Source organism: Streptomyces sp. BK340 (assembly GCF_007827595.1).
GTDB lineage: Bacteria > Actinomycetota > Actinomycetes > Streptomycetales > Streptomycetaceae > Streptomyces.
Genome location: NZ_VISR01000033.1, coordinates 57,214 through 112,156, shown reverse-complemented (window position 1 = coordinate 112,156; position 54,943 = coordinate 57,214). Strand labels below are relative to the sequence as shown.

Sequence of the window (54,943 nt, the reverse complement as noted above, 5' to 3'; positions counted from 1 at the left end):
CCCTTCGGGTAAGCCACCCAGGTGAGGGCGTCACGCTGCGCGGCAGAGGTACGTGTGCACGGCAGCACACACTGATGGCCCAGGACACGCGCCGATGAGCAGTGTGCTCATCGCGCCGTCGCCCTGCTTGTCGGGCACGGTGGTCCTCAGCTCGCGCGGGGGTCTACGTGGCATCTGCCTCCCGTCATGGGCTGATCGTAGCGACTGCAGTGCCGGTACCGCCCCTGGGAATGGTCCTGCCGGGAAGGCGGTGGCGCGGGCCCCGGCCATCGTCCTGACCCGCTCGGGCTTGTCGGTTCTCGGCCCTGTCGCGTGGCGTCCCCCGGGGAACCACACTGGTCGGTGGGGCGCCCTCTCGGAGGCGCTTGCCAGCGACGGAAGGACGGACCCATGCCCGCGGACACGCTTCCCGGCCCGCTGCGATTCCTCATCTTCGGCGCGGCGCTGCGGACCGATTCGGCCAACGCCCGCCTTGCCGCCCTCGTGGCCCGGCTCATCTCCGACACCGGTGCCGCCGTCGACCTCGCCAGTATGCACGACTTCGACATGCCCTTGTACGACGGCGACATCGAGGCCGACGAAGGGCTGCCGCAAGGTGCACTCGCCCTACGCGACCGGCTTGAGCAGAGCGACGCCTTCGTCATTTCCTCGCCGGAGTACAACGCCTCCGTGCCGGGAGTGCTGAAGAACGCGATCGACTGGGTCTCGCGCGTCCGGCCGCAGCCGTTCAAGACCAAGCACGCCCTGCTCGTCTCAGCCTCGCCGTCGCTGGTCGGCGGCAACCGCGGGTTGTGGGCCCTGCGGATTCCCCTGGAGCATCTGGGCACCCGCGTCTACCCGGACATGTTCAGCGTGGCCAACAGCTACCAGGCCTTCGCCGAGGACGGAACGCTCTCCGACCCAGGGTTGCAGCAGCGTCTCACCGAGACCGTGTCGGGTTTCCTCAGCCTCGTCGAAGCGGACGTGCGCTACGTCTGCCTGGAACGCCGTTGGTACGAGTTCCTGGGGGACCGTACCGAGGCGGCGATCACCCAGCGGGCCGAGAAGTGATGCCAGAACGCCGCCGGTGAGCGTCGGCGATGCCGGCCGATCACCCGGGGATTCACCCGAGGCGATGCAGAATCGACCGCAGGGCGTCCTCGTCGACCGTGGCCGACCGCCGCGTCTCGCCCGGTCGGACTAGGCCCTGTCGTCAAATTCCCGTCTGCCCCACGACGCCTGGCACGCACTCTCGCCGCACCGGGCGAAAGCCCAACTACGTCCAGTACGAGGACTTCCGCCCGGCACGCCGAGAGCACGCACCAGACGCCGCGAGGCCGCCCTTCGGGCGACGACGGGAATTTGACGACAGGACCTAGCGGCAGCTGCAACCGGTCGCGGCCGGGGCCGCCTCGTCGGTCCGGCTGGTGCAGCAGTCGTCGCCGGCGGCGTTGGGGGCGGTGCTCTTGCCAAGGGTGTCCGCATCGGCCTTCACCACGTAGATCTCCCACGGTTCCTGGCCGGGGCCGTGCACCCAGACCTTGTCCTGGAGGGCGTAGCAGCAGGACGTGTCGTTCTCCTCGAAGGTGGCCAGACCGGCGTCCTTGAGCCTGGTGGTGGCCGCGCTCACCTGCTCTGTGGAATCCACCTCCACGCCGAGGTGGTCGAGGCGGGTCTCCTCTGCGGGCTCACCCTCGATGAGTACGAGCTTGAGCGGGGGCTCGGCGATGGCGAAGTTGGCGTAGCCCTTGCGCCGCTTGGCCGGTTCGACTCCGAAGAGCTTCGAGTAGAAGGTGATCGACGCTTCCAGGTCGCTGACACGCAGGGCGAGCTGAGCACGGGACATGGCATGGACCCCATCTGCTTGCATTGACTTCTTTCAATGCAAGCTTGCGCGCTGGATCGAAAAACGTCAACATAGAGGCATGTCGAAACAAGAGCTTGTGGTGCTCGGGCAGAACGACGAGTCCGCCGCCTGCTGCCCGGGGCTGCTGACCGCGCCCCTCGATGAGGACCAGGCGGCCGGGCTGGCGAAGATGTTCAAGGCCCTGGGCGACCCGGTTCGCCTGCGGCTGCTGTCCATGATCGCCTCGCGGGCGGGCGGTGAGGTCTGCGTGTGCGACCTGACCCCGGCCTTCGACCTCTCCCAGCCGACGATCTCCCACCACCTCAAGCTGCTTCGACAGGCAGGCCTGATCGACTGCGAGCGTCGCGGCACGTGGGTCTATTACTGGGTGCTGCCAGCCACGCTCGAGCGGCTCTCCGCGTTCCTGACCACCACACGGGCGGCGGAGGCCAACGCGTGAGCGCCTCCCTGGCACGGCGGGCCCTCGCTGAGGCTGTCGGTTCGGCCGCCCTGGTCGCGGTGGTGGTCGGCTCCGGGATACAGGCCACCGAGCTGACCCAGGACATCGGCGTGCAACTGCTGGCCAACTCGCTGGCCACCGTCTTTGGACTCGGCGTGCTGATCGCGCTCCTCGGGCCCGTCTCCGGTGCGCACTTCAACCCCGTCGTCACGCTCGTGGCCTGGTTCACCGACCGAGGCACCGGCGAAGGGCTGAACGGCCGTGACGTCGCGGTGTATCTACCGGCTCAGACGGTCGGAGCGGTCGGCGGCGCAGTCCTTGCTGATGCCATGTTCGCCGAGCCGCTGATGCGCTGGTCCACACACGACCGCTCCGCCGGCCACCTGTGGCTGGGCGAGCTGGTGGCGACGGCCGGACTCATCCTGCTGATCTTCGGACTCGGCCGCACCGGCCGTGCCCACTTCGCCCCCATGGCCGTGGCGTCCTACATCGGAGCGGCGTACTGGTTCACGTCGTCCACCTCGTTCGCCAACCCGGCTGTCACCATCGGCCGCGCCTTCACCGACACGTTCGCCGGCATCGCTCCCGCCTCGGTCGGCCCATTCCTCGCCGCACAGACTGCCGGTGCCGCTCTCGGGCTGGGGCTGGTCGTCGCGCTGTTCGGGCGTACGGAACCGGTGCGCACCGCTCCCCTGCCCACCGTGGTCGAACCCGAACCCGAACCCGAACTCGCCGCGCCCTCCCACCCCTGAACTGCCGCCCCCAGAAAGAAATCCGCCATGAGCACTCCCGCCGAACGTCCGTCCGTGCTGTTCGTCTGCGTCCACAACGCCGGACGCTCACAGATGGCCGCCGCCTATCTGACCCACCTTGCCGGCGACCGCGTCCAGGTCCGCTCGGCCGGTTCCGCTCCCGCCGGCACCGTCAACCCGGCCGTCGTCGAGGCCATGGCCGAAGCGGGCATCGACATCTCGGCCGAAGTGCCCAAGGTGCTTACGGTCGAGGCCGTTCAGGCGTCCGACGTCGTGATCACGATGGGGTGCGGCGACACGTGCCCCGTCTTCCCCGGAAAGCACTACCTCGACTGGGAGCTCCCCGACCCGGCCGGACAGGGCGTCGAAGCCGTTCGCCCGATCCGTGACGAGATCGAAAAGCGCATCCGCGGCCTGATCGAGGAGATCAGCCCAGCGGAATAAACCCGTTCGACGTCTTCGAGATCGTGGCACGATGTGCGGCATGACGACGAACCGAAAGGTCCATGCCGCGTAGACGGCCAGGTCGCATCCGGGCCGGCGTTCCCCGCCACCGGACACAAGAAGCAAGGCCGGACATCGACGGCCTGTCCTCGCGTGCACTCGCCGAGATCCTCCGCCTCGAACGCAGCCGTAACTATCTGCAGCCAGGAGATGTCAGCGCGGCCGTACGCCTGTGGAAGGACTACGTCCACCGCCCTGAGCGCCAGCTGTGGCGTGAGTACGAGTGGGGCAGCGTGCACTGGTACTGCTGCGGCGATCCCTTCGAGGCACGTGCTCTCCTGGACACCGTGTTGCAGGCCATGTCACCTGGAAACGCTCGCGAACTACGGCGGATCGTCAGCCGGTTTGACGCCGCCTGGGACCAACCGTCCAGCCGGGGCCTGCGATGACGCCATTGTCAAACACACCTGCACCTGATCGAAATGTTCTCTCAGACGTGCGTGAGGAGACGCTCCAGCGGCCGGGGAACGCAGTCGAGGTGCAAGTGCGTGACGAGCGCCTGCGCGTAGAGTGCCTTGCGGCCGCTGTGCGTACCCATGAAGCGCCGCAGTTGGTGTTCCACGGGCCGTTCCCGCTGGGCCGGCTGGCTCTGGAAGGTGCGGAAGGGCCGCATCTCGCCCTGGGCCTCGATCACCTGCTGCACGTCATCGGCCCCGACAGCCCGGATCAGCTCGTCCTCCAGATCGGCGACGCACACATGGAACCCTGCTGTCTCCAGTTCGGCGTGCGGGAGCTCGGATCCGAGCCCGACCCGCTCGAGATGACGCCGGAAGTGCCGCTCCTCGCCTATGTCGTAGAGACCGGCCAGTGGGAGGCCCAGCCCCGGAGGACCACACACGTCCAGGAAACGCCCGATGTTCGTCGCACCGCCGAGCGAAACCACCGCGACGCCCTCTGTGCCGAGATCGCGGCCGTAGCGGGTGGCCAGCGCTTCGAGCGCGGCCTGATCACTGGTCCCCTCGACGAGTACGATCGTCCGCACACGGCCGCCGTCGGCCAGTTCCCGTGCCGCCGCGGCGGCCGCATCCGCCTCCGCTCCGCCGGCCGCCCACGCCGTCAGCGCCAGACGGAATCGCCTCAACTCGTCCACGAGACCTCGCTTCCTGTCGCCATCCTGGCACGGCCGAGATCCCGTTCGCACACACGTTTTCCGGGGGCGATGAGTCAAGGCGTCGAAGGTCGGAGGAGGCGCGACTTCAGGTGAACGGTAGCTTCGGTCAGGTTCGAGTGACCTGGTTCGAGGGCGCGCACCCGCGCACGGACAGGAACGCGCCCTGACCGCGGCGGCAACCTCGAACCCGATCCGACCTGCCCCCGCAGGCCTTCCCACGCCCCGGCAGCACGGCGTTTCCCGCACCTTCCAGCGCTGTCTCCGGTCTAGGCTCGGCCCGTGGGGCAGCCGCAGCAGCGCGCCGAGGGCGCGGGACCGTTCACCACCAGGCTTACTTGGCATCCTCCCGGTGGCGGCACCGCAGTGTGGGACTCGCGGAGCGCGCGTCGGCGTGGAACGCTCGCCGTCCGTCCGCCCGGTGCGGCGGACAGCCGGCCCACCAGTGCGGATGCCGTTGCCATCGGTCGACTGCGCAGACTCAATGTCATCGCGGCGCTCGCCTTCGTCGTCGGCGGAGCCCTCTTCGCCGCCGGCGCCGCTGTTGCCCAGTTCGGCTCGGGCGACGCCACCACGTGCGCCTCCATCTACTTCGTGGGCGGCTTGTTCTTCAACACCGGCGGGTACGTCTCACTGCTTCAGGTGATCAACTCGCCCCGCCACGTCGCCGGCGGCGAAGGCCGACTGATCACCCGCCGATGGCGGTGGTGGAGCTACGAGCCGATGCGGGTGGACTGGCTGAGCGCGTTCGTCCTCTTCGTGGGCACCCTCGTCTTCGCCGTCTCGCTGCTGGACTCGTTCCTGCGGGGTCTGAGCGTCCAGCAGGTCAACCGGCTGATCTGGGCGCCCGACCTGGTCGGCTGTGTGTTCTTCCTGGTCTCCGGGCACCTGGGCTTCGTCGAGATCTGCCACGGTCGGCCCTGCGTCCGCCCACACAGCCTCGGCTGGTGGATCGTCGCTGTGAACCAGTTCGGGTCCGTCCTGTTCATGGTCTCAGCGGTCGCCGCGTTCACCCGCCCCGCCACCGGAAGTCTGGTCAGTGCCGGCATCGCCAACTGGGGCACCCTCACTGGCGCCCTGTGCTTCTCACTCGGCGGCCTCCTCCAGCTCCGCGAACACCCGTAGGAGGCACGGCACGGCTGCACGGCTGCACTGACATTGATCCTGGTACCGTCCGACCAGTAGTGCACGCCGCCGACACCTCCGCCGACGCCGCCGGCGAGGCTCGTCAGTGGTGGTGGCCGTGGCGGCCGAGGGTCTCCACGGGGGTCGCGCCGGGGCGGGTCCACTGCGGTACGGGTCGGCTGGTGGGGCCCCAGGTGGCGTTCCCGTCCGCGTCCGAGCGCCAGGACCAGCACGGGCTGCCGCCTTCGGGCCGGCCCTCGGGGTTGTCCTCCCACGCCTCGCCGCGGCCGTAGGGCGTCATGTCGAGCAGACCCAGGGACCCGTTGACCCGCTCGTTGCCACGGCCCGTCGTGGAGTACGTGAGGAACACGCGGTCGCCGACGCGCAGGAAGCAGGTGAGGTAACCCATGTCGCCGCCGACCGGTCCCTCCACGTCGCGTACCGAGTACCAGGGCTGGGTGTAGCCCATGAACTCGACGTAGGAGGCGACCTCGTCCCACTGGCCCGTGGTCAGGACGGCGAACGAGACGCCGCGGGCGTTGAGGTAGACGGCGTCCTTCAGGTGCCAGGCCGTGGTGGTGCAGCCCTCGCACTGCCCCTGGGGCGGCGCGCCGTCGTACCACATGTGCTTGTAGACCACGAGCTCGTCGCGGCCCTGGAACAGGTCCAGGAACGGGACCGGGCCGTCGGGTCCGACGACTTCGGCCCTTCCGTCGAACTCCACCATCGGCAGCCGGCGGCGGGCCGCGGCGAGGGCGTCGCCCTCGTGGGTGTAAGCCTTCTCGCGGACCAGGAGCTCGTCACGGGCGGCCTGCCAGGTGGCCAGGTCGACGACGGGCGGGCGTCCGGGCAGCGCGGGGGTCTGGTCACTCGGCGTGGTCGTCATGGTGTCCTCCGTGGTGTCTGGTGCAGGGCAGCGTCGTACGCCGTCCTACGACGGTCACCACAAGAGACTCGTGGCCCGGCCGGAACTCATCGCGGCAGGGGGCGCACTCGGCCTGGCGGGCACGGGCCCGTGGGGCTGACGAGTGCACGGACGCGCTCCCGGTCCGGCCTCCGCGCCGTCTCAGCCGGTGTGAAGGATTCGGAAGCGATCGGGTTCCGCCGGATCTCGGTCGACGACCTGGACCGGCGGCCAAGCCCATTGCGAGACACTGATGCCTGGGGTGCGGGAGAACCGGATCTTCCCGCGGGTGCCCTCGAATGCGACGCGCGACCAGGATTCCGCAGTGCGCGCCCGGTCCGTGCCGTGAGAACGCAGCACGTCGGCGAGGAGGGCGACCGTGTCGTAGCCCTCGAAGGCGACGAAGGAGGGCGCTTCGGCCAGCCGCTCGCGCAGGGCCGTCCCGACTCGTACACCGAGTGGGCTGAGGCGCTCGGGGAGGTAGCGCAAGAACGGGATCGCGGCGCCGTCGCCGCCCAGCAACGTCGGCCATTCGGCGAACTCCGGTTGCCCGGCCGGAGCGCCGATCATGATCTCGGCAAGACGCTCGTCGTGGCGGACGGCCTTGACGATCGGCACGGCCGGCTCCGGGTGCCCGACCAGCAGCAGGAGTGCTGTTGCGCGATTCTCGACGAGTTCGTCGCACAAGGCCGTGGGGTCTGGCGCGGGCACGTCGAGTTCGATGACGGTGCCGCCGCGTGGAGTGAGGTGGTCCCGCAGGATGCGGGTTCCGGAGGCCCAGTAGACACTCGGCTGGGCTGCTACGGCGATTCGGCTGTGGCCCGCCCCGAGGAGGAAGTCCGCGTAGATCTGCCAGCCGTGGGACTGCGCCGGGGCGAGGCGCGCGACCCATTCCGTCGGCCGTTCGGTGAGCGCGTCGAGAACCGCTGACGAGCAGAGGAAGGGCAGACCGAGGGCGTCGGCCCTGGCGGCAGCGGCGCGAGCGACGACGCTGTGGTACTCCCCCGCCAAGGCGGCCACGCCCAGGCGAGCCAGTTCGTCCACGGCCGCAGCGGCCCTCTGCGGATCAGCCGCGGTGTCTCGTACCACCAGTTCGAGTGGCCTTCCGGCGATCCCGCCGGCGTCGTTGACTTCGTCAACGGCCAGCTCGAGTCCGGCGAGCAGGTGTCGGCCTGCCTCGACCCAGCCAGGCCGGGTCAGCGGAACGAGAGCGCCGATCCGGACGGGTGAGCCGTCAGTCCGCTCCGCCCCAGGTGGCGGGGGTGGCGTATTCATACGTGGGGTCCTCCCCACTGGCGATTCGGATGGAGTTGGCCCAAATCGCGGAGTGGCAGGGCCCGGTGGCACGCGTTCGTCTCATCTCGCCGTGGCGGGCGCACCTGGGTGACCATGCCGGACATTGCATCCACCACCTTCGCCAACAGGCAACCGATTTTCTGTTTCCTCCTGAGCAGCGTTCGGAGGTGCCGGCGATGTCACGGGCGGGGTTGGTGCCGGCAGACGTCCGGGCCCCGCAGCGGCGGCACGTCAGGGGCCGCCGTCGTGGCGTCGGCTCGTCTCCGGGAACGCGCTTCCCCGAGCCGAGTGCATCAGGGATCATGAAGCATGCGTCTGGATGACTGGCACCTCACCGAAGACATCGACGACTTTCTCGCCCGGGCCGGAGAGTTCCTGCGTTCGCGCCCCGCCCTGCACAACACGCCGCTGACGGTGATCGAAAGACTGCGGAGGCATGGGGCGGACGCATACGGCGCCGGGGCCGCGGTCTTCGGCCACCTCGAGCAGTCGGGCGAGGTGCGCGCCATCTTCTACCGCCTTGCGACCCAGCGCCTGACCCTCACCCCCCTCTCCCCCGAGCAGGCCGACGCCCTCGCCGCCCATCTGGCCGACCTCGGTCACTCCTTCTCCGGCGTCACCGCGGACCACGACACCGCCACGGCGTTCGCCGAGGCATGGCAGCGGCACACCGGCACAGCGCCGGTACGCGACTGGCGGGGACGTCTCTACCGGCTCGGCACGCTCACCCCGCCGGAGCCGCGCCCGGACGGCCGGGGTCGCGTCCTGGGCGCGCAGGACCATGAGCAACTCATCCACTGGTGCAACGAGTTCGCCGCCGACGTCGGAGAAGCCCCCACCCTGGACGCCGAATCCTGGGCCAAGTCACGCTTCGCCGACAAGCACTTCACGTTCTGGGAGGCCCCGGCCGGCACTCCCGTCTCCATGGCAGGCTCGACTTCGATGGTCGGCGGCATGATCCGGGTCGACCCCGTCTACACTCCGGCTCACCTCCGGGGTCTCGGCTACGCGGGCGCCGTGACGGTCGAGGTGAGCCGGGCCGCACTGGCCGCCGGCGCGACGGACGTGGTCCTGTTCACGAACCCGGCCAACACCACCAGCAACGCCCTCTACCAGCGCATCGGATACCTCCCGGTCACCTACTTCACCGGGTACAGACTCTCCGGCAACGCGCCTGAAGCCGGTTAGCACTTCAGCCGTGGAGCGTTGTGTGCCCTGCTCTTGGGACCGACTGCCGGTGGCGGAAACCCGGGTGGCCTCGGCGCGCCGTCCGGGTACAGTCGGGCGGTGCCTGAGCTGAAGCGACTGCAAGCCGGCGATGCCGCCGCGGTCCTGGCCTTCGAGCTTGCGAACCGCGCCTACTTCGCCGCCTCGGTCTCCGACCGCGGTGACGAGTTCTTCGACCAGTTCACCGACCGGTACAGCGCCTTGCTGACTGAGCAAGAGGCCGGCATCAGCGCCTTCTACGTGCTCGTCGCCGAGGATGGCTCGGTACTGGGCCGGTTCAACCTGTACGACTTCGAGGACGGCACGGCCGAGCTCGGCTACAGGGTCGCGCAGCATGTCACCGGCCGCGGTGTGGCGACCGCGACCGTCCGGGAGCTGTGCCGGCTGGCGGCGGCGCGGCACGGGCTGCGCACACTGCGGGCGGCCACCTCCCACGGCAACACCGCGTCCCAGAGGGTGCTCGCCAAGGCGGGTTTCGCTCCGGTTGGCCCGGCCGACCCGATTGACCTCGGTGGTAAGGACGGCACGTGGTACGAGCGCGACCTGGTGCTCCATAGGTAGCCATGCCGCCCAGTATGCGAAGCAGACGCGGCGGCTCGCGAGGACCATCCTGCCGTCAACATGCAGATCCCTGCCGGGAGATGAGCGTCAGAGTCCCCCTGTTATGGTGCACCCGTGTCATCGATCAAGCAGTTCCAAGTCACCTTCGACTGCGCAGAACCTGAGCGCGTCGCTCGCTTTTGGTGCGAGGTGTTGGGGTACGTCGTCTCGCCGCCGAAGGGGTTCGACACTTGGGACGATTTCGACCGCTCCCGGCCTCCTGAGGATCGGGGTTCATGGTTCGCCTGCAGTGACCCCTCAGGTGTGGGCCCGCGGCTGTTCTTCCAGCGCGTTCCCGAGGGGAAAGTGGTCAAGAATCGCGTGCATCTCGATGTGCGGGTCGGCACGGGGCTCGTGGGTGAGGAGCGCCTCGCCACGCTCGAAGCCGAGTGCACACGACTGCTCGCGATCGGCGCGGTACGCGTGCGACTTCTGTACGACGGCAACGATTCGTGCATCCTGATGCAGGACGTCGAGGGCAACGAGTTCTGTCTCGACTGAGCGGTCGGTCGCGAGAAGGGCGCGCACCCAGGCGTAGGTGCGCCGCGGCTGGGGCTGTGGCGTGGTGAATACGGGCGCCTCGCATCCCGGGGACGAAGCCGTGCAACGCACAGCCGGCGACCGGCGCGCACGGTTGGTGCATGCGGCCGTCGTTCACGTCGCAGCACACGGCATCGCGGACCTGAGCCTGCGCCGCCTGGGTGACGTGATCGCCGTCAGTCACCGAGCGCAGCGCCTGCACCCGGCGATCGGGACGAGCAGGGGCGGCGGACGGTGCACCACGTTCGAGCAACGGCCGCCCGGGTGGACCTACTCCGCCCCGCAGGCTTCCTGAGCCTCGTTCGGTCCCCGCTGCCGGCTCACCAGTCGTCCCGATCGTGATCACGATCGCGCCGACGCTCGTCGATCACCCAGAAGCTGGCCAAGTTGCCGTTGCCGGTGGGTGTCACGCCGAAGGCGTCGTCATGGGGGCCTACCGTGGCGAGGGGAGCACCGCTGTCGCAGACGGGTCCGTCGAACACGTCGATGGCACGACGGCTGTCGTTGCGGATGTTCAAGGACGCGGCGTTCAGGAGAGCCACGGTGATGCAGTCACCCGGGTGGCTGCTGTACGTCCGCTCGTTGATCTGGATCCGGCCTTCTTCCTCCTCCTCATGACCCCGGTTGCCCTCGTTCTTGTGGCCGAAGTTGCCCACATTGCCGGCAACTCCCCCGACGCCGATGACACCCTCATTGCCCTTTCCGGCGCTGGTACCGCCGACGACACCGGTGCCACCAATGACACCAGAGCCACCGATGACACCAGAGCCGCCGATGACGCCGGAGCCACCGATGACGCCGTTGCCGCCGACGTTTCCGGAGCCGGTGCCGGTGCCACCGCCGGCGACGGCGCCGGGAGCGCCGCCAGTACCGGTGTCAGGGCCGGGCACTCCGCCGGCACCCGTGTCGGTGTCGGTGTCGGTACCCGCGCCGGTGCCAGTGCCGGTGCCGCGGAAAGAATCGGTGGGGGTATCCGACTGCTGGGCGGCCGGCGCATGAGCCGCGGGCGTGTGGGCCGCCGGCGCATGGGTTGTCGGCCCGGAGTAGGCCGAGGCGTAGGTGATGCCGCCCGCGGCCAGGGCCACGGCGGCCGCGGTGACAGCGGTGGACCGGGTCTTGCGCATGCAACTTCTCCCGTCTGAGAAGGGTCGGCCGGGGCAGTCGGCACGGACTCAACGCACTCACTATCTCCATGGCCGCCCTATCGCACATACCGGAAAAATGGCCCCAGGGGGCCGAATGAGGGATCAGGCGGCACCCGCCCGCACCGATGAATGCGCTTCAAATTCCATGCAGAGAAGGGGAGTTACGCCGAAACAGATTCGGATGATGATTATCTGATTTATCGTCGCCCATTCGGCAGCGGGCAAGTACGCAAGGAGCTGAGCGGCTGTCAGGGAGAGACGCCTCGCGGACACGGCCGTCGGCCCATCTGTGGCGATCAGACGCTCCTGGTAGCCACTGTCGCGATGGCCGGCGCGGTCCCCCCCAGCCCCAGTCCCCGGGGCTACCAGATCAGGCACCAGTAGATGCCGGCCTGCCCGGTGCCCACCGCTGTGAGGCCCGCTGGGAGCAACGCCGGATCTGGCTGGCCTACGGCCGACAGTGAGCAGGCGGGGTCGCCGACCACATGGGCGGCGGCCATGCGCTGAGCAGCAGCCGTCGCCAGCGGACTCGTGTACCACCGTGTCGACTGCGCTGTCAGCCGTGACGGAGGCGACGAGGACGACGAGGGGGACGGCGGTGCTGAGGACGATGGCCGTGAGGGAGGTGATGGCGGTACTGAGGGGGGCGGCGGCGATGACGGCGGTGACGCCGGTGTGGACTTCGGTGCCGTCGTCGCCGATGGCCTGGGGGCCGAGGGCTGCCTCCGTGTCACCTCCGGCTTCGGTGGGGGCGGCGGGGCGGCTGTCGTCGTGCCCAGCGTCGGCGGGGGCCGGCTGGGCGACGTCGCCGACTGCCGGGGCCGGGGGGTCGCCGTGGGCGTAGGCGTGGGCGTAGGCGTGCGGGTCGGCGTCTGCGTCGGTGCCGCCGTACGCGTCGGCGTGGGCTGTGTCATGCCCGTCGGCGGCGGGCGGTGCGTCCCGTGCTCCTGCGTCACCAACGCCCAGACGCCGACGCCGCCGAGGACGAGCACGGCGGCACCGCCCGCGATCCACGGGGCCCGACGGCGTGGGCGTCGGTGACGGTTCATGGTTCCTACTGTCCGAAAGCAGCCGCCGTACCGCCACTCGGGCTCCGGCCTTCGGCCTTCCGGGCGATGTCGGCAAAGCCGCCCCCGAGCCCGGAACCGGCGAGGAAGCCGCTGCGAATGCCAGGGCCGTACGAAGGCGCAGGTGCCGATGCACGCGTCGTTTCCGGAGACGATCCGCGGCTGCCCCAGCGGGCTGCGGGTGAGAGCACGGACTATCCGGTGGGCATGGCAGCAGTCCGGCCCGGAAGCGTGTTGATGTCGATGACGGCGCGCTGGAGGTCGCCCTGCGGCCGGTGGCCCAGGTCGTCGATCGACACGATGTTCATGTTGCGGGCCAGTTCGGGCGCCCGCCAGTCCGTCCTCAGCTTGGTGACCAGCTGGGGGTTCAGACCACTGGCGAGGTACATGAGGTAGTTGTCCCGGACGGACGCCGGAAAGAACGGCGAGAGCAACCGGATCAGGAACAGCTGGGGTATCTGCAGATCCGGCTGGACGATGCTCGACAGCACGAAGAACCGGCCGGCGTCCGTTCCGGGGTCGCGGGCGAGGGCCGCCTGGTTGAGGGACAGCGTCTGGTCGTAGATCTGCTGCGGCGGGCTTCCGTTGAAGAAGGCCTTGAGGATCTCCCACCAGGACGGGTCTCCCGCCGGGTAGCTGCCGCGGTCGGAGACGCTGTCCGCGTGCCAGGCCCAGGGCTGGTCGACCCCCGCGGAGGAGTCGACGAGCACGACGTTCTTCTTGGCCCTCATGAAGTCACCGTAGGTGGAGGTCGGGGAAAGCTCGGTCCGCAGGGCGGCACGGGAACCGAACAGGTCCCGCAACCTGGACACGGGCTCCGCGGCGTCGGTGCCCGCAGGAACGGCAGCCGACACACTGATGACGACGACTTCCGAAGGGTGCTCGTCGATCCAGCGCTTGAGGGAGGCCGCCTCACCCGAGGCATCGTCGAAGAACGGTCCGCCCATCGGAGCGCCGTGGAAGGTCCTCCACTGTCCTCCCTCGAAGCACAGCCGCAGGTCGAGGTAGCGGGCGCCCTCGTCGAGCTGGCCGGTGAGGCTGTCGCTCTGGGCCCGCGAGATGCTGGCGGCCAGCCGCGCGTCGAGCTTGGCGACGTTGTACGACCAGCCGCTGGTGCACAGGGCGGGGTCGGCGGGGATGCTCCAGCTGCCGGAGTCGTGGCTGCCGGGCATCGCGATCCGGTTGAGCGGCCGGTTGTCGAGATAGTCGTGCATGTCGCCCATCCATCGCGACAGGTCCACCGTCGCGGCCGAGGCCCGGCCGGCCGGGGCCGCCTGTGCAGGGCCGCCGCCGGTCACCAGGGCCGCGACGGCGAGTACCAGAGCGACCAGACCGGCCGCCGAACGCCGTAAGCCCGTGCCGTCCGTTCCACGTCTCATCTTCGTACGCCCTCCTTGGGGGAAGAGGCCGAGGTCGGGCACAGAGGGTAGAGGGCGGCCGGTGCATTGCCCAGTCAGCGGTTGTCACAAACTGCCGTGGGACGCGGCGTCGGGGCCGGGGAGGCGCAGCGTCGTGGGGGGGGGGGGGGGGGGGGGGGGGGGGCCCCCCCCCCCCCCCCCACCCCCCCCCCAACCCCCACCCCCCCCGCTCCTCCCGCCCCCCCGCCCGGGTGTCCCGCACGGGGCGGGGCGCTGGCGCCGCCGCCGGGCGCCCGCGCCGCGCCCCCCCCCCCCCCCCGCGGCCGCTGGTGTGCCGCGCGCCCACGACCCCCGCCGGACCGGACCAGATCCGACCGGACCAGATCCGACCGGATCAGGCGACCGTCAGGACGATCTTGCCGGTCGTACGGCCCTGCTCGCCGATCTCGTGGGCCTTCGCGGCCTCCTCCAGCGGCAGGACCGTCTCGACCACCGGCCTCAGCGCACCCCGCTCCACCAGAGCGGCGATCTCGCGCAGGCCCAGGTGGTCCGGTTCGACCAGGACCCACGTCGCCCGCACCCCGTCATGGACGGCGGGCACGTCGTCCGGGCCGGGCAGGGTGATCAGCCGGCCGCCGGCCCTGAGCACCTTCAGGGAGCGCTCGGCCGTCTCACCGCCGAGCCCGTCCAGCACTACGTCGATGTCGCCGACGACGTCCTCGAACCGGACCGACCGGTAGTCGACCACCTCGTCCGCGCCCAGCTGTCGCACCACGTCATGCTTCGCGGCGCTGGCCGTGCCGATCACGTACGCGCCTCGGGCCTTGGCGATCTGCACCGCGAGGTGGCCCACCCCGCCGGCCGCGGCGTGCACCAGCACCCGCTCGCCGGGACGCACGTGGGCCGCGTCGACGAGGGCCTGCCAGGCAGTCAGCGCGGCGAGCGGCAGCGCCGCCGCCTCCACGTGGGACAGGCCCGCCGGCTTCGGGGCGAGATGCCGGGCCGGCGCCACCACGTACTCGGCGTAGCCGCCCGCCTGGCGCGGGAACAGCGGCATCCCGAAGACGTCGTCACCGACCTGGAACACCCCGACGCCGGGGCCGACGGCCTCGACCGTGCCGGACACGTCCCAGCCCACCACCGGCACGGCACCCCACTCGATCAGGGCCCCGCTGGCACGGGTCTTCCAGTCCACCGGGTTCACCCCGGCCGCGTGCACCCGGACCAGAACCTCACCCAGTCCCGGCTCGGGGCGCTCGACCTCGCGCTCGACCAGGTTCTCGGCTCCGCCCCACTGCTCCACGACCACCGCACGCATGCTGTCCGCCTCGCTCTTTCGTCTCGATCAGCTCGTCGCCGGGACGTCCCCGGCGCGACGCAGTCCACGATCCGGCACCCCGGCCCGCCATGGCGTTGGCCGCCTGGCCACTATGTGACAGGATCTGGCCATGAGCGAGATGCAGGGCCCGATCATGGAGAACGAGCGGAAGCGGGCGAAGGAGACGCCCCGGCGGCACCGGATCGCCGTCCTGGCCCTGCCCGGCGTCCCGCCCTTCGAGCTCGGCATCCCCTCCCGTGTCTTCGGCAGCGTGGAGGACGCCGAGGGCCGGCCGCTCTACGACGTCACCGTCTGCACCGCCGACGGCGCCCCCGTGCTCAGCGACGCGGGCTTCACCGTGCAGCCCGCCGCCGGACCCGAGGCCCTGGCCGCCGCGGACACCGTGATCCTGCCGCCCACCCACGCGATGCCCGAACTGGGCCGGGGCGGCCCCCTGCCCCCCGACGTCACCGCCGCCATCGCCGGCATCCGCCCCGGCACCCGACTCGTCTCCATCTGCACCGGGTCCTACGTGCTCGCCGCAGCCGGGCTGCTCGACGGCCGGCCCGCCACGACCCACTGGAACCTGGCCCCCGAGTTCCGCCGCGCCTACCCGAACGTCAAAGTCGACGAAGACGTCCTCTTCGTCGACGACGGCGACGTTCTCACCTCCGCCGGAGTCGCCGCCGGCGTCGACCTGTGCCTGCACATGATCCGCCGCGACCACGGCACAGCGGCCGCCAACCGGGCCGCCCGCATGTGTGTCGTACCTCCCTGGCGGGACGGCGGACAGGCTCAGTACGTCGACCGCCCGGTGCCCGAACCCACCACCGCCAGTACGACCACCACCCGCGCCTGGGCCCTGGAACACCTCGACGAACCGCTGACTCTCGGCCAGCTCGCCGAACACGCCCGGATGAGCCTGCGCACCTTCACGCGCCGGTTCCGCGACGAGGTCGGCATGACCCCGGTGCAATGGCTCACCGCGCAGCGCCTGGAACTGGCCAGACAACTGCTGGAAACCACCGACCTGCCGATCGACCTGGTCGCGCACCGGGCCGGCTTCGGCACGGCCAACTCCCTGCGCGCGCACATGAGAACGGCCTTCGGGGTCTCACCCGCCGCTTATCGCCGCACCTTCAATGCCAACGACCCGGACCCGGCACCCGCGCTCGGCAACACGTCGGCTCCCGGGTGACCGAGCCGGGTCCCTCGCCCCCGTGTCAGGCTGTCTCCCTGACGTGACCTTGTTCAATGGTGACTCCGCCACCTGCTCTGACGGCCGCCACCACCGCCTGATGCAGATTCCGGCTCTCCCGCTCCGAATGACAGGGCGCGGGGCTTCCCGTGAGAGTGAACCATTCGGAGGTGCCGGTGTACTGGACGGTCACGTCGGCTTCGTTGCCGTCCCAGGTGGTGTGGACGGTCAGGTCGCCGGTCACGACCCCCGCCTCGTCGGTACATGCGCCGCCCCGGCCGCTGAAGACCCCGGGGGTGGTCCACGATGCCCAGACCATGACGTCAGCCTTCCTTCCTGGATACGCGGCTCACACCTGAGCCCAACCGTTCCGTGCCACGGCCTGGCGTAGTCCAGGAACCGGGCCACTCGTCCCCTCTACGGAAACACGATCCCGTGCTCCCCCGCCTCGCGGCGAGGCTGCGGCCCAGGCAGGCCGCGCGTGCGGGGGAGAAAATGCCTGATCACACAGGGGGTCCGGGTGTACCGTCCCTCGCATGGCTGAACTGATCACTCCCACGGAACGGCTGCATTCCTCTTGGCTCACGGCGCGTGACGAGTGGCAGCCTGGTGCTCATCAGGACGGGGCCGGTCTGCGTCTGGTCGGTGACGATGACCTCGGCAGCCCGGCAGGGTTCGCCTCATGGGTCGAGCGACTGCGACAGCAGTCGGACCGGTCGCTGCCCATGGGGGAAGGACGCGTCCACGCCACCCACTGGTGGATCGTCGACGACGAGACGTACCTCGGGGCCATCGACCTTCGGCACTATCTGAACGCCTTTCTGCTGGAAGGCGGCGGACACATCGGCTACAGCGTCCGGCCTTCTGCCAGGAGACGCGGACTGGCCTCGTGGGCGCTGGGAGCGGTTCTGCTCAAGGCACCGGGGCTCGGTCTGGACCGGGTCCTGCTCACCTGTGACGACGGCAACGTCGGCTCGGCACGCACCATCGAAAGCAACGGCGGCGTTCTGGAAGATGTACGCAGCACCGAAACCGGGGTCAAGCGCCGCTACTGGATCACTCTCGACGACGCCCTGTCTCAGAGGTGACTGAGAGTTTGCTGTGCCAGGGTGACGGGCCCCACCCCTCAGGAGCGCCTCGATGAATCTGGTCAACGGTCTGCCCGCCCACGTCCTGCTGGTGCATGTGGTCGTCGTGTTGATACCCCTGACCGCACTGGCCCTGGTCACAGCCGCGCTGTGGCCGCGCGCCGCCCGGCGGCTGGGCCCGCTGCTGCCACTCCTGGCTCTGCTCGCTCTGATCAGTGTGCCGCTGACCACGCACGCCGGTGAGTGGCTCGAACGGCACGTGGACGACGACGCGCTGGTACGCCGGCACACCGAGCTGGGCGACGGGCTGCTGCCCTGGGCCCTGGGCCTGTTCGTGCTGGCAGCGGCAGTCTGGTGGGCGGGGCGGCACGCTCCTGCGGAGCCTGGGCAGAGCGGCGGCAGGCGCTGGTCCGCTCTCCCTGTTCGCATCGTCGTGGGCGTGCTCTCGCTCGCCGTCGCAGCGGGGGCGGTCGTGGACGTCTACCGGATCGGCGACTCCGGCGCGAAGGCCGCCTGGCACGACGCCTACTCGAAGACGGCGACAGGCGCGAAGGACGGCTCCTGATCCTGCGCGGGCCGCTCATCCCGGATGCCGGGCCCCATGGGCCGAAAGGCCCTCGTCGGATCCGAGCGGCCCGTGGCGGACGGGCACGGACGCGCCCACCCTGGAAGCAGGGAGCATGAAGGGAGCCCGTGCGATGACCTCCGCCACCACCTTGACCACGGCTCTGGAGCCCGAGCACCGCGAACGGCTGATGTGCCTCGCCCGCGAGGTCTCCTTCGAGGCCGGCACCCACCTGTTCGAGGAGGGCCGGCGCGCGGACCGCTTCTGGATCGTGCGGACCGGGACCGTCGCGCTCGACCTGCGTGTGCCCGGCCGTCGTCCCGCCGTCATCGAGTCGCTCGGGCACGGCGAACTGGTCGGCTGGTCCTGGCACTTCCCGCCGTACGTCTGGCACTTGGGCGCGCAGGCGACGAGCCCGGTGCGGGCATGGGAGTTCGACGCCGAGGCGGTCCGGGACATGTGCGCCGCCGATCCCGAGTTCGGGCGGGCGATCGCGGTCTGGATCGGACGCGTGGTGGCCCAGCGGCTGCATGCCTCCCGCGTCCGGCTGCTCGACCTCTACGCCCCCTACGGCAGCGGCGGCCTGGTATGACCGCCCGGCCCCGCGAGGAGGACAGCATGCGCAGCAGCCCGCACCGAGTGAGTGACGTGATGACGCATGCCGTCGTCGCCGTGGGCCGCGAGGCTCCGTTCAAGGAGATCGTCGAGCGCATGGATCAGTGGAAGGTCAGTGCCCTTCCCGTGCTGGAAGGGGACGGCCGGGTGATCGGGGTCGTGTCCGAGGCCGATCTGCTGCCCAAGGAGGAGTTCCGGGACAGCGATCCGGACCGCTTCACGCAGCTGCGTCGGCTGTCCGACATGGCCAAGGCCGGCGGGGTCCGGGCCGAGGAACTGATGAGCGCCCCGGCCGTCACGGTCCACGCCGACGCCACGCTCGCCGAGGCGGCCCGCATCATGGCCCTGCGCAACGTCAAGCGGCTTCCCGTGGTGAACGCCGAGGGGCTGCTCGAAGGCGTTGTCAGCCGCGGCGACCTGCTCAAGGTGTTCCTGCGCCCGGACAAGGACCTCGCCGACGACATCCGGCGCGACGTGGTCGACATCCTCTTCCCGGATCCGGTCGAGCCCGTGCACATCATGGTCACCGAGGGCGTCGCCACGCTGACCGGACGAGTGCCGGACGCCAGCCGGATTCCGCTCGCCGTCCGTCTCGTGCGGGGCGTCGAGGGCGTGGTGGGCGTGGACTGCCGACTCACCGGCGCCGCCGAGTAGTTCTGACTCACCGGGGCCGCTGAGCAGTCCTCTCGCCCGAGTGGTCGTCTCGCCCTCTTCTCGTCAGGCCGCGGGCACTGCTACTACTGCGTGCTGCTCCCCGCCGAGCACCACCTTGAGCGCGCCGGTCTCGCCGGCCCTGGAGAAGACCTCGTACGCCTCCTCCATCTGCTCGAGCGGGAAGGTGTGGGTGACCAGCTGCCCAGTGGGAAGGCGCCCGGCGGCGGCCATCCGCAGCAGCATGGGAGTGGAGGAGGTGTCCACCAAACCGGTCGTGATCGTCACGTTCTTGATCCACAGGTCTTCCAGGTGCAGCGTGGCCGGCCTGCCGTGCACACCCACGTTCGCCACGTGCCCACCGGGGCGGACCATGCGGGTGCACAGCTCGAAGCTCTCCGGGACACCGACCGCCTCGATGACCACGTCCGCGCCGAGCCCGTCGGTCAGGTCGGCGACCAGCTGGGCCGGAGCCTCGTGGACGTCCGCCACCGCGTCCGCGCCGAGCCGGTGGGCCGCCTCCAGCCGGGCCGGGGTCAGGTCCACGGCGATGATCCGCTCGGGCGAGAACAGCCGGGCCGTGGCGATCGCTGCGAGCCCGATGGGGCCTGCTCCGACGATGGTCACGGTGTCGCCGGGGCGTACGTGCCCGTTGCGCACGCCCACCTCGTAGGAGGTCGGGAAGATGTCCGCGAGCAGCACGGCGTCCTCGCTGCGGAGGGCACCGGGCAGCGGGTGGACGGACAGGTCGGCGAAGGGCACGCGGACGTACTCGGCCTGGGTGCCGTCGATCAGATGACCCAGGATCCAGCCCCCGCCGCCCCGGCACTGGCCGTAGCTGCCGTCACGGCAGAACCGGCACCGGCCGCAGGAGGTGATGCAGGACATCAGCACCCGGTCTCCGGGCCGGACGGTGCGTACGTCGCCGCCGACCTCGACGATCTCACCGACGGCTTCGTGCCCGAGCACCGTTCCGGGACGCACCTCGGGCACATCTCCCTTGAGGATGTGCAGGTCCGTCCCGCAGATGGTCGCGACACCGACCTTCACGATCGCGTCGGTGGGTTCCTTGACTGCGGGGTCCGGGACGTCCTGCCAGGAAGCCTCACCGGGACCTTGGAAGACGAAGCCTTTCATGACGCTCCTCACCCTCGTCGGTCTGCCGCGGGACCCGGGTCCCGGCGCCTACGACGAAGGGCGCGGGCCGGGTGCCGGCGCGATGCCGGGACTGCCCCGCACATCCAGTCTGGGCGGTGGGCGAGGTGTGCGCTCGGGCCGTCCGGTCCTCGCCGTGGTCCGAAGGGTGCCCGTCCCGGCCGGAGGCGTGCGGCGGCAGCGCCCCGGGCGGTCCTCGCTCTGCGGGCGAAGATGCCGTGGACCTGCTGCCGGCAGTGACAAAGCGGCGCTTGCCGTGGTCAGTCACATTCCGGTACGACGGCCACCGGGCATGCGGCGTGATGCAGCACCCCGTGGGCGACGCGGCCGAGCTGGAGGCCGAAGTGGCCGTGGCGTTGCCGGGCACCGACCACCAACAGGTCGGCCTCGCGGGAGGCGGCCAGCAGCGCGTCGCGGGCGTGGGCCTCGACCGTACGGCGTTGTACCCGCAGGTCGGCCGGCACCTCGCGCAGCGCCTCCGCCAGTGCTTCCCCGGCTTCCTGCTCGTGCTGGTGTGCCGGTTCGCCGACGACCAGCGGATGGCCCGTGGTCTGGTGCGCGGGCCGGCGCCAGGCCAGTACGGCCTCCAGCGGCACGCGGCGCAGCAGGGCTTCTTCCGCGGCGAACCGCACGGCGGCGGCCGATCCGGTCGGCTTCTCGCCGACGCCCAGGACGATGCGACCGCGCGCCCCGGAGCGGGCCCGGTCGTCGTGGCTGCCGCGCAGCACGATCACCGGGCAGTGCGCGTGGCCCGCGACCATGACGCCGACGGAGCCCAGGAGTGCTTCGGTCATGCTGCTGCGGCCACGGCAGCCCATGACCACCGCGAGGGCTGTTCGGCTCTCCCGCACGAGCACGTACTCCGGCTCCTCGGCGAGCACGTCGGTGGTCACCTCGATGCCCGGCTGCCGGTGGTGGGCCCGCCGCTCGGCGGTGTCCACGATGTCTTCCGCCATCACCGCCTGCGACGGCCTGCCGAGGTCGTGCGCGAGAGAGGCGCCTTCGTTGCGCTCCCACAGCGATGCGTACACCAGCCTGAGTGCCGCGCCGCGCAGGGCGGCTTCGTCCGCCGCCCAGTCCACGGCCCGCAGGCTCGGCTCGGAACCATCGACGCCGACGACGATCGGAAGGTCCATCCTTTCACCGTCCCGGGCAGGGGTGAGGTCCGCTGACCGCGGCCCGGGTGGAAGCCGTGGTCGAGGGGCCATTCGGCCGAGTGACGTCGACCGCCGTGGCAGCGGGTGGCGCCGACCGGGCGAGGGCCGGTACGAGTGCTGCCTCCATGGGTTCTCCTCCCTGAAGTGCCGGATCAGCCGTGCGCCACGACGGCGACGGGGGCGTTGATGTGGTGCAGGGCGGCATGGGTGACGTGGCCGATGTGAGCACCGAGCCGGTTGGTGCGGATGCGTCGGCCGACGACAGCCAGTGAGGCGTCGCGCGCGGCGTTGACGAGGATCTGCGCGGCGCTGCCGCACCGGCTCACCTCGACCACCTCGACGTCGGGGAACTTCTGCCGCCAGGGACGCAGGACCTCGGTGAGGGCGGCGGCCTGCCGGCGTTCGAGAGAGTCGTAGAGTTCGGCGTCGCCCGGGAAGCGGTAGAAGGCGGTGGGCGGCTCCGGCCAGCCGTGCACGACGCGCAGGGGCGCTTCCCGGCGTGCCGCGGCGTCGAAGGCGAACTCCAGCACCGTGTCGTCCGGATCGTCGGTGTCGAGGGCGAGCACCACGGGCCGGAAGGGCGCCGCGGCGGAGGGCACGTCCGCCAGGTCCGTCCTGTGCTCGTCCGCGGCCTGCTCACCCGCCCGCACGAGGGCCACCGGTCCCTCGGCGCGTGCGACGACGGACAGACTCACCGAGCCGACCACGAACCCGCCGATCGCGCCGAAGCCCCGCGAGCCGAGCACCAGCAGTTCGGCGGAGCCCGCCGCCTCGCACAGGATGTCGACCACGTTCCCCGCCGGCTGCTCGCTGTTCACCTCAAGACCGGGGTGGACCAGCCGGATGCCCTCGGCGGCGTCGCGTGGCATCCGCTCGATCCAGTGCTGGTCGGTCTCCGGGCCGAGCAACGGCGCCCGAGCCACATGCGCGGGCTTGTGCGCCCGGACATGAACGATCTTCAACGGCGCGCCGCGCAGTACCGCTTCACGTGCCGCCCACTCGGCGGCGGCCCGGCTCTCGGGCGATCCGTCGAGGCCTACCGTGACGGTCCGGGACATGGTCTCCACCTCCGGTTGAGGGCTCGATTCCAGCGTGGTGACACGGCCGGGCCGGGATCAGGGACCGTAGGTCCCTGGTGGGAGGCCCAACGGCCCGTCCGAGGAACGAGGGGCCCCTTCCCCACCGTTCCGTATCGGCACACCCTGGAAGCAGCAGGGACCACCTACCGACGACCTCAGGGGGTCACCATGTACGGCACCCCGCACATCGTCAGCGAAGTCATGACCCACACGGTGGCCTCCGTCGACAGGTGGGCCTCGTTCAAAGTGATCGTCGGGATCATGCAGGACCGGGGGGTCAGCGCCCTGCCCGTGCTCGAGGGCGAGGGCAGGGTCGTCGGCGTGGTCTCGGAAGCCGACCTGCTGCCCACGGAGGAACTCCGGGACAGCCCCGAGGAGGGGTACGCGCTGCTGCGCCGGCCCGCCGACCTGGCGAAGGCCGGTGCGGTCACCGCGGGGGACCTGATGTCCTCTCCCGCGATCACCGTCCGCGCGAACGCGCCCCTGGCCGAGGCCGCGCGGATCATGGCTCGCGAGAAGGTCAAGCGGCTGCCCGTGGTCGACGAGGGCGGGCTGCTGAAGGGCATAGTCAGCCGCGCCGACCTGCTCAAGGTCTTCCTGCGCGACGACCAGGACATCGCCGAGGAGATCCGGCACGAGATCGTGTCGCACCTCTTCCCGCTGACGTCCTCCGCCATTCAGGTCGACGTGCACGACGGGGTCGCCACACTGGCGGGCCAGGTCCGCGACACCGCGCTGGTCCCCGTGGCCGCGCGTCTGGTGCGCGCCGTCGAAGGAGTGGTGGACGTGGAGTTCGAACTCACCCGGGGGGTGAGTGTGCGGTAGGCGCCATCGGTGAGTGTGCGGTGGGCGCCGCGCGCCGACCGATCGCGCGTCGACGTCGAGGCCGTCTGCGGCCCTGGTCCGGACGCCCCCGGCTGCGGCGCGAACTGGTTTCCCTGTACCCGGGGTTGGAGGAGACCGCACAGGAGGAAGTGAAACGCCCCTGCTGCTCCGCCTCCCGCGGGGCGGGTGCGGGCCTCCCTGTGGGAGGCACGGGAAGCGCACGCCCGGAAGTTCGGCGCGCATGACGTAACCGGGGTCACGGCGGTTTCACCGGCATGCTGCTCGGCTCGGTCAGCCAGGGGGTGCTGCACCACGCCGGCTGCCCCGTCATCGTCGTTCCGCCGAGGCCGGCCTGAGGGCGTGTCGGCCTGAGGGCGAGGTCGGCCCCTGCCGCAGATAAGGGAAGCCACCGTGACTGGACAATCAAAGTGAGTCTGGGCGGCTCCACGACACCCGATGAGAAGCTCGCCCGGCTGTACCCGCCTGTCTCCCGCCGTCATGGCCAGGCACTGGAGCGTGTCCTGCTCCAGGCCACCGCGGACGGGCTGGTCGGCTCGATGACCACCCAGCCCTTGGAATGGCCGGAACTCCGGTGGATGGTCCGCGACCCCGTCTCGGCCATGGCCCACGTGCAGATGGCGCTCCGGCTCGGCTACGGCCCCGAAGGCCCGGCGAGCCCACGGCGACCCGTGGCCGACCTGCTCGACTTCGTCTGAGTCGGGTCCGGTGTCACGCTCGGCGCGGACGGCGACCACTTCACGGGCCGTCCTGTACGGCACTTGAAACATTTCACGCCTGCTGATGGGATGCGCGGCACCTCGAACCCGACGGCCCGGAGGTCTCCCGTGGTGCTGCGAACGACCCTGACGGCGGGCGCGGTTGTCGCCGCGCTGCTCGCCCCCACAAGCGACCATCCCCGGCAGGCCGCTGACGGCATACCCGCACTCACCGACCGGCACGGACGTGTCCTCAGCCTGCGCGGCTGGAACGTCGAGGACAAGACGAACCGGGGCGAAAGAGCCCTGTCCGCCATCACCGAGAACCACTTCCGTGACATGCGGGCCAAGGGCTTCGACCTCGCCCGGCTGCTGGTCTTCTGGGACGACCTGGAACCACGGCGCGGCCACTACAGCGAGACGTATCTGCGGAAGATCGAGCGCATCCTGGACTGGGCCGCCCGGCATGACATGAAGGTCGTGATCGACGCCCACCAGGACGTCTTCGGGCCCGCATTCGGCCACCGCGGCATCCCCGAGTGGGCCACCAGGACCGACGGGCTTCCCTTCACCGCCCACCCGGACGACTGGTTCGCCGAGTACTTCGAACCCGCCGTCCAGCGCGCCTTCACCCACCTCTACCAGGACCAGGACCTCCAACGCGCCCAGGCCCGGGCGTGGCGGGTCCTCGCAGAACGCTTCGCCCACCACCCGGCGCTCCTCGGCTACGACCTCATCAACGAACCCATGGGAGAGCTGCGCCAGGGGGAAGACCTGCCGACGGCAGCCCGCCGGATCGAGCACGATCAGCTCACCCCCATGTACAACCGCCTGGCCGACTCGGTGCGTTCGGCCGACAAGGGCTCCTGGGTCTTCGTCGAACCCACCCCGATCGTGGGCGAGGGCGTACCGACCGGCCTCGGACGCATCGACGATCCCAAGGTGGTGTACGCGCCGCACTTCTACAACGCCGCCATGGAGGCGGGCGGCGACTACGACCCCGGCGCAGGCTGGATCGAGTCCTACGAGCAGGCCGTCACCGAGTACCCCAAGCAGTACAAGGTCCCGATCGTCGTCGGGGAATGGGGTCCGCTCAACAGCTCCCTGCCGAACATGAAGCGCTTCTACCACGACGCGATGGACTCGCTCCGCCGCTACGGTTCCGGCTGGGCGGGCTATGTCTGGTGCTACGGCGGCGGGTACTGCGCCGTGGACGAGTCGGGCGCCTTCCGCGCCAACAAGGAGCTGACTGCCGAGCCGTACGCGGAGGCGGTGGCAGGCACGATCCGCTCCTCGTCGTACAGCTCCGCCGATGCCGTGTACCGGCTGACCTACACCGCGGCTCGCCACGGCTCCCGGCTGACAGAACTGTCCCTGCCCCCGGGCCCCTGGCGCGTCACCACCGACGGCGATGCGGTCACGCTGCGCAGGACCAGGGGCAAGGCGTGGATCCTGGCCGCCCCGGGCAGCGAAGTGACGATCACCGCAGAACAGTTGGGCCGCCCGGGACGTTGACAGGGCGATCTCCCCTACGCTCGATCGTGTGGATTCCGGGGGCCCTCGGACGCGCGGCCTGAACCGGATCGTGGGCTTGGCAGAGCGCGGACGTGCCGTTCTCGGGCCGTGTTCGTGCCCGTGGGCTGGAGGCGCCGGGAGGGAGGAGGCGGAGCCTCATGTCCTTAGACTCCGCGCACATGTTGCTCTGGCTGCTCAATCATTTCAGCACCTTCACCCTGGCCGTGGTCACCGTCGGCGGGACCGTGGTCCTGGCCGTCGCCGGCAGTGTGCTGCTCCGTCGCAGGTACCCGTCACTGGCCAAGGGCGAGCACAACGACATGGTCGGAGTGACGCTGGGGATGTTCGGCGCGATCTACGGAATCATCCTGGCCTTTGTGATCGTCACCCTCTGGACGCAGCTGGAGAGCACGGAGACCATCGTCGCCACCGAGGCCACCGACGTCTCGCTCGTCGCCCGCGATGCCGCTGCTTTCCCGCCCCCGGTCCGCACCCGCCTCGACGCCGCGCTCGGCGGCTACGTCCACGCGGTGGTGGAGCAGCAGTGGCCTCGGATGCGCGCGGGGAAACCGAGTTACGAGGCACCGCCGGCAAGCTCCAGTCCGTGTACGACGTGCTGCAGACGTACGAACCGAAAGCCACTCGCGAAGAGGTCTTCTACGAGCAGGCCGTGAACCACGTCAACGACGTCGCCTCCCAGCGCCGCGCCCGGCTGACCATGGCCGAACAGCAACTGCCCCCGCTGCTGCAGGTCCTGGCGTTCGGCGGCGCCGTCGTCCTGCTCCCGCTGACCTTCTTGTACGGCATGCGCAAGCTGCGGATCCAGATCCTCTTCGTCGCCTCCGTCGCCGCACTCATCGGGTTCAGTCTGCTCCTGGTATTCGTCCTCGACCGCCCCTTCGCCGGCGACCTCAGTGTGAGTCCGGCGCCGTTCCGGCAGGGAGCGCTCGCGCCGTTCTGGACCCGGTGAGCAACGCCGTGGGCTGATCCGCGAGCGCGGCGGTGGGGTGGCCGGCGGAACTAGAGCCCGTCGGCCGCCCGTACCGCAGCCTCGACGAGCCGGTAGTTCTCCAGGCCCGCGCCGAACCCTGACGGCATACCGAAGCGGCGGCGTGTGTACGCGTAGGCCACGCCGCTGTCCGGGTCGGCGAGGGCGAGTGACCCTGTCGCCCCGCTGTGTCCGAACGCGTCGGGGCCGAGGACGCGATAGCGGCCACTCAGCTCCTCGAAGCCCAGGCCGAAGACGTCCTCGTTCCCCGTGACCAGATCGGTTCCGCGATAGCGGACCCGGGCGAACTCGGTGATGGTCTCCGGCTTCAGCAGCGGCACCCGGCCGTCCACCTCGGTGATCGCCGCGGCGTACATCCCCGCCACACCCCGTGCGGTGCCGACCCCGCCGGACGAGCTGGGCCCGAGCGCCCGCACGGCTCGGGAGTTCGCGAAGGCCACCAGGTCGGTCGGCGCGCTCCCGTTCTGGTTGAACGCGATGGCCCTGACGCTGTCCGGGGCCGCGGCGTTGGCCGCGAGTCGCTCTGCCTCTTCCGGTGTCGGCAGCAGCGGCAGCACCTCGGCATAGCGCGATTCGAGCGCCTCCGGCAGGCCCAGGTGGAAGTCGAGCCCGTACGGCGCCCGGATCCGCGTCTCGTAGATCTCCTGAATCGAGCGGCCCGTCGCCCGCCGCACCACCTCGCCGGTCAGGGCGCCGATCACGAAACCGTGGTAGCCGTAAGCCGTTCCGGGCTCCCAGAACGGCCGTTGGCCGGCGAGTCGCGCGGCCATCTGCCGGTCGTCGGCCAACTCACCGACGGTGAAACCGCCGTCGACGCCGACGACGCCGGAACGGTGTGCGAGCAGCTCGCGCAAGGTGAGCCGTTCCTTGCCCTCCGCCCCGAACTCCGGCCAGTACGAGGCCACTTCGCGGTCCAGGTCGAGGACGCCGTCCTGGACCAGGAGCGCGACCACGAGGTGGGCGGCACCCTTGGTGATGGAGTAGAGGCCGGTCAGCGTGTCCGCCGTCGTGCCCGGACCGGCCCACAGGTCGGCCACCCGGCGGCCGTCGACGTGCACCACGAGCTGTGCCTCGGGCGCGTCGCGCATCTCGCCGAGCACCGCGGCGAACTCCTCCCGTACGGCCTCGAACCCCGCCGCCACGGTTCCGTGCACCCTGCCGTCGTCGTGCGCCATGACCTGCCCCCGTCGTTGATCATCCACCGTCGGGAGACCAGAACAGCCGTACGTGGGCGATCATTCCCGCGGTGACACACGTCCGACGCCAGAATCTGCGGCGGCACTCCCGATCTCCCGCTCGGCGTCGACGTGAACGCCGGTGCGGGGGCCTACGGCTCCTCCCGGCCCCGGCCCTGAACGTCAGAAGTCGGCGATGGTGGCGGTGAGGATGTCGGTGAGGCGGTCCAGCGAGGCGAGGTCGACGTATTCGGTGGCCACGTGGGCGCCCGCGCCGTCGACATCGAAGAGCAGGCAGGGGATGCCCGCCCGGTCCAGGAGGGCGCAGTCTGTCCAGTGGGGTTCGGCGCGCACCGCGGGCCGGTGGCCCAGTGCTTGCTCGGCGTGGTGGGTGAGGGTGCGCACGATCGGGGCGTCGGGGTCGGCCTCGAAGGGTTCGCGGTGCAGGCCGCGGGTCAGCCGGTAGCGGAAGTCGGGGACCGCGGTGGCCGGACGGTCGAGCACGGCGGTCAGCTCCGCCTGGACGGTGTCGGCGCTCTCGCCCGGAACCGTGCGGCGCTCCAGGGTGATACGGCAGTTCGCCGGGTAGGTGGAGGGCTCCTCGCCGCCGTGGATGACGGAGGCGTGCACGGTGCCGGTACCCAGGAGCGGGTGGCCCGGCCCCTCGGCGAGGCGCCTGCCCACTCCCGAACGATCGCTGTTGTGAGCTGCCGCCGGGGGTCAGTCCTGGCCGGCCAGGCGCAGGAGGGTGGTCGCCAGTACGTCGATGCCGTGGGCGCACGCCTCCGGGGTGGAGTACTCGCGCGGGTTGTGGCTGATGCCGTCGTACTCTCCGGGTACGAAGATCATGGCGGTGGGGCAGAGCGCCGCGATCTCCTGAGCGTCGTGGCCGGCGCCGGAGAGCAGGGAGATGTGCTCCAGGCCGTGGTCGTCGGCGGCCTGCGCGATGACCTTCTGCACACCTTCGTCGAAGGGGACATGGGCGGTCCTGGCCATCCGCCGGGTGGTCAGCGAGAGGCCCGGCAGGCTGTTCTCGAGTTCGCGCAGGAACGCGGCGAGGGCCTTCTCGGCACGGGCCATCCGGGCGTCGTCGGGGTTGCGCAGGTCGACGGTCAGCTCGGCGCGGGCCGGGACGATGTTGGTCAGGTCGGGGTGGACGACCAGGTGGCCTACGGTGGCCCGCAGGTCGCCGTAGGAGCCGGAGTCGACCATGGACCGCAGGTGCACGACGATCTGGGCCGCGGCGAGACCGGCGTCGACGCGCAGGTGGGTGGGGGTGGTGCCGGCGTGGGCGGCGCGGCCGTGGATGGTGATCTCCTGCCAGGAGATGCCCTGTACGCCGGTGACGACGCCGATCTCGACGTCGTTCTCGGCGAGGACGGGGCCCTGTTCGATGTGGCACTCGACATAGGCGTGCGGCGGCGCGAGGCGTACGCCGGTGGGACCGTCGAAGCCGGTGCGGGCGAGTTCTCCACCGAGGGTGCGGCCGTCCCGGTCGGTCAGGGCGTGGGCGTACTCCAGGGTGAGGCGGCCGGCGGCGACCGCGCTGCCGAGCATGTCGGTGCCGAAGCGGACGCCTTCCTCCTCGGTGAAGACGCCGACCTCGATCGGGCGGCGGGTGGTGATGCCGCGTTCGTTCAGGGTGCGGACGACCTCGATGCCGCCCAGGACGCCGAGGCAGCCGTCGAAGGCGCCGGCGGTGGCGACGCTGTCGATGTGCGAACCCGTCAGGACCGGGGCCGCGGCGGGGTCGGTGCCCTCGCGACGGCCGTAGATGTTGCCCATCCGGTCGACACGGACGGCCAGTCCGGCCTGTTCCATCCAGGTGATGACCTGGCGGCGGCCGACCGCGTCCGCGTCGGTGAGGGCAAGGCGGTTGACGCCGCGCAGGCCGGTGCGTTCGTCGTCGTAGGCGCCGATCTCGGCGAGGTCCATCAGGGACTGCCACAGGCGACCGGCGTCGACGGAGATCGTGTGGGGGGCGGGGTTCGTCATGACCTGTCTCCCGGAGGGTGTCGCGTTCAGTGAGACGGGGTGGGGTGGCGGGACGGCGGCCTTGGGCAGCAGGAGCACGCAGCTGCCCAGCCGGGAGAGGGTGGTGTGGCAACCTTGCCGTCGCGCCTGCGCGCCGCGGAACGTCCTCTTTCGGGCGTTGGGCGTTCAGTGGCCGGCGGTGGAGTGCGGGTTGGCAGCGTCGCCCTCGGTACTCAGCAGCACGACCACCGAGGACGGCCCGAGCCCCAGTGCCGTACGGCGTTCCTCGGCGTCCGCGCCGGTGAGCGCCGCACGCAGACCGGCGAGCGAAGCGGCCCCGCAGGGCCCCGAGGAGACGCCCAGAGCGGCGAGATCACCGGCCGCGCGGGCGCTGTCGGCATCGGCGACGGCGACGGCCGCGTCCAGGCCGCCGCGCAGGTAGGGCCAGGCGATGCTGGACGGGGTGCCGCAGTTCAGCCCGGCCATGGTGGTGTCCCCCGTCGTCACGCTGACGGGTTCGCCGAGGGCGAGGCTCTCCAGGACGCAGGCCGCCGACTCGGGTTCCACCGACAGCAGCGCCGAGGCGCGCTCGGACGGGCGGCTGCGGTAGTGCGTGATCACGGCCTGGGCCAAAGACCCCACGCCCACCGGTACGGAGACCAGGTCGGGCCCCTCGGTGACCCCTTCGGCCGCCAGCTGCTCGTCCAGCTCGGCGCAGAGGGTGGAGTAGCCCTCGACGATCCACCCGGGGATCTGCTCGTAGCCCGGCCAGGCGGTGTCCTGGACCAGGACCGCGTCCGGGGCGGCAGCCTCCTCGGCCGCCAGGCGTACGGCCTCGTCGTACGGCCCCGGGACCTCGGTGACCTTCGCCTGCTCGGCGACGATGGCCGCCACGGCCTGCGGATGCACACCCTGCGGTACGAAGACGTGGGCGTGCTGCCCCAGGCGGCGTGCCGTGCGGGCCACGGCGCGGCCGTGATTGCCGTCGGTGGCGGTCACCAGGGTGACCGGGCCCGGTTCCCCGCTCGCGACCCGCTCGGCAAGGGTGCGGTGGATCGCCCAGGACGCGCCCAGCGCCTTGAAAGCGGGCAGCCCCAGTCGGGCCGACTCGTCCTTGACGAAGACCCGGCCGACTTCCAACTCCACCGCCAGCGAAGGGATTTCGGTCAGCGGGGTGGTTGCGTAGTCGGGCAGCGAGAAGTGGAAGCTCCGGACCTCGGCCGGCGCGGGTGCACACCGCCAGGCCCGGGCACCGGGCCGGACAGACCACGGCAACGTACGGGAGGGGGGATCGTTCTCAAACACACGACCAGGGTCCACTGTTCTCCTACGGTCGGTCCAGCGAATGTTTTCGACCTATACTCGTCGGAGAAACCGACCATTCAGCCATCGGGCCCGCGACGGCGAGGAGAGCGGCTGCTCATGTTCGATCTGCACCGGCTGCGTCTGCTGCGCGAACTCAAGCACCGCGGCACCCTGGCAGCCGTCGCGCAGGCCCTCTCCTACGCCCCCTCCTCCGTCTCCCAGCAACTCTCGCAACTGGAAGCCGAAGTCGGCGTACCGCTGCTGGAGCCGGTCGGGCGGCGGGTACGGCTGACCGAACAGGCCGAGATCCTCGTCGCCCACACCGAAGCGCTCCTCCAGCGCCTCGAGCGGGCGGAGGCGGACATCGCCGCCTCCCTGACCGATCTGAACGGCACCCTGCGCATCGCCTCGTTCCAGACCGCGGCGCTCACCCTGGTCCCGACCGCACTCGGCCTGCTTCGCGAACACCACCCCCGCCTGCGCGTCCACGTCACCCACATGGAGCCGGAAAAGGCCCTGCCCGCCCTGCGGGCCCGCGACTTCGACCTGATCATCGCCGAGGAGTACCCCGGCAACCCCAACCCGCGGCCGGCCGAACTCCAGCAGGAAGACCTGCTCGACGACAGCCTGCACCTCGCACTGCCGAGCCCGGCCGACAGCCCGGAGTCCGACGGCCCGATGGCGGCGCTGCGCTCCCTGGCGGACCACCCGTGGGTGATGGAACCCGAAGGCACGGCCGCACGGCACTGGGCCGTGTCCCTGTGCCGCGATGCCGGCTTCGAACCCGACGTACGGTTCGAGACCACCGACCTCCTCCTCCACGTCCGCCTCGTCGAGCAGCACCACGCCGCCGCCTTCCTCCCCGGCCTGGTCTGGAGCGGCCGAGCCCCGACCGTCCCGCTCCGACACCTGCCCCGCGGCCAGCGCACACGCCGCGTCCTCACCGTCGTACGCCGGGGCCGGACCCGGCACCCCGCCATCCGGGCATGCCGGGACGCCCTGCGCCGAGCCGCCGCGCTCCACTCCCAGCAGGCATGAAGCACCGCAGGCCCGCTCTCGCGACCGGCTCTATCTGACGGCTTGCGCCGCCCGAGTGACGACATGGAGGAGCTGTTCCAGGGGGCCGCGCCGCAACAGTCGGGTCCACACGGTCGCCAGGAGCATGGCGGTTGCGATGAAGCCGAGCAGCACGGGCAGGGCGGACAGGGTGTCGCCGTCGACCGCCGGCACGTACCAGATGTCGTCGAAGAACCACAGCGCGACGATGTGCAGGACGTACAGGGTCAGCGCTGTCATGCCGACCGCGGCAACGGGTGCGGCCAGACGCGTGAGGCGCGGCATCCGGTCGGCGGCGGTCAGGCACGCGGCGACCACGGCGAGGGCGACTCCGGTGTTGCCGAGGACGGAGAAGGTCGTCTGGCTGTGCGGTGCGGCCACCAGCAGCCAGGCGAGCGGGGTGTGCCCCTCGGGCTCGCCGACGGTGTCGGACCACCAGGCGGACGAAGCCGAGCCGCCGCCCGTGGCGGAGGCGACGGCGGTCAGGGCGCCGGGAACCAGGCGCAGGGCGAGCCAGGATCCGCCGTAACCCAGCACGGCCAGTGCCCCGCCGACGACTGCGAGCCGGGACCTGACGCCGGGGCGCGCGAGGTCCAGCCGGGCTGCTGCCATGCCCGCGATCAGGAAAGGGATCCAGGTGAGCACCGGATACGCACCAGTGAACAGGAGTTCGATGATGCCGTCCGTGCCGGTGACCCGGGCGAGGGGGTCGTGGGCCGTGACGGTGTCCGCCCAGTTCCCGTCCTCGATGGATGTTCTGATCACGTACAGGACCTGGGGCATGATCAGCGCACTCGCGGCAGCGATGAGGGCGAGCGCCCCTGCCCGCAGCCGGTGCAGCGGGAGGACCGCCAGGAAGAGCAGCCCGTAGAAGCTGAGGATCACGTCGACGTCGGTGTCCAGGGCGGTCAGCGCGTAGCCGAGCACCAGCAGGACCACGGCACGGATCACGACCCTGGCCACTGCCTGACGGCCCGCACGCCCGGTCGCGGGGTGCGGGCGGCCGGTGATGATGACGAGCGAGAAACCGGCGAGCAGCGCGAAGAGGGCCGAGGAGCGGCCACGCGCTGTCTCCAGCAGGAATCCCACCGGGCCGCCGACCGTCACATCGGGTCCGACGTGGACGGCGTACATGCCGAAGACCGCGAGTCCGCGAGCCAGGTCGATACCGATCAGCCGCCCCGTCGAGGGCCTGTCGGCGAGGACGTGGAACCGGTCGAGCCCCAGCGGCGGTGACTCGTCGGCGGGCTCGGCCGAGAGTGCTTTCGGCGCCATGCCTGATGGGTTCCCGGTGAGCCGCCAGAACCACCCCGGCGGCCTTCCGAAGGCACCCTGTCGCCCGGCCGGAACCACCCCTGCCGACCGGCCTGGGCGCCCCCGGCCGACCGGCTGGGACCATGCCGCCAACCGGCGGGTATTCAGTGTCCGTCGCTGGACCCGGCTCCCCCGGGGGTACGCATCGAACGGTGGCATGCGACGAGCGGAGCGCACGTGATCCGGGTACTGGTGGTCGATGACGAAGCCTTGATCCGTACGGGTTTCACGCACATTCTCAACACCACGAACGACATCGAGGTCGTCGCGGCGGTACCCGGTGGCGAAGCCGTGCGCACGGTGCGGGAGCTGCAGCCCGACGTCGTCCTGCTCGACATCCGGATGCCGGACGTGGACGGGCTCACCATCCTGGCCGAGGTCAGCCGCATGCCGCACGCCCCGGTGGTCGCCATGCTCACCACCTTCGACGCCGACGAGTACGTGGCCACGGCGCTGCGCTCGGGCGCCGCCGGATTCCTGCTCAAGGACACCGACCCGGAGGAGCTTCCACGCTTCGTGCGCACGCTGGCGGGGGGCGGGACCGTCCTGTCGTCCCAGGTCACCCGAAGGGTCGTGGACGGCTACCTCGACCGCGGCGTGCGCGAGCCCGCCGCCGTCCGCCTCACCGGCCGGCTGACCGAGCGCGAGCGTGCCGTGCTCGTCCTGATGGCCGAAGGACTCGCCAACACGGACATCGGAGAGAGGCTGCACCTGAGCACGGGCACCGTCAAGGGCCATGTCACCAACGTGCTCGGCAAACTGGAGGTCAGCAGCCGCGTCCAGGCGGTCCTGATCGCCGAGCGCGCCGGACTGCTCACCGCGGAGCGGGACGAGGGCGCTCCATGAGCCCCGTACGGCCGCCGGCTCTGCTGTTCGACATCGCCCTCGTCGGGTTCGCGCTGGCGGACGCCTGGGTCAACGTCGGCGCCGGGGATCCACCCGCGACAGCCTGCGCAGTGGTCGGCGCTCTCGCCCTCGCCCTGCGCCGCCGTCTGCCCCTGACGACCTTCGTGCTCACACTCCCCACCGCGCTGGTCACCGACGCGGTGGTCGCCCCCATGGCCGCGCTGTACACGCTGTCCTCGCTCAGCCGCCACCGTGTCCTGTTGGCCGGCTGTGCGCTGACGTACGCGTTCATCGACTTCCTGCCCTGGCCGTGGTCGTCCATGGACGCCGCGGAGCTGGGCCAGACGAACAACCTGTTCCACCTCAGCTACACGCTCGCCACCGCTGCGGCTCCCGTCTTCCTGGGCCAGCTCGTCCAGGCCCGACGCGAACTCTCGCTGCGGCTCGCCGACATCTCGGAGGCCCGTGAGCAGGAACGGCTGCTGACCGCCCAGAGTGTTCTGGCGAAGGAGCGAGCCCAGCTCGCCAGGGAGATGCACGACGTGGTCTCCCACCAGGTCAGCCTCATCGCCGTACAGGCCGGAGCGCTCCAGGTGGGCAGCCAGGACGCCGAAACGAGAGAGGCCGCTGCCACGATCCGCCGCCTCAGCGTGCAGACCCTGGACGAGCTGCGCCACATGGTCAGTGTCCTGCGAGCCTCGGGCAGCCGTCCCACGGAGCTCACCCCCCAGCCTTCCCTCGCCGACCTGCAGCGCCTGCTCGACGCCAGTGGCATCGAAGCGAAGCTGGAGACCGACCTGCCCCAGGAGCTTGCGCCCCCGGTGCAGCGCGCCGTCTACCGCACCGTCCAGGAAGCGCTGACCAACGTCCGCAAGCACGCCCCGGGCGCAACGGCAACCGTCCGCATCCGCCACAAGGACGGCACCCTCCACGCCACCGTCACCAACACCGCCCCCACCCGACGCGCGTTCGCCCTGCCGAGTGCCCACCACGGCCTGGTCGGCCTGGCCCAACGAGCCGAGCTCCTCGGCGGCACCGTCACATCCGGCCCCACGGCCCAAGGGGGCTACGAGCTCTGCCTCGAACTTCCCGTCGAGCCACTCGAGTGAATACTCGTTCGAACGATCTCCACGACGTCGAACAACGTGCCACGGGTGACCGTTGCCGGGTCCGGCCGGATGGCGGGGCGGCGCCGGCCGGTCGGCGGGGTGCTTCCGGACACCTGGCGGATGGTGCGGCGGGAGGCGTTCGCCGACTCTTGAGCACATGAGGCACGACGTGGCATCGGCAGTGCACTCCGCTGCCGGGCCGGTTGCTCCGCCTCGTGTTCGCCTTCGGCAGGGCGGCTGGACCGTGTCGACCTGGCACACGGCCCGGCGATCCTGGTCATGCCGGAGGCCCCTGTCGGTCCCGAGTCACCGGTGGGTGCCCCTTGGGGCTGGGTGATGGAGGTGGCTCGGGGCCGCTTCGCTGCCCCGTTGGCTCAGCCGGCCGGGTTGTCGGCCCAACCGTTCAACCAACCGCCGCCTGGTCTCACAGCATCCGGAGTTGCCGGGCCTGAAGGAGGTCGGTCATATGACGATCCGCCTGACGTTTCTGTGCGCGCCCGGCGGCGACGCCACCCGGGATCCGCTCCTCGGCGACGGTCCCCTGAGTGAGCGCAGCCTGCGTATGGCAGCTGCCGCGGAACCAGCTCTCCCTCCCTTCGGGCCGGCCGTCCGGGCACCCTCGATCCGTTGCTCGCAGATCGCAGACACCCTCGGCCTGGTGGCGGTGTCCGAACCTGCGCTGCGCGACCTCGACGTCGGCAGGTGGTGCGGTCGCACCGTCGACGACATCGCCGCGACCGAGCCCGACGGATTCACCTCCTGGCTCACCGACCCGGATGCCGTGCCGCACGACGGCGAGTCCGTACGCCAGCTCTGCCGCCGGACCGCGCACTGGCTGAGCACCGTTGCGCCCGACACCGGCCACACAGTGGCCATCACCGAAGCAGCCGTGATCAGGGCCGCACTCGTTCATGCTCTCGCCGCACCGGCGAGGTCCTTCTGGCATCTCGCCGTGCCGCCCCTGTCCGCGGTCTCACTCACCCGGCAAGGTGGCTGCTGGGACATCCGGATCGTCTCCGTCACCCCGCTGGAGGGCCAGCGACGGCTCCTCTCGCGATCGAGCCTGGTCAAGAGCCGGCCGACCGCATCGAGCGCCGCCGCGTGAGAAGCCTGCGGCCGGTGGGGCGGCGCTCACCCCAGAGGTGCAGTCGTCCACGGCACCCTGTCGCCGAGTACCCGACGCAGTTCAGCGAGGCTCGGGGCCCCATCGATGCGGCCGTCCGGCCCACGGTAGAGGCGGCAGGACAGCGACGCGGGAGCGCCCGGCACGGCGAAGGGGTCCACGCCGTCCATCAGCACGGTCGGTGATCCGGTCATCCCCAGACGCGTGGCCTGCTCCAGGTCCTCGACCTCGATCCGTTCCACCTCCGCGTCGCGGTCGCCGAGCGCCTGGCTGAGGCGTTCGGCGACCACCGGCGCATGGGGGCAGCCGGGCACGGCCAGCACGGTGATCCGCATGGAAAGTCCTCCCGGCCAACGGCCTCTGCCTCTGCCTCTGGACCGACTGTGGGCATTCCAGCACGTCGGAGTGTCCGGGCATGGCCCTGGAGGTCGGTTCGGAACCTCCGCGGCCGCCGCGCTCACCGTCAACGCGTAACACTGCGGGCGGGAACGTCGCGCATGTGGCGGAGCGGGGAGAAGAAGACGAACCAGCCGGCCGCCCACGTACCGACGAGGGCCAGCCAGAGTGCGGGCCGTACCCCGATCAGCGTGCCGAGCACCCCGCCGAGAATGCCGCCGAACGGCAGCGTGCCCCACACGACCCAGCGCACGGCCGCGTTCATCCGGCCCATCAGCTCCGGCGGTGTCACCGATTGCCGGTAGCTGAGCTGCGCGACGTTGTACACCATCGCGGCGAAGCCCGAGATGCCCCAGCCGAGCGGGAACAGCAACACCCCCCAGCCTCGCTCGGCAGCCGCCGCGACGACCTGGGGCGCGCTGAACACCAGCATCGACACCCAGATGATCCGCGCCGAGCCGATCTTCTTGGCGAGCCGGCCGGCGAACACTCCCCCGGCGATCCCGCCGATGGCCGAGCCCGCCATGATCAGTCCGGTCAGTGCGGGACGCATGTGCAGCACCCGGATGAGGAAGACCATCGCCAGCGCCGACGTCATGCCGGAGAACAGGTTCGCGGTGCCCGTGCAGGCCACGACCCTCCGCAATATCTTGTGCCGGACGACGAAACCGAGTCCCTCGGCGATCTGGCTCCGCAACGTCCGGCCCTCGCGCCGTGCGGGCGGTGGCTCCTCGCGCGTCCTGATCGCGGACATCGAGAGGACCGAGACCGCGTAGGAGATCGCGTCGGCCGTCATCGCCCCCGCGGCGCCGAAGGCGGCGACCAGTCCCCCGCCGAGGCTGGGTCCCCCGAGCTCGGCGAACGCCTGGGTCGTCCCCAGCTTGCCGTTGGCGTCCATCTGGAGATCTGCGCGGATCAGCGACGGCACATAACTCTGGTACGAGACGTCGAAGAAGACCGTGCACGCGCCGGCTGCCACGGCGACGACGTAGAGCTGCGCCATCGTCACGGTGCCGAGGGCGGCCGCCAGCGGTACCGAGCCGATGATCAGCAGGCGAAGGACATTGCAGACGATCATGATGGACCGTTTGGAGCGCCGGTCCACCAGCGCGCCCGCGGGCAGCGCGATCAGCGCGAACGCTGCCGTGGTGGCGGCGGTCAGCAGCCCGACCTGGAAGGTGCTCGCTCCGAGCGCGACGACCGCGAGCAGCGGCAACGCGACCTGGGTGACCGCCGATCCCATCTCACTGACCGTCTGGCCACTCCACAGCAGCATGAAATCCCGCTGCCGCCACAGCCCCGGACCGTCGAACTCCGCCTCGGCATCCTGCAGATCCCCCGTCGTTTCTGTCACGGAGTCAACTTAGTGTTTGCTGATCGAGCCGTTGCTGCCCATGCCGGGTCCGAGGCTGGGTCGAGAGCAGGCCGCGGGTGCCGGATCGGCAGGCCTGTGCGGGATCTTGTTCGTCATGAACACCGGTATCCAGTGGAGGAGATGTTCACCGATCAGCGGAAAATTCTCTCCGGTGCCCCCGGTTCCGTGATCGAACCACAGCGCCGGGTGACCGACGACCGCTAATCTCGACACGGCGAGCTGAGGCACTGCTTCGCCAGGCGGGGGGGGAGAGCCGTGGCAGCCGAGGACCAGCAGGTACTCCAGGACCGGTACTGGCTGGAGAGGGCCTGGGACGAATACGGGGGCTCGGTCTACTGGGAGGCATTCGACTCCCAGACCGACTCCGCAGTGTTCATTCAGCAACTGAACCCACGCTCGCGACCGTTACGTACTGGCCGCAAGGCCGGCAGAACCGCCGTCGGCAAGGAGGCGACGAGCGTCCCCGGAGACCTGGTCCGGCAGGTGAAGCGGCTGGAATCGCCTGAAAGCCTCCATGTGCTGCCCGTGCACGACGTCTTCGAGCAACAGGGCTCGCTGTGGGTGGTCATGGACCCCGTGCAGCCGCTCTCGCTGCACGGGTTGCTGAGACAGCAGGGTCGACTGGAGCGGGGTTACGCCGGCTACCTCGGGGTGGAACTGGCCGAAGCCCTGGAGGAGTTGCACGCCGCCGGAATCGCGCACGGCCACGTGGACCCTCATAACGTGTTCTTCCGCGCCGACCGCTCACTTGCCGTGGCCGGATATGGCCTGGTCCCAGGACCAGACCAGGACCGGGGCCCGTGGGTGCGGCCCTGGCAACCGGACTCCCGCTACACTCCGCCGGAGTTGTCCCTGGGCAGGGGCAGTTCACCGCCGGTGCCCACCCCTTCCGGGGACTTGTGGGCCATGGGCATGATCTTGCACCGGATCGTGCAGGGCACTGGACTGCTCTACGGTCCGTTGCGCCGCTTCCGCGCTGTACGCAAGGTGCACGACGCCCGGCCGCCACGCATCCGCGGTGAGCACGAGCTCAATCTTCTGCTGGAAATGCTCCTGTCTCCGCACCCGACCGTCCGCACCTCGGCGAGCCCCGCCGTGCGATCTCTTCGTCGCATCGCGGGCCGTCACGAACCAATGGCGGGAGGGCACTGGGCCGTGCCCAACCGGCCACCCCGCAGTCAATGGGAGACCTTGCGGGCAGCCGTGATCCAACTGTCCACCAACGTCACCAGCAGGGTGGTGACCGCGTTCCTCACCGGCGTACTGGTCACCTACTTCGGCCTGCACCTGGTCGACCGGGCCCCCGCACCGGACGCCCGATCGGCACTGCTCTCCTCGCTCATTCTCGGCCTGGCCTCCGGCTCGGTCCTGATCGTGGTCAAGATCGCCTGGTATTGCCTGGCCCTGCTGCCACGGGGCCGGCTCCGCGGGCGACACCCGACAGCGGACCCTCAGCCGGTGGCGGCCGGTTCCGACGGCGCGGGCGCCACTTCCGCAAACGCCCCCTCCTCCGGCTCGGCAAGCCCCTACGGCACCCCCGCTTCCACTGCCGCCCCTCAACCGTCGCTGGACGCGCCCGCGTGCACTCCCCACCTGCTCCTGCGGGACGGGCCCGCCCGAGTGGGCATGCCAACCCTGCTCGAATTCAGCCTCACCGTTCCCACCGGGCACCCTTGGACCCGGACAGCCGGTGACGATCGTCCCCCGGCCGAGCTGATGCTGGTGGCCTCCATACAGTCGGGCGAGGCCACCGTGACTCCTCCGTCGAGCAGCTACCGCATCCAGGACCCCGCCTCCGGCCCCACAGCATTCACCTTCACCGCCCACACGCCCGGGCGCCACCGACTCTGCCTCACCGTGTACGACCGGGCCTACGGGATCGTCCTCCAAGAACTGAGCGCCACATTGGTCGCCACGGAACCCGCTCTCATCGGCGCCGCACCACAGCAAGGACCGGAGAGCTGACCCCTTGGACCACCCGATCGATCTGGTCGCCGACCAGGACCCGAGCCGCAGCTACCGACTGCTCCCGGCGCCACCCGCGTGCGCTCCCCGAGAACTGACCGTGACACTGCGAAAAGCCCCCAGGGACAGCCTTCAGATCTCCATGTGGAGCGAGACCGGGCTGATGCCACAACCCCGCGGTGGATCCCACCACGCACTGCTGACCATCGACGCAGACCGGCTCGACAAGCTCTCGGCCCGGCTCATATCCCGCTGGCAGAGATTCGTCCAGTTCACGCCGATGTCCGAGACGAACCGTCCGCGCGAGAAAGACCCGTACAAGCGACACGCCGACCTCAGCGGCCGCCCCAAGTCCGAGGTGCTGGCGCAGGTCACCGATCTGGTCCGTGAAGGGGGCTACCTACTGACGGAACTGCTCGCCGGCGAGGACGAGGACGGCGGGCTGCCGCGCTTTCGCAGCCACCTGCTCCAGGCCCTCAAGTATCAGAACCTGCGCATCCGGTTCGACTCCCCCGATGTGGGCGTGCCCTGGCCCATGCTGGCCGTCGGATCCGAATCACTTCTGGCGGACGGCCGGCTGACCGACGACCCGTTCCGGCTGTTCCTCGGCTACCGACACCAGATCGAGGCGACCGCGGGAGCGCACCCCGACTTCTGGTGGGTGGCCAACCGCGGTCACGCCGTGGGCAGCGCGAACCTGGACGACGATCTGAAGAACGTGCCGCTCGCAGAGGACGTGCTCGGACTTCTCAGGAACCGCCTGAAGCTCACGGAGCGCCGCTTCAGCCACGACCTGCTGCCCGAACTGGCTCGGCCGGTCCTCGACGAGGACTTGATGTACTTCTTCTGCCACGGCGCCTACGAGGAACAAGGCGGCCACACCTGGCACGCGCTGCGGCTGAGCGACGACATGCCCATCGACGAGGAGTTGGTGAACAGCTTCCGCAAGCCGTACAGCAGGGCTCACCGGCGACCACTGGTCTGTCCGGCCTGTCCGCCGCCTTCGTCAGACATGGTGCGCTCGGTGTCCTGGCCCCGCAGATCGCGATGCCACAGGTGTTCGGCACCGAGTTCGCCTACCGGTTCTTCACCTGTTACCTCGACAAAAGGATGACCGCGGGCCACGCCCTGCAGACGACCGTGCGCTGGTTCGCCAAGAACTACCGCAACCCGCTGGGACTGACCTACGGCATGGTCTGCGGGCTGGACAGCCGCATCACCACATCGCAGGAAGGAACTGCCGACCGATGAGCCCGCCTCCGAAGCGCCGCCGCCCGTTCCGCAGACCCGCGGACCCGCTGCCCGACGACATCGTCACCGTCGACCTGGACACCGATGGCTGGCTGCTGCACAGCGAGACCGGGGAACCGGTACGGGCCGACAGGCTGGAACGCTACCTGGCGCGCCGACTGGCCCCGCCGACATGGGCCACCGACATCCTCGTGTATGTACACGGCTGGCAGACCGGCCCGGCCGCCGCGGTACGGGGCGCCCACCGGCTGGTCACCCTCATGGAACGGCAGCGTTCGGCTCGTACGGCGCTCTACCCACGGCTGCGCGAGGGATTCGCGCCCTGGACGGTCGTCGTACGCTGGCCGTCCTCCTCGCGGCTCAGCAAGAACGGATACGAGCTGATCCGGGAACGGGCACACGCCATGAGCACGGGCCACAACGGCCACGCCCCGTACGTGCTCGGCCAACTGCTGGGATACCTTCACGCCGAACGCGGTGACCCGACGGAGGGCACACTGCGTACCCGGAGCGGGCAGTACCTTCACCTGGTCGGGCACTCCTTCGGCGGACGGTTCCTGTGCGAGGCGGTGACCTGGGCCGCTGAGGAGGGAGCCCGGCGGGGAGGCACACTCGGCTGGAGCACCACCACACATCCCTCGCTGCCGTTCACCGTGGACTCACTGACGGTGTTTCAGATGGCGGCCCCGCGCACCGCGTTCGACAACACCTTCCACCGCCTGCGGCCGGGACCCCTCGGCCATGAATCGCCGGTAGGCGGGCCGCTGGTGTTCACCCATTCCCGGTACGACCGAGCCACCGGTTTCTGGCACCTGCTCGGCGAGAAGGTCTCCGGCATCGGGCACTCGGGAATGCTGCTGTCGTCCACTCCGCCGGCCGGGCTGGCCCCCAACGACGTGTGGTCGACCAGACTGCTGCGGGCCGACACCCCCTATCCGCGTGAGTCCCTGGACCACACTTTCGTGAACGTCGACGCGAGCTGGCGCTACCGCAGCACTCGGCTCAACCCGGTGGGAGCGCATTCCGCCTTCTACCACCTGGAGTCGGCTCACCTTCTGCTGAGCCTGGCGGAACACTCCCGCCCCGACCCTGCACCCGCGACGTCGCACCAGCCGAACCCTTGACGACCCGCAGCATCCCCAGGGTCAGGAGGCAGCCGAACGAGAGGCCCACTCACTGTGCCGCTGACCAGCGTCCACTCCCCCATGGCCGAACAGGGACGCCGGGCGGTGAACCTGTTGGCGCGCCGCCTCGCCGGTGAGGACACGAGTCCGGGGTGCTGCTGCCACGCCTTGTGGTGCGGGAGTCCACGGGCGGCCCCGTGGGCACACCCGTGGCGTGATCTGCTCGGTATCGACGGACGGACTCAGGCTGCGGCATTCCCCTGCGCGCCGGACACGAAGGCAAGGATGTGCGGGGCTGCCTCGCTCAGACTGACGAAGTGGCGGTGCACGCCTTCCACCGCGGTTGCTGCGTTCACGTCCCACACCGTCATCCCGGCGCACAGCCCGGACCGCACGCCGGACGGGGCGTCCTCGATGACCAGGCAGTCTCCCGGCTCGGCGCCGAGCTGCTCTGCGGCACGCAGGTACGGCACCGGAGAGGGCTTGCCCTCCTCGACAGCGGCCGCGTCCACGATCAGGCCCGGCAGCGGCAGGCCCGTCCGCAGGAAACGGCCGCGCACGCGGTGCTCGTAGTTCGAGGTCACCAGCGCCCAGGACCCCGGTGGCAGGCCGTGCAGCAGCTCCGACGCGCCGTCGAACGCCGTGTAGACGCCGGAGCGGACGTCCTCGTCCTCCAGCTCGTGGAGTGCGGCCAGGCACTCGTACGGATCCTGGTCCGCAGCGACCTGGGCGAACGTCTCCAACGGCCGTGTACGCAGGGCCACCCGGTAGACCTCGTCCGCATCCAGCCCGTACCGTCCCGCCCAAGTTGCCCACACCCGGCGCTGGTTGCTCACCGCGTCGATCAACGTGCCGTCGACATCGAACAGGACGTACTTCGGGGGGCTGGGCTGCACGGGTTCGGTGATCACCCGTTGATCATGCCAGGTGGGTCACCGGCTCGGTCACCCCGCCAGAACGCGGGTCCCCGGAGCGCAGCCCTCCCTGAGTTCGTCGAGTTCAGCGGCCGGCAGTCTGCGGGCGGAGCCGCGTCGGCTGTGGTCGAGGAGTTCGGATCCGGTGAGCAGCCACTGCGGGAGGGGGTCGACACCGACGAACCCGGCCAGTCGGGTCAGCTCTGCGGCGGGGTTGTCGAGGAGGTCCTCGTAGGCAAGTGTGGTGCGCTGGTCGGCAGGGAGGCGGCTGAGGAACTCCGTTCCCTCGACGACGAGTTCGGACCACAGGGTGCCGAACGTCCGCAGGGGGATGTCCCGGTCGCGTACGAGAGCAGGATCGAAGCGCTCGCTGAGCAGCGGCGACAGGTCCGCTGGCAGCGCGCGCACGTCCTCGTCCCTCAGGTCGGCGAGACTCCCGACGCCTGCTCGTGTCTTGATCTCGCGGAGCAGGGAGATCGTGCGGAATCCGGGATGACGGCTCATGGACAGGGCGCAATCCGGTCCGTCTCTGAACATGTGCACGAACCTCGCGTCCGGGAACGTGGCCCGTAGCCCCGCTGCCCAGCCCGTCGAGTAACCGGAGCGCTCCACCACGGCGGTTCGTCCGAACCGTGCGCAGAGCAGGCCGAACAGAGCGCGATGATGTTCGGCGGCGGTACCCTCGGGCCACTGGACCACAGCTGCGTCGAGCTCGTCGAGGAGCCCGTCCGGATCTTCGGTGAGGTGCGGCAACACCATGAGTGAGAGCGCGGGAATACCGGTGGTCTCCGCCGCGTACTTCCCGGGGCGGCGCGTGTAGAGGAATTCGGGGAGCGGCAGCCCGCTACGGATCATCCGGTCGAAGTGCGGGGCGGGCCGGCAGAGCGACTGCCAGAACTCCTCACCGGTCAGCCTCCCTTCGGGGAAGGCGGCATCGCCCACAGAGGCCATGAACTCGTTGAGGCTCAGTACGTCCGGGTGGCTGTTGAGGATGCGTGACAGCGCGGTCGAGCCGCTGCGACCCGTACCGATGACAAAGGTCAAGGAATGCATGGTCAGCCTCCGCAGCTTCGCGACACTCAGGGTCGAGCCCCGGCTCCCGCACGACTATCCCATGGGACGAGGGGCAGGCCGGGTCGAACCGGGGAGTGGTGTCCCGTGCCGGGACGGCGTGACCGGTGACCAGGTGGCCGCAAGCCGGTTGAGATGCTGCCCTGGGTTGGGGAAGGGTCTGTGGTCATGGAGTTCTTCTGCTACCACCGTGATCGGGTCGGTTCCGGGGCGTTGCGCGAGGAGTTGCTGGAGGAGCACTGGTCCTACATGGACCGGTACGCGACGGAGGTGATCGCTCGCGGCCCGACCTTCGCCGACGACGGCGAGACGCCCACCGGTAGCGTGCACATCATCGACCTGCCCGATCCCGCCGCTGCCCGCGCGTTCGCCTTCGACGAGCCCAACTACCAGGCGGGCGCGTACCGGGACGTGCTCCTGCGACGCTGACGCAACATGCTGGGCCGCACCATGTGGGATTTCCCCGGCGGCCGGACCGGTGGCAATCGGTACCTGGTGCTCGGTCTCGGTCCGGAGCAGGCCGTTGACCTCGCCGTGCCGCCCGACCGGGACGACCTGATCGCGTTCGGGCCGCTGCTGTCCGACGACGCCACCGTCTGGCTGGGTACGGCGGCGCTGGTCCGGTCCCCGGACCCGGAGACGGCGCGTGCCGCCTTGGCCGCGGACCGGTACGCGGCCATAGAGGTCCACGCCTGGGAGTTCGGGGGGCGACGCTGACCCCCTTTCGCGTGTACTGACCCGAACGCGGATCTCTCCGATGGAGCAGCGACTGCCCGGGCAGAGCAATTGGAGTGGACAGGCCCCGAGGACCCGGGCCCAACTGGGAGAAGAGGTCCGCCGGGGTCGTTTCCCGCGGTTACACGGATGCGCCGTCCGACACCATGCGATTGGGGACTGATGACCGGGCACACGGGCGCGCAGAAGCGGCGCCCCGCACGAACGGTGGGGGGCTTTTTGCTTGCTTTGCTGCCGGTCGCGGTCACGGTGGGGGTGTATGCGTTCGGCCGCACGCACACACCCGACTACACCAAGGGCCTGTTCGGGCAGCACGGCCGCGGCGTCATCGATCTCAAGTCGCGCCTGGGCTGTGCTCTGATGGCACTCGCGGTCGTCCAACTGCTGCTCGGGCTGTGGATGTACCGGCGCCTACCGGGAGCGGGCGCCGCGCCGCACCGGGTGCAGCCCACACACCGGCTCATCGGCCTTCTTGCCTTTCTGCTGTCGCTGCCCGTTGCCTACCAGTGCATCACCGCCTACGGAGTTGACTTCACGAGCAGCCGTGTGGCGGTGCACTCCATCGCGGGCTGCCTCCTGTACGGGATGTTCGTCGCCAAGGTGCTGGTGGTGCGCAGCCGCCGACTGCCCGGTTGGGCACTTCCGGCCGCCGGCGGCGCCTTGGTCACGGCCATCGCACTGCTGTGGTACACAGCCGCCCTGTGGTTCTTCGTCGGCTCCGCGCCCGGCTTCTGACCGTGTCCGGCTCTTGCTGGACGGGGCGCACTCATGTGGGGCGACCGGTCTGGCCAGGGGGCAGGCCGCGGCCCAGCGCTGTGTGAGTCCCGGCACCGGCTGTCAGTGTGACCGGTGGGAGTTGAGCCGGGCGGCCTGGCGCGTCAGGTGGTCGCGTTCGGCGAGGTTGGGGGCCCTCCGGGCCGCCTCGACGTACAGGCGTGCCGCCGTCGTCAGGTCGCCGTCGCGCTCATGGAGGTAGGCCGCCACCGCCGCGTAGCGGGGCAGTGACGCGTCCAGCGCCGCGAGGGCGGCCAGACCCGCCCGCGGTCCGTCGGCCTCGCCGACGGCGACGGCACGGTTGAGCCGGACGACGGGGCTGTCGGTCAGGCGGGCGAGTTCGTCGTACCACTCGACGATCTGCACCCAGTCGGTCTCCACGGCGGCGGGCGCGTCGGCGTGGAGGGCGGCGATGGCGGCCTGGGCCTGGTACTCGCCCAGCCGGTCGCGGGCGAGGGCGGCCTGCAGGATCCCGATGCCTTCGGCGATCTGCCGGGTGTCCCACCGGCCGCGGTCCTGCTCCGCCAGCGGTACCAGGCTGCCGTCGGGCGCGGTGCGGGCGGCGCGCCTGGCGTGGTGGAGCAGCATGAGGGCGAGCAGCCCGGCCACCTCGGGGTGGTCGATCGTGGCTGCGAGCTGCCGGGTGAGCCGGATGGACTCGGCGGCGAGGTCGACGTCGCCGGAGTAGCCCTCGTTGAAGACCAGGTAGAGGACGCGCAGCACGGTGGCGACGTCGCCGGGCTGGTCGAAGCGGACGCCGGAGACGGTGCGCTTGGCCCGGCTGATGCGCTGCGCCATGGTCGCCTCGGGCACCAGGTAGGCCTGGGCGATCTGGCGGGTGGTCAGCCCGCCGACGGCGCGCAGCGTCAGCGCGACCGCGGACGCCGGAGTCAGCGACGGGTGTGCGCACAGGAAGTAGAGGTGGAGCGTGTCGTCCACCGCGGGCGCGGGCCCTGGCGCCGGTTCCTCGTCGACGAGGTCCTCACGCCGGCGCCGGGCGGCGTCCGACCGGGTCGCGTCGAGGAACTTGCGCCAGGCAGCGGTGACCAGCCAGCCCTTCGGGTCCCGCGGCGGGTCGGCCGGCCAGACGCGGAGCGCCTCGACCAGCGCGTCCTGTACGGCGTCCTCGGCCGCCGCGAAGTCGGCTCCGCGGCGGACGAGGATTCCGATCACGCTCGGCGTGAGGCTCCTGAGCAGGGCCTCGTTCATCGGAGAGGTCACTCCGTGATGGTGGGGGGCGCGGCCAGGAACGGGCGTACCTCGAGCCACTCGTGGATCGGCTTCCCGCCCGCCCCGGGGGCGGCCGACAGTTCCCCGGCCAGCTCGACGGCGCGCTCGTGGCTGTCGACGTCGATCACCATCCAGCCGGCGATGAGGTCCTTGGTCTCGGCGAAGGGGCCGTCGGTGACCGGCGGCCGCCCCTCACCGTCGTACCGGACCCAGGTGCCCTCGGGGGCGAGTGCCTGACCATCGACGAACTCGCCGGTCTTCTCCAGCCGGGCCGCGAAGTCCTGCATGTACCGCATGTGCGCCGAGATCTCGTCCGGCGTCCACTGGTCCATGGGCACGTCGTTGACCGCGGTCGGGGCGCCCCGGTAGTGCTTGAGCAGCAGGTACTTGGCCATGGTGTGTCTCTCCTCGGTGCTCGTACGACCCATTGTGGTCGCGTTCACCACGGGGACGGAGCCAGGCACGGGTTCTCGACATCGCGGTCCGGATTTTTTTTGGGATCCTGTCGATGAGCGCAGATCCTGAGGTCCGTGACGTTCGCGAGAAACGCCGCTCTGGCTTCGGACGCACTGTGCGGGACGGATCCTGTGGGCCTACGACGAGACGCACGTCGACGCTCTCGCAGCCTAGGCGGGTGCCCGGCTGCGCGAGCGTCACGCATCCCCGACCATGGCGATGTTCGCCCGGCTGCCCGCCTGGATGAAGTCCGCCCGCCACCGTGACCAGGCGCCGGCCGGCCTGTCGTGGGCGGCCGCACCGCCCCTTCCGCCGCCGCCACGGCCGCCCGCATCGGGGCGGCCGCGCACGGTGGCCCCGCCGAAACGGCGCGGTACGGCGAGGCGGTACTGCTCGCCGTCCCCGCCGCCGCACCGCAGGTCGCCAGGGAACTGGCAGCGGACCTCGCCGGACGGACCGTCCTCGACTGCACGGTGCCGACGCGGCCCTCCAGCAACGGCGGCCCGGTCCTGTGCACTGCCGGGGGTTCGGACTCGGCCGCCCTGCGCGTCGCCGCGGCCGCGCCCCACTCCCATGTCGCCAAGGCGTTCGGCATCTGCCACGAGAGCATCTGGACCCTGCCGCAACCGGCTTTCGAGGGTGCTCCGCTGGCGGTGCCCTTCTGCAGGGACGCCCCGGCCGCCGAGGCTCTGACGAGGGAGTTGATCACGTCGATGGGCTGCATCCCGCTGCCGTGCGGCGGTCTGGAGCGGGCAGCGCTGCTGGAGGCTGCGGCGGTCTTCGCCGTCGGCGTGTGGTGGTCCGGCAGCGAAGTCCGCCACGCGTTCCCCGCCCCGGCTCTGGCCCCCGGCGCCGTCGACGACTGACCGTCCCGGAATGCCGCCGCCTCCGACGCCTGAAGTCCACGTGGAACAATCCCCTGGTACACGGACGCAGGGGGCGCGGTATGGGAGGGGCGCACGCGACGACGGCGCGTGACCTGGTGGTTGGTTACGTCCAGGCCCTCAGCTCGGCCGACGCGGCGATGAGGGCGGCATTCCCCTCGCTCGAGCGGCTTGCGGACGTGCTCGGCCTGGTCCGTTCGCGCAAGATCGGCCGGAGCGGTGAGCTCGGCACCTGCTCCTACAAGGTCCACGGAGCCGGCTGCCGCTTCATCACCCGGGAAGGCTCCGAGATCGATGTGGACTTCACGGCCGACGGCGCAGCGATCTTCGACCTCTGGCGGCTGCGCCGCTATGGGCGGAGTCTGCCTGCGCCTCTTGACCTCACGGAGCATGATCTGTGGTCCGCGGTGGAGTTGCTGAGGCCTCTGTTGGCCGAAGTGCGGCCCGGGTGGTTCAGCGTGGCTGAGGACAAGGCTTCCGCTTGAGACCGCCGCGTCGGCAGATACTGCTCTGACCTCTGACCTCTGGCCTCTCGCCTCTGGCCTGTCGGACCGGGGCCTCCGCCCGATCGGGCGGTCTTCACCAGGCCGGGTCGTGGGTGATCGGGTCGATGACGCAGCCCGCGTCGGACGGATTCGTCGGCGAGGAGCCGGGGCTGCCCCTCTGGATTTCCCGGATGGCTCGTCCGAGTCGGGCCGCGTGCGCATCGTCGCTGTGGAGCAGATGGGTGACCAGCTCCGCGCGCACGTCGCGCGCGGAGGACACCAGCTCGGCGACTGCGGGATCGGTTTCGTCCATGGCACCTCCGGGGCTGTTCGGCCGGGTGGCTTTCGCCGCATCGAGGTGCCGGAGGCGCGAACCTCGTGTCATCTGGCCCTCGGCAGGGCGTCACCGACGGGCGGTTTCCGACAGAAGGTAACACTATGTGTTGTTGATCACGCACTCTGCGTCACCCCCCAGGAGAAGTGATGGACAACGTCCCGCACCGGCCGCACAACACGCATCGTCGCACCGACCGTGTGCTGGTGACCGACCTCGACGGAACCCTCCTCGGAGGTGATGACCGCGCACGCCGAAGACTGCGTCACCTCCTGGGGCTGCACCCGTGCATCACCGTCGTCTTCGCCACCGGCCGCTCGCTGCATTCAGTCCGCTCGAGGCTGGCGAGCGATCCGCTCGTGCCGGCGCCACGATGGATCGTCGCCGACGTCGGGTCCAGCGTCATCGACGCCGCCGACCTGAGGCACGTCGACGCTCTGGAGGCTCGGCTGCGAGCCGGATGGCCCGGTGCGCACCGTGTGCTGTCCGCGTTACGGAGCTTCGACGGGCTGGTCCACCAGGACGGAGTCGTCCAGGAGGGACGATGCTCCTTCTACCTGGCCCCTGAGCATCTCACCGCAGACCTCAAGGCGGCGGTGGCGGAGCTGGGCTGTTCGTGGACGTACTCCGCGGAGCGCTACTTCGATGTCCTGCCCGCGAACGCGAGCAAGGGAGCAGCCGTGCGGGAACTCGGCCGTATGCTCGGCTGGCCCGCCTCCGCCCTGCTCGTCGCCGGCGACTCCCTGAACGACCTCTCGCTGTTCGGCCTCGGCGCACACGGTGTGATCATGGGCAACGCCGAACGCGGGCTGGGTGCACGCGTGCCACTCGAGGCACGCGTGCACCGCCCGGCACTGGACGGTGCGGCGGCCATCCTGTCGGCCATGGAACGCCTCGGCTGGATCGACCGGACCTCGCGAGTGGTGGTCGGCTACCACCGGCCGCCCATGCGTTGGAGCGACGGCAGATGGCAGGCCCCGGCCAGCCCCAACGGGATCCTTCCCACGCTCACCTCCGCCCTGGACCCCCGCTGCCGCGACCAGGAGGCCGTGTGGGCAGCCGCCCTCGTCACCGAACAGGACACCGCCCCGGCCGCCGGCCCCAGCACCCGCCACACCCACTGTGCCTGTCCGGCACCGCCGACCCCGCTCCCCCTGGCTCTGCTTCCCGTGAGGTCCGAGACCTGGGCGGGATACTTCCACGGCGCGTGCAAGGAGACGCTGTGGCCGGCCCTGGTCTCCGAACCCCGGCTGATCCGTCACGATGCGCGTCACTGGACCGACTTCGAGGAGGTCAACGCCGCCTTCGCCGAGCACATCGACGCCCACGCCGCGCGCGGGGCGACCGTCTGGCTGCACGACTACAACCTGTGGCTCGTCCCCGGCCTGCTCAAGCCCCGCCGCCCCGACGTGAACATCGGCATCTTCCACCACACTCCCTTCCCCGACCCGGACACCTTCGGCCGGCTGCCCACGGCCGATCAACTGCGCGCCTCGCTGGCGCAGCTGGACTGGGCCGGCTTCCACACCGCCGCCTGTGCCTACAACTTCGAGCAGTTGATGAAGGACGCCCCGTGCCCGCCACGAACCGGGGTGCATCCGCTCGGCATCGACCGCCAGGCTGTGGAAGCCCAAGCCCGCACACGGTCGGAGCGGTGTCCTCCGCGAAGCGGCGGGCAACTGGTCCTCTCCGTCGAGCGGCTGGACTACGCGAAGGCGCCCGTGCTCAAGATTCAGGCCCTGGCGGCTCTGCTGGATCAGGTGCCGGCGCTTCACGGTCACGTGCGCTTCCGGCTCATCTGCCCACCCCCCGAGCCGGGCATCCAGGTCTACGAGAGGACCCGGATCGAACTGGAGGAGGCGATCAGCGGCCTGAACTCCCGTTGGGGCTCCTCTGTCTGGCAACCCGTTGAATACGTGCCCCGGTCACTGCCCTTCCCGCACATCGTGGACAACTACCTTGCGGCGGACGTGTTCTGGGTGACGTCCCTGGCCGACGGAATGAACCTCACCGCGCAGGAATACATCGCATGCCAGGCGGCGGCAGGACGCACCGGCGTCCTTGTGCTGTCCCGACGCGCCGGCGCCGCCGAACACCTGGGCAGGGCCGCCCTTCTCACCGACCCGGGCACACCGCAGAACCTGGTCGACACCCTCCGCCAGGCCCTCACGATGAGCCCCGAGCAGCGTCGCCGCCATACCGACCGCCTGGCCGCCTGTCTGACCACCCCGACCCCTGCCGACTGGACGCGCACCATCCTGAGAGCGATTCCCGGCGACAGCTGAGTGCTGCTCGCGTACTCGCGTGACGCGGCGCTGATCCGTCGAACGGTCCGAAGTGTCTCCGGACCCGCGTGGGGCGCGCGGACGACGCCCGTTCTAGCCTGGCCCGATGACGTATGCGGGCGACTTCCGGGTCGGTGACGTGCTGTCGGTCGCGTGCCCCTTCACGCCGGCCCGAGTCGAGCGAGGCGTGACATGGGATTACGTCTCGGTGCGGTGGCCGTGGTGGTGTATCGACACGGACAGCGACTTCATCCACTGGAACGGGATCGTCGCCCTGGGCGTGGACGAGAGCGGGCGCGTCGCGCCTGAGGTGGAGTCGGAGCTGTTTCGGACCGACCCGCCGCCCGAGCACCTGAAGGCGGGAGACACCTGCCGGGTCGGAGTGCCGCCGACCGTTGTCCACGTGACGGCTGTCGACCACCACGACCCTCCGCTGGAGACGGGCTGGCTGCCACGTCCCCGGCTCACCGTCACCGTGCTGCGCCGCGGCCTTTCCTACCGGGAGTTTCCGGACGACAGCCATCTCAACGGCTCGGGCTACATGCTTCACCCGGGCGACGGGATCCCCTTCTCCTTCGAGCTGTTGATGCGGCCGTACGCGTTTCTCCGGCCGGGTGACGAGGTCGCCGACGCCGAAGGACGGGCGTGGCGATTCGACGGGCCATGGGACTGGACCGCCTTCGACGGAGCCGGTGCCGGCCCGGGCCCCGAGTGGCCGCTCGTCCTGCTGACCCGCGCGGGGGCACCGTGCTCCGACGCGGACGCGGAGACGGTGGCCGCGGGGACGGCGACCGGTTCCCACCAGGGCACGGTCCGGGACTGGATGTCTCTCACCCAGGCTTCGCCCACGCCCTGACCGGACGGCCTGAACAGGAGGGACGCCCGGCCGTACGGAACCTAGTCGTCCGGGCCCGCGGCCGACGGCGGCACCTCGACCACGAAGAACAGGAAGCAGGTTTTGGTGGAAAGGTCATGGAAGCCGTCGGGGAACAGCTCACGGGCGGTCGGCTCGGGCTGCGGCTCGCTGATGACGGCAATACGGAAACCGGCGGCGGTGAAGGCGTCGGTCATCGCGTGCAGCGGCTTGCGCCAGAACCTCATCGGCACGGACTGCCCGTTGAACGTCCAGTCGAAGGCATAGCTGGTGGTCGCGAAGTAGTCCGGCCGGGGATCCTGGATCGTGTAGGCCACGAAGGGGTGGTCCACCGACGCGATGAGCCGGCCGCCGGGCCTGAGTACGCGGCGCAACTCGGCCAGCGTCGGCCCCCAGTCCTCCAGGTAGTGCAGCACCAGCGACGCGACCACGTCGTCGAACGCGCCGTCGGCAAACGGCAGGGGGTCGCGGAGGTCGACCACGTGCAGGTCCGCGTCGTCACCGAGCCGCCGTCTGGCCAGAGCCAGCATCCCGGCGCTGGCGTCGACGCCGGTGACGACCGCACCGCCGTCGCGCAGCGCGGCGGACAGCGGGCCCGAGCCGCAACCGGCGTCCAGGATCCGACGGCCCGCCACGTCTCCGGCGAGGGCCAGCATCGCGGGTCGCGCGTAGTACGCGTTCACGAGGTTGTTCTCGGTCTCCGCCGAGTACGCCTCGGCAAAGCTGTCGTAGTCGTTCGCCCGGGCCGGATCCGCAGAGTGGGCGGGACTGTCGGGCACGTCGGTCATCCGTTCCATCGTCGCAGCCCAGTGGTCACATGATCCGACCACCCGATCCGCGATCATCCCTCCCACCACGGCTCCATGCGCTCCTCGGCGACGAACTCGTGGAAATCCATGTTGCCGATCTCCAGGTTGCAAGCCATCGATCCGACGATGCTGCACGGCAGTACGGCGGTCTGCCCCGGGGTGTCGTACAGATCGACGACGGTCAGCGGTCGGCCGGGCTCGGCAAAGGTCCTGGCGTCGGCGAGCGCGACCAGTGTGGTGTGCTCCCCGGGCGGGATCAGCGCCGGTACCTGGCCGGGCAGGAGGTCCGCGAAGGCCCGGTCGTCGACGACCAGCGCCCCCAACGGGTAGTGCTCCACGTCGGTCTCGTCCGGGTCCGGATCCGTGCCGACCCAGCCGTCTTCGTCGGCCCCGCCCAACTCGTCGAGCAGGGACCGCCAGCCGTGCTCGTCGTCGAAGGAGGTCCGGACCAGCAGGGCCGCGGCGGTGGAGGGCAGTGCGGGGAAGGACCGGCCCGTCGGCAGCGTCGGCGCGGGGAAGGCCGGCCGGCCACCGTCGCCTTGGTACACACCGTACTTGTCCATGTCGCGCACCAGGTCGTCGAACGCGAGCACGCCGCCCAGCAGAGCGGCCAGGATCTCGCCGAGCCGGGCCGACGGGGCCCGGACACCGCGCCCGGGTATCGCCGCCAGGTCCACCAGCAACGGCCCGCCCCCGCCGTACACCACAGGGATGTCCGCCAGGACCACGACCGGCGGCACGAGGCCGCCGCCGCTGACGAGCGCCGGTACGTTGCCGCCGTGCAGGTCGTCCCATCCGCGGTCCTCGACCGGGCGGAGCCGGGCCCCACTGCCCCCGAGGACGAGTACGTCGCCTTCCCGGTGACCCCCGATCTCGTTGAGCAATCCGCCCCACAGGGCCTTGCCGTCCTCGTAGCACGTGGAGATCAACAGCACTTCACCAGGCGCCGGTCGGGGAAGCCCGGGAAAGGACATGACTCTCCTCCGAAGGATCGGTGAGAACCAGAACACTAGCCCACCAACCCCGGCTCGGCGCACGTCATTTGGCGGACCGACACATGTGGAGGCATACGGCAGGATGCGGACCCTGTACTGGGCTGACACCGACCGGTGTTGTGACCGAGAGGGTTCACAGGGACCGGGAACGAACGGTCACCGGTTGGTCGCACGCGAATCCGTACTCAGGTCCTCCCCCAGCGGGTGTGCCCTCCCCCGCACAGGGGAGACGGTCCGCCACAGCGGACGAGGCGCGGCTGCCGTGTCCGCGGCCAGCATGTC

Annotated in this window: 57 protein-coding genes and 4 pseudogenes (1 of these 61 cut by a window edge); 35 read left to right on the top strand and 26 right to left on the bottom strand. The window is 70.5% G+C overall.

From position 1 onward, the window contains the following. A protein-coding gene (locus FB157_RS47740; protein WP_186581894.1) for a hypothetical protein crosses the window boundary here: on the bottom strand, positions 1-17 show its 5' end (the start). The gene continues 130 nt to the left of window position 1, outside the view; only the first 17 of its 147 coding nucleotides appear in the window; it begins with the start codon at positions 15-17; its stop codon lies off the left edge, out of view. 373 nt (positions 18-390) lie between these two features. On the opposite strand from FB157_RS47740, the gene FB157_RS40090 reads away from it, so the two are divergent. Beyond that, positions 391-1,050: an NADPH-dependent FMN reductase gene (locus FB157_RS40090; protein ID WP_145885702.1), complete on the top strand. Its 660-nt coding sequence runs from the start codon at positions 391-393 to the stop codon at positions 1,048-1,050. Between the two features lie 304 nt (positions 1,051-1,354). On the opposite strand, the gene FB157_RS40085 is transcribed toward FB157_RS40090, so the two are convergent. Next, positions 1,355-1,825 (bottom strand): ArsI/CadI family heavy metal resistance metalloenzyme, encoded by a 471-nt coding sequence (locus FB157_RS40085; RefSeq protein ID WP_145885700.1) that lies wholly within the window; start codon positions 1,823-1,825, stop codon positions 1,355-1,357. Between the two features lie 79 nt (positions 1,826-1,904). Between FB157_RS40085 and FB157_RS40080 the strand changes: the two genes are divergently transcribed. The 4 genes from FB157_RS40080 (at position 1,905) to FB157_RS40065 (ending at position 3,930) form a co-directional block, all read left to right on the top strand. After that, the gene (locus FB157_RS40080) at positions 1,905-2,285 is read left to right on the top strand and encodes a helix-turn-helix transcriptional regulator (RefSeq protein ID WP_145885698.1); all 381 of its coding nucleotides are present in this window, start codon (positions 1,905-1,907) and stop codon (positions 2,283-2,285) included. Then, positions 2,282-3,037: an MIP/aquaporin family protein gene (locus FB157_RS40075; protein WP_145885696.1), complete on the top strand. Its 756-nt coding sequence runs from the start codon at positions 2,282-2,284 to the stop codon at positions 3,035-3,037. The genes FB157_RS40080 and FB157_RS40075 overlap by 4 nt, the downstream gene beginning before the upstream one ends. Before the next feature lie 27 nt (positions 3,038-3,064). Next, on the top strand, positions 3,065-3,481 hold the full coding sequence (locus tag FB157_RS40070) for an arsenate reductase ArsC (protein ID WP_145885694.1): 417 nt from the start codon (positions 3,065-3,067) through the stop codon (positions 3,479-3,481). Between the two features lie 62 nt (positions 3,482-3,543). Then, a complete protein-coding gene (locus tag FB157_RS40065; RefSeq protein ID WP_261386838.1) occupies positions 3,544-3,930 on the top strand; it encodes a hypothetical protein in 387 nt (128 codons plus the stop codon). Positions 3,931-3,971: 41 nt separating this feature from the next. Here FB157_RS40065 and FB157_RS40060 read toward each other — a convergent pair whose 3' ends face one another. Then, the gene (locus FB157_RS40060; RefSeq protein WP_145885691.1) at positions 3,972-4,631 is read right to left on the bottom strand and encodes an ATP-dependent endonuclease; all 660 of its coding nucleotides are present in this window, start codon (positions 4,629-4,631) and stop codon (positions 3,972-3,974) included. Positions 4,632-4,931: 300 nt separating this feature from the next. On the opposite strand from FB157_RS40060, the gene FB157_RS40055 reads away from it, so the two are divergent. Beyond that, the gene (locus tag FB157_RS40055) at positions 4,932-5,774 is read left to right on the top strand and encodes a hypothetical protein (protein WP_145885689.1); all 843 of its coding nucleotides are present in this window, start codon (positions 4,932-4,934) and stop codon (positions 5,772-5,774) included. A gap of 103 nt (positions 5,775-5,877) precedes the next feature. Here FB157_RS40055 and FB157_RS40050 read toward each other — a convergent pair whose 3' ends face one another. Together FB157_RS40050 and FB157_RS40045 are read right to left on the bottom strand one after the other, a co-directional pair. Beyond that, positions 5,878-6,660: a DUF899 family protein gene (locus tag FB157_RS40050; protein WP_145885687.1), complete on the bottom strand. Its 783-nt coding sequence runs from the start codon at positions 6,658-6,660 to the stop codon at positions 5,878-5,880. Between the two features lie 180 nt (positions 6,661-6,840). Beyond that, a pseudogene (locus FB157_RS40045) lies at positions 6,841-8,078 on the bottom strand (ABC transporter substrate-binding protein). Positions 8,079-8,283: 205 nt separating this feature from the next. On the opposite strand from FB157_RS40045, the gene FB157_RS40040 reads away from it, so the two are divergent. The 3 genes from FB157_RS40040 (at position 8,284) to FB157_RS40030 (ending at position 10,302) form a co-directional block, all read left to right on the top strand. Then, on the top strand, positions 8,284-9,162 hold the full coding sequence (locus FB157_RS40040) for a GNAT family N-acetyltransferase (RefSeq protein ID WP_145885683.1): 879 nt from the start codon (positions 8,284-8,286) through the stop codon (positions 9,160-9,162). A gap of 99 nt (positions 9,163-9,261) precedes the next feature. Further along, complete coding sequence (locus tag FB157_RS40035) at positions 9,262-9,762, top strand: GNAT family N-acetyltransferase (protein ID WP_145885680.1); 501 nt, start codon at positions 9,262-9,264, stop codon at positions 9,760-9,762. 114 nt (positions 9,763-9,876) lie between these two features. After that, entirely contained in the window at positions 9,877-10,302 is a 426-nt protein-coding gene (locus FB157_RS40030; protein WP_145885678.1) for a VOC family protein, read from the top strand. Between the two features lie 359 nt (positions 10,303-10,661). On the opposite strand, the gene FB157_RS40020 is transcribed toward FB157_RS40030, so the two are convergent. Beyond that, the gene (locus tag FB157_RS40020; protein WP_145885676.1) at positions 10,662-11,465 is read right to left on the bottom strand and encodes a hypothetical protein; all 804 of its coding nucleotides are present in this window, start codon (positions 11,463-11,465) and stop codon (positions 10,662-10,664) included. Between the two features lie 696 nt (positions 11,466-12,161). Here FB157_RS40020 and FB157_RS47735 point away from each other — a divergent pair. Then, positions 12,162-12,527 carry a hypothetical protein gene (locus FB157_RS47735; RefSeq protein WP_186581893.1) on the top strand — a complete coding sequence of 122 codons (366 nt, stop codon included), beginning with the start codon at positions 12,162-12,164 and terminating at the stop codon, positions 12,525-12,527. Between the two features lie 220 nt (positions 12,528-12,747). Here the strand turns inward: FB157_RS47735 and FB157_RS40010 are convergent, their stop codons facing one another. Together FB157_RS40010 and FB157_RS40005 are read right to left on the bottom strand one after the other, a co-directional pair. Continuing rightward, positions 12,748-13,932 (bottom strand): hypothetical protein, encoded by a 1,185-nt coding sequence (locus tag FB157_RS40010; protein WP_145885672.1) that lies wholly within the window; start codon positions 13,930-13,932, stop codon positions 12,748-12,750. A 373-nt stretch (positions 13,933-14,305) separates the two neighbouring features. After that, a complete protein-coding gene (locus tag FB157_RS40005) occupies positions 14,306-15,229 on the bottom strand; it encodes an NADP-dependent oxidoreductase (protein WP_145885671.1) in 924 nt (307 codons plus the stop codon). Positions 15,230-15,368: 139 nt separating this feature from the next. Here FB157_RS40005 and FB157_RS40000 point away from each other — a divergent pair, with 139 nt between their 5' ends. Then, on the top strand, positions 15,369-16,427 hold the full coding sequence (locus FB157_RS40000; RefSeq protein WP_261386846.1) for a GlxA family transcriptional regulator: 1,059 nt from the start codon (positions 15,369-15,371) through the stop codon (positions 16,425-16,427). 25 nt (positions 16,428-16,452) lie between these two features. On the opposite strand, the gene FB157_RS39995 is transcribed toward FB157_RS40000, so the two are convergent. Continuing rightward, on the bottom strand, positions 16,453-16,746 hold the full coding sequence (locus tag FB157_RS39995) for a hypothetical protein (protein WP_145885667.1): 294 nt from the start codon (positions 16,744-16,746) through the stop codon (positions 16,453-16,455). Positions 16,747-16,963: 217 nt separating this feature from the next. Here FB157_RS39995 and FB157_RS39990 point away from each other — a divergent pair, with 217 nt between their 5' ends. From FB157_RS39990 to FB157_RS39975, 4 genes are all read left to right on the top strand, one after another. After that, entirely contained in the window at positions 16,964-17,515 is a 552-nt protein-coding gene (locus FB157_RS39990) for a GNAT family N-acetyltransferase (RefSeq protein ID WP_145885665.1), read from the top strand. A 52-nt stretch (positions 17,516-17,567) separates the two neighbouring features. Beyond that, on the top strand, positions 17,568-18,080 hold the full coding sequence (locus FB157_RS39985; protein ID WP_145885663.1) for a DUF2231 domain-containing protein: 513 nt from the start codon (positions 17,568-17,570) through the stop codon (positions 18,078-18,080). A 133-nt stretch (positions 18,081-18,213) separates the two neighbouring features. Next, positions 18,214-18,672, top strand: a complete 459-nt coding sequence (locus FB157_RS39980; protein ID WP_145885661.1) for a Crp/Fnr family transcriptional regulator — start codon at positions 18,214-18,216, stop codon at positions 18,670-18,672. 26 nt (positions 18,673-18,698) lie between these two features. Further along, positions 18,699-19,349, top strand: a complete 651-nt coding sequence (locus tag FB157_RS39975; RefSeq protein ID WP_145885659.1) for a CBS domain-containing protein — start codon at positions 18,699-18,701, stop codon at positions 19,347-19,349. Positions 19,350-19,412: 63 nt separating this feature from the next. Here FB157_RS39975 and FB157_RS39970 read toward each other — a convergent pair whose 3' ends face one another. The 3 genes from FB157_RS39970 to FB157_RS39960 all read right to left on the bottom strand — a co-directional run bounded on the left by FB157_RS39970 (position 19,413) and on the right by FB157_RS39960 (position 22,716). After that, entirely contained in the window at positions 19,413-20,483 is a 1,071-nt protein-coding gene (locus FB157_RS39970; protein ID WP_145885657.1) for a zinc-dependent alcohol dehydrogenase family protein, read from the bottom strand. Between the two features lie 278 nt (positions 20,484-20,761). Next, positions 20,762-21,637, bottom strand: a complete 876-nt coding sequence (locus FB157_RS39965; RefSeq protein WP_145885655.1) for a universal stress protein — start codon at positions 21,635-21,637, stop codon at positions 20,762-20,764. Positions 21,638-21,810: 173 nt separating this feature from the next. Continuing rightward, entirely contained in the window at positions 21,811-22,716 is a 906-nt protein-coding gene (locus FB157_RS39960) for a universal stress protein (RefSeq protein WP_145885652.1), read from the bottom strand. Positions 22,717-22,905: 189 nt separating this feature from the next. On the opposite strand from FB157_RS39960, the gene FB157_RS39955 reads away from it, so the two are divergent. The 6 genes and pseudogenes from FB157_RS39955 (at position 22,906) to FB157_RS49525 (ending at position 26,763) form a co-directional block, all read left to right on the top strand. Beyond that, positions 22,906-23,562 carry a CBS domain-containing protein gene (locus tag FB157_RS39955; RefSeq protein ID WP_145885650.1) on the top strand — a complete coding sequence of 219 codons (657 nt, stop codon included), beginning with the start codon at positions 22,906-22,908 and terminating at the stop codon, positions 23,560-23,562. Between the two features lie 251 nt (positions 23,563-23,813). Beyond that, positions 23,814-23,918, top strand: a pseudogene (locus FB157_RS39950) (universal stress protein); the annotation flags it as partial. A 144-nt stretch (positions 23,919-24,062) separates the two neighbouring features. Continuing rightward, positions 24,063-24,278: pseudogene (locus FB157_RS39945) on the top strand (nitroreductase); the annotation flags it as partial. A gap of 90 nt (positions 24,279-24,368) precedes the next feature. Next, entirely contained in the window at positions 24,369-25,793 is a 1,425-nt protein-coding gene (locus FB157_RS39940) for a cellulase family glycosylhydrolase (RefSeq protein WP_186581892.1), read from the top strand. Positions 25,794-25,951: 158 nt separating this feature from the next. Continuing rightward, a complete protein-coding gene (locus tag FB157_RS49530; RefSeq protein WP_315903868.1) occupies positions 25,952-26,467 on the top strand; it encodes a hypothetical protein in 516 nt (171 codons plus the stop codon). Beyond that, positions 26,464-26,763: a hypothetical protein gene (locus FB157_RS49525; protein WP_315903867.1), complete on the top strand. Its 300-nt coding sequence runs from the start codon at positions 26,464-26,466 to the stop codon at positions 26,761-26,763. The genes FB157_RS49530 and FB157_RS49525 overlap by 4 nt, the downstream gene beginning before the upstream one ends. Positions 26,764-26,813: 50 nt before the next feature. On the opposite strand, the gene FB157_RS39930 is transcribed toward FB157_RS49525, so the two are convergent. From FB157_RS39930 to FB157_RS39915, 4 genes are all read right to left on the bottom strand, one after another. Then, positions 26,814-27,977 (bottom strand): serine hydrolase domain-containing protein, encoded by a 1,164-nt coding sequence (locus tag FB157_RS39930; protein ID WP_145885648.1) that lies wholly within the window; start codon positions 27,975-27,977, stop codon positions 26,814-26,816. Positions 27,978-28,160: 183 nt separating this feature from the next. Beyond that, positions 28,161-28,661, bottom strand: coding sequence for a M20/M25/M40 family metallo-hydrolase (locus tag FB157_RS39925; protein WP_261386833.1), 501 nt, complete (start codon positions 28,659-28,661; stop codon positions 28,161-28,163). A 36-nt stretch (positions 28,662-28,697) separates the two neighbouring features. After that, positions 28,698-29,972 carry a Zn-dependent hydrolase gene (locus FB157_RS39920; RefSeq protein WP_145885646.1) on the bottom strand — a complete coding sequence of 425 codons (1,275 nt, stop codon included), beginning with the start codon at positions 29,970-29,972 and terminating at the stop codon, positions 28,698-28,700. 165 nt (positions 29,973-30,137) lie between these two features. After that, complete coding sequence (locus FB157_RS39915; RefSeq protein WP_261386832.1) at positions 30,138-31,226, bottom strand: diaminopropionate ammonia-lyase; 1,089 nt, start codon at positions 31,224-31,226, stop codon at positions 30,138-30,140. Positions 31,227-31,373: 147 nt separating this feature from the next. Between FB157_RS39915 and FB157_RS39910 the strand changes: the two genes are divergently transcribed. Beyond that, on the top strand, positions 31,374-32,294 hold the full coding sequence (locus FB157_RS39910; RefSeq protein WP_145885642.1) for a LysR family transcriptional regulator: 921 nt from the start codon (positions 31,374-31,376) through the stop codon (positions 32,292-32,294). A 30-nt stretch (positions 32,295-32,324) separates the two neighbouring features. Here FB157_RS39910 and FB157_RS39905 read toward each other — a convergent pair whose 3' ends face one another. Further along, positions 32,325-33,587, bottom strand: a complete 1,263-nt coding sequence (locus FB157_RS39905; RefSeq protein ID WP_145885639.1) for a DUF418 domain-containing protein — start codon at positions 33,585-33,587, stop codon at positions 32,325-32,327. A 216-nt stretch (positions 33,588-33,803) separates the two neighbouring features. Between FB157_RS39905 and FB157_RS39900 the strand changes: the two genes are divergently transcribed. From FB157_RS39900 to FB157_RS39890, 3 genes are all read left to right on the top strand, one after another. Next, a complete protein-coding gene (locus FB157_RS39900) occupies positions 33,804-34,472 on the top strand; it encodes a response regulator transcription factor (protein WP_145885637.1) in 669 nt (222 codons plus the stop codon). Next, the gene (locus FB157_RS39895) at positions 34,469-35,581 is read left to right on the top strand and encodes a sensor histidine kinase (RefSeq protein WP_145885635.1); all 1,113 of its coding nucleotides are present in this window, start codon (positions 34,469-34,471) and stop codon (positions 35,579-35,581) included. Before FB157_RS39900 ends, FB157_RS39895 begins: the two co-directional genes overlap by 4 nt. Positions 35,582-36,047: 466 nt before the next feature. Next, entirely contained in the window at positions 36,048-36,686 is a 639-nt protein-coding gene (locus tag FB157_RS39890; RefSeq protein WP_145885633.1) for a histidine phosphatase family protein, read from the top strand. Between the two features lie 26 nt (positions 36,687-36,712). Here FB157_RS39890 and FB157_RS39885 read toward each other — a convergent pair whose 3' ends face one another. Continuing rightward, on the bottom strand, positions 36,713-37,039 hold the full coding sequence (locus tag FB157_RS39885) for a thioredoxin family protein (RefSeq protein WP_145885630.1): 327 nt from the start codon (positions 37,037-37,039) through the stop codon (positions 36,713-36,715). A 128-nt stretch (positions 37,040-37,167) separates the two neighbouring features. Then, on the bottom strand, positions 37,168-38,454 hold the full coding sequence (locus FB157_RS39880) for an MFS transporter (protein ID WP_261386831.1): 1,287 nt from the start codon (positions 38,452-38,454) through the stop codon (positions 37,168-37,170). Between the two features lie 276 nt (positions 38,455-38,730). Between FB157_RS39880 and FB157_RS39870 the strand changes: the two genes are divergently transcribed. From FB157_RS39870 to FB157_RS39855, 4 genes are read left to right on the top strand one after another with little or no spacing between them, the layout of a single operon-like run. After that, on the top strand, positions 38,731-40,440 hold the full coding sequence (locus FB157_RS39870; protein ID WP_145885627.1) for a protein kinase domain-containing protein: 1,710 nt from the start codon (positions 38,731-38,733) through the stop codon (positions 40,438-40,440). Positions 40,441-40,444: 4 nt separating this feature from the next. Beyond that, entirely contained in the window at positions 40,445-41,554 is a 1,110-nt protein-coding gene (locus tag FB157_RS39865; protein WP_145885625.1) for a hypothetical protein, read from the top strand. After that, entirely contained in the window at positions 41,551-41,691 is a 141-nt protein-coding gene (locus tag FB157_RS39860; RefSeq protein ID WP_186581891.1) for a hypothetical protein, read from the top strand. The genes FB157_RS39865 and FB157_RS39860 overlap by 4 nt, the downstream gene beginning before the upstream one ends. Next, on the top strand, positions 41,688-42,815 hold the full coding sequence (locus tag FB157_RS39855) for a hypothetical protein (RefSeq protein ID WP_186581890.1): 1,128 nt from the start codon (positions 41,688-41,690) through the stop codon (positions 42,813-42,815). The genes FB157_RS39860 and FB157_RS39855 overlap by 4 nt, the downstream gene beginning before the upstream one ends. A gap of 242 nt (positions 42,816-43,057) precedes the next feature. Here the strand turns inward: FB157_RS39855 and FB157_RS39850 are convergent, their stop codons facing one another. Next, positions 43,058-43,726 carry an HAD family phosphatase gene (locus tag FB157_RS39850; protein ID WP_145885621.1) on the bottom strand — a complete coding sequence of 223 codons (669 nt, stop codon included), beginning with the start codon at positions 43,724-43,726 and terminating at the stop codon, positions 43,058-43,060. A gap of 33 nt (positions 43,727-43,759) precedes the next feature. Then, a complete protein-coding gene (locus tag FB157_RS39845; RefSeq protein WP_145885620.1) occupies positions 43,760-44,782 on the bottom strand; it encodes a sulfotransferase in 1,023 nt (340 codons plus the stop codon). 186 nt (positions 44,783-44,968) lie between these two features. Between FB157_RS39845 and FB157_RS39840 the strand changes: the two are divergent. Beyond that, positions 44,969-45,517: pseudogene (locus FB157_RS39840) on the top strand (YciI family protein). 180 nt (positions 45,518-45,697) lie between these two features. Next, complete coding sequence (locus tag FB157_RS39835; RefSeq protein WP_145885619.1) at positions 45,698-46,270, top strand: DUF6529 family protein; 573 nt, start codon at positions 45,698-45,700, stop codon at positions 46,268-46,270. A gap of 102 nt (positions 46,271-46,372) precedes the next feature. On the opposite strand, the gene FB157_RS39830 is transcribed toward FB157_RS39835, so the two are convergent. Then, entirely contained in the window at positions 46,373-47,518 is a 1,146-nt protein-coding gene (locus FB157_RS39830; RefSeq protein WP_145885733.1) for an RNA polymerase sigma factor, read from the bottom strand. A gap of 8 nt (positions 47,519-47,526) precedes the next feature. After that, positions 47,527-47,934 (bottom strand): YciI family protein, encoded by a 408-nt coding sequence (locus FB157_RS39825; protein WP_145885618.1) that lies wholly within the window; start codon positions 47,932-47,934, stop codon positions 47,527-47,529. Between the two features lie 348 nt (positions 47,935-48,282). Here FB157_RS39825 and FB157_RS39820 point away from each other — a divergent pair, with 348 nt between their 5' ends. Together FB157_RS39820 and FB157_RS39815 are read left to right on the top strand one after the other, a co-directional pair. Further along, positions 48,283-48,861: an NADP oxidoreductase gene (locus FB157_RS39820; RefSeq protein ID WP_145885617.1), complete on the top strand. Its 579-nt coding sequence runs from the start codon at positions 48,283-48,285 to the stop codon at positions 48,859-48,861. Between the two features lie 80 nt (positions 48,862-48,941). Continuing rightward, on the top strand, positions 48,942-49,364 hold the full coding sequence (locus FB157_RS39815) for a DUF6896 domain-containing protein (RefSeq protein WP_145885616.1): 423 nt from the start codon (positions 48,942-48,944) through the stop codon (positions 49,362-49,364). Positions 49,365-49,458: 94 nt separating this feature from the next. On the opposite strand, the gene FB157_RS39810 is transcribed toward FB157_RS39815, so the two are convergent. Beyond that, positions 49,459-49,677: a hypothetical protein gene (locus FB157_RS39810; protein ID WP_145885615.1), complete on the bottom strand. Its 219-nt coding sequence runs from the start codon at positions 49,675-49,677 to the stop codon at positions 49,459-49,461. Positions 49,678-49,847: 170 nt separating this feature from the next. Between FB157_RS39810 and FB157_RS39805 the strand changes: the two genes are divergently transcribed. Both FB157_RS39805 and FB157_RS39800 read left to right on the top strand, forming a co-directional pair. Then, positions 49,848-51,983 (top strand): trehalose-6-phosphate synthase, encoded by a 2,136-nt coding sequence (locus FB157_RS39805; protein WP_145885614.1) that lies wholly within the window; start codon positions 49,848-49,850, stop codon positions 51,981-51,983. Positions 51,984-52,089: 106 nt separating this feature from the next. Further along, positions 52,090-52,839 (top strand): hypothetical protein, encoded by a 750-nt coding sequence (locus tag FB157_RS39800; protein ID WP_145885613.1) that lies wholly within the window; start codon positions 52,090-52,092, stop codon positions 52,837-52,839. 41 nt (positions 52,840-52,880) lie between these two features. On the opposite strand, the gene FB157_RS39795 is transcribed toward FB157_RS39800, so the two are convergent. After that, a complete protein-coding gene (locus FB157_RS39795) occupies positions 52,881-53,654 on the bottom strand; it encodes a class I SAM-dependent methyltransferase (RefSeq protein ID WP_145885612.1) in 774 nt (257 codons plus the stop codon). 44 nt (positions 53,655-53,698) lie between these two features. Continuing rightward, positions 53,699-54,601, bottom strand: coding sequence for a DUF6924 domain-containing protein (locus FB157_RS39790; protein WP_261386845.1), 903 nt, complete (start codon positions 54,599-54,601; stop codon positions 53,699-53,701). Positions 54,602-54,943: the final 342 nt, after the last annotated feature.

Bases quoted from the DNA above. Each gene is read 5' to 3' on its own strand.
- FB157_RS39815 (WP_145885616.1), top strand. From the start codon at position 48,942: ATGGGAGGGGCGCACGCGACGACGGCGCGTGACCTGGTGGTTGGTTAC.
- FB157_RS39795 (WP_145885612.1), bottom strand. From the start codon at position 53,654: ATGGAACGGATGACCGACGTGCCCGACAGTCCCGCCCACTCTGCGGAT.
- FB157_RS39885 (WP_145885630.1), bottom strand. From the start codon at position 37,039: ATGCGGATCACCGTGCTGGCCGTGCCCGGCTGCCCCCATGCGCCGGTG.
- FB157_RS39930 (WP_145885648.1), bottom strand. From the start codon at position 27,977: ATGGCGCACGACGACGGCAGGGTGCACGGAACCGTGGCGGCGGGGTTC.
- FB157_RS39890 (WP_145885633.1), top strand. From the start codon at position 36,048: ATGACGATCCGCCTGACGTTTCTGTGCGCGCCCGGCGGCGACGCCACC.
- FB157_RS39920 (WP_145885646.1), bottom strand. From the start codon at position 29,972: ATGACGAACCCCGCCCCCCACACGATCTCCGTCGACGCCGGTCGCCTG.
- FB157_RS39975 (WP_145885659.1), top strand. From the start codon at position 18,699: ATGCGCAGCAGCCCGCACCGAGTGAGTGACGTGATGACGCATGCCGTC.
- FB157_RS40070 (WP_145885694.1), top strand. From the start codon at position 3,065: ATGAGCACTCCCGCCGAACGTCCGTCCGTGCTGTTCGTCTGCGTCCAC.
- FB157_RS39995 (WP_145885667.1), bottom strand. From the start codon at position 16,746: ATGGTCTGGGCATCGTGGACCACCCCCGGGGTCTTCAGCGGCCGGGGC.
- FB157_RS39805 (WP_145885614.1), top strand. From the start codon at position 49,848: ATGGACAACGTCCCGCACCGGCCGCACAACACGCATCGTCGCACCGAC.
- FB157_RS39810 (WP_145885615.1), bottom strand. From the start codon at position 49,677: ATGGACGAAACCGATCCCGCAGTCGCCGAGCTGGTGTCCTCCGCGCGC.
- FB157_RS49530 (WP_315903868.1), top strand. From the start codon at position 25,952: ATGTCCTTAGACTCCGCGCACATGTTGCTCTGGCTGCTCAATCATTTC.
- FB157_RS39800 (WP_145885613.1), top strand. From the start codon at position 52,090: ATGACGTATGCGGGCGACTTCCGGGTCGGTGACGTGCTGTCGGTCGCG.
- FB157_RS40005 (WP_145885671.1), bottom strand. From the start codon at position 15,229: ATGCGTGCGGTGGTCGTGGAGCAGTGGGGCGGAGCCGAGAACCTGGTC.
- FB157_RS40020 (WP_145885676.1), bottom strand. From the start codon at position 11,465: ATGCGCAAGACCCGGTCCACCGCTGTCACCGCGGCCGCCGTGGCCCTG.
- FB157_RS40085 (WP_145885700.1), bottom strand. From the start codon at position 1,825: ATGTCCCGTGCTCAGCTCGCCCTGCGTGTCAGCGACCTGGAAGCGTCG.
- FB157_RS39980 (WP_145885661.1), top strand. From the start codon at position 18,214: ATGACCTCCGCCACCACCTTGACCACGGCTCTGGAGCCCGAGCACCGC.
- FB157_RS39895 (WP_145885635.1), top strand. From the start codon at position 34,469: ATGAGCCCCGTACGGCCGCCGGCTCTGCTGTTCGACATCGCCCTCGTC.
- FB157_RS39845 (WP_145885620.1), bottom strand. From the start codon at position 44,782: ATGCATTCCTTGACCTTTGTCATCGGTACGGGTCGCAGCGGCTCGACC.
- FB157_RS40050 (WP_145885687.1), bottom strand. From the start codon at position 6,660: ATGACGACCACGCCGAGTGACCAGACCCCCGCGCTGCCCGGACGCCCG.
- FB157_RS39960 (WP_145885652.1), bottom strand. From the start codon at position 22,716: ATGTCCCGGACCGTCACGGTAGGCCTCGACGGATCGCCCGAGAGCCGG.
- FB157_RS39970 (WP_145885657.1), bottom strand. From the start codon at position 20,483: ATGAAAGGCTTCGTCTTCCAAGGTCCCGGTGAGGCTTCCTGGCAGGAC.
- FB157_RS39855 (WP_186581890.1), top strand. From the start codon at position 41,688: ATGAGCCCGCCTCCGAAGCGCCGCCGCCCGTTCCGCAGACCCGCGGAC.
- FB157_RS39905 (WP_145885639.1), bottom strand. From the start codon at position 33,587: ATGGCGCCGAAAGCACTCTCGGCCGAGCCCGCCGACGAGTCACCGCCG.
- FB157_RS39990 (WP_145885665.1), top strand. From the start codon at position 16,964: ATGGCTGAACTGATCACTCCCACGGAACGGCTGCATTCCTCTTGGCTC.
- FB157_RS39985 (WP_145885663.1), top strand. From the start codon at position 17,568: ATGAATCTGGTCAACGGTCTGCCCGCCCACGTCCTGCTGGTGCATGTG.
- FB157_RS39940 (WP_186581892.1), top strand. From the start codon at position 24,369: ATGCGCGGCACCTCGAACCCGACGGCCCGGAGGTCTCCCGTGGTGCTG.
- FB157_RS39830 (WP_145885733.1), bottom strand. From the start codon at position 47,518: ATGAACGAGGCCCTGCTCAGGAGCCTCACGCCGAGCGTGATCGGAATC.
- FB157_RS40065 (WP_261386838.1), top strand. From the start codon at position 3,544: ATGCCGCGTAGACGGCCAGGTCGCATCCGGGCCGGCGTTCCCCGCCAC.
- FB157_RS39825 (WP_145885618.1), bottom strand. From the start codon at position 47,934: ATGGCCAAGTACCTGCTGCTCAAGCACTACCGGGGCGCCCCGACCGCG.
- FB157_RS39860 (WP_186581891.1), top strand. From the start codon at position 41,551: ATGACCGCGGGCCACGCCCTGCAGACGACCGTGCGCTGGTTCGCCAAG.
- FB157_RS40080 (WP_145885698.1), top strand. From the start codon at position 1,905: ATGTCGAAACAAGAGCTTGTGGTGCTCGGGCAGAACGACGAGTCCGCC.
- FB157_RS39910 (WP_145885642.1), top strand. From the start codon at position 31,374: ATGTTCGATCTGCACCGGCTGCGTCTGCTGCGCGAACTCAAGCACCGC.
- FB157_RS40000 (WP_261386846.1), top strand. From the start codon at position 15,369: ATGCAGGGCCCGATCATGGAGAACGAGCGGAAGCGGGCGAAGGAGACG.
- FB157_RS40010 (WP_145885672.1), bottom strand. From the start codon at position 13,932: ATGAGACGTGGAACGGACGGCACGGGCTTACGGCGTTCGGCGGCCGGT.
- FB157_RS39835 (WP_145885619.1), top strand. From the start codon at position 45,698: ATGACCGGGCACACGGGCGCGCAGAAGCGGCGCCCCGCACGAACGGTG.
- FB157_RS39965 (WP_145885655.1), bottom strand. From the start codon at position 21,637: ATGGACCTTCCGATCGTCGTCGGCGTCGATGGTTCCGAGCCGAGCCTG.
- FB157_RS40090 (WP_145885702.1), top strand. From the start codon at position 391: ATGCCCGCGGACACGCTTCCCGGCCCGCTGCGATTCCTCATCTTCGGC.
- FB157_RS39955 (WP_145885650.1), top strand. From the start codon at position 22,906: ATGTACGGCACCCCGCACATCGTCAGCGAAGTCATGACCCACACGGTG.
- FB157_RS40040 (WP_145885683.1), top strand. From the start codon at position 8,284: ATGCGTCTGGATGACTGGCACCTCACCGAAGACATCGACGACTTTCTC.